Origin of the sequence: Rhizobium rhizogenes NBRC 13257 (assembly GCF_000696095.1) — a bacterium.
Taxonomy (GTDB): domain Bacteria; phylum Pseudomonadota; class Alphaproteobacteria; order Rhizobiales; family Rhizobiaceae; genus Rhizobium; species Rhizobium rhizogenes.
This window is the reverse complement of record NZ_BAYX01000009.1, coordinates 222,132-278,756: the sequence shown is the minus strand read 5'-3', so window position 1 is coordinate 278,756 and position 56,625 is coordinate 222,132. Positions and strand designations below refer to the sequence as shown.

Sequence of the window (56,625 nt, the reverse complement as noted above, 5' to 3'; positions counted from 1 at the left end):
CGCGGCAAGACCGCGAGCTTCGGCGTTCGCCCGGAAGACCTGCGGGTCGCCACCGACGAGAATTACCTCTTCGAAGGCGAGGTCTCGATCGTCGAAGCGCTCGGCGAAGTCACGCAGCTCTATATCGAGGGTCTGGTGGACGGCGAGCCGATCATCGTTAAGATCCCCGGCATCGCGGACGTCAAGCGCGGGCAAAAGATGCGCTTTGCGGCCGACCGGCAGAAGCTGCATCTCTTCGATGCCGAAGGCCATACCTACCGTAAGCAATAAGGCACCTTGCCAAGGGTGCAGCTGCGCTAGCCCGATCAAATTCATAAAATAAATGCAACTTGGGCTAGCGCTTCCAAACCTTCTGTTAAATACCCGCTGGTAGCGTGTGATCCGTAAGCTACTCTAGGGATTTACGGCAATGGCAGCTCGCGGCGCAGCGAATTCAGGCCAGCATTTTCTCAATAAGGAAGAGTCCTTCATGTACGACCGTGAGGTGCGGTACAGGATGCAGGACACGATGAACGCGGCACGGATCGAGTACACCCAAAAAGGCGTCATGAATCTGGCCTCGCGCCGTTGCGACATTATTCGCATCTCGCAGACCTGCGCGATTCTGGCGATCCTCACGCAGTTCAATCTGCCGAAGCAATTTTATCTCGACATCCCCGATGCCCGCATCAGCAAGATTGGCTGCGTGCTGATGAAGATCTTTTCCAACAATACGGTGGAGGTCCGCTTCCTGCGGCTGCTGTCGGAGAAGGAGATGAACAAGATCTTCGTCTACAGCACGCATCCGGCGCATCGCGACCGCGTGCTCGATATCCGCGCCTGATCAAAGTCAGCCAGTGGCGTCCAAGCGGTATTCGGTCGGTCAGACCGCCGTCCGGAATTTTCTGAGCGCGTCCTCAAGATAACCCATCAGTGGGTGCTGGCCATCCTCCTGAAGCCATTTGTTGACGGCAAGGCGAAGGGGGCTCACCGATATCATGGAAATCAGCCGTAGTTCGTCACGATCCATAGCTGGAAACAGCTCGCATAGGCTCTCGTAGACGGCCTGTTCAAGTCCCAGATAGTCGCTACGCGTGCGGACACGCAACGCATCGCTTTGTCGCAGCAGTCGGGCAACTGCGAGGAGCTGGGAGGTCTGGACACGTTCAATGAGCTTGCGCAGCGCCTGATGCACGATCTCAAGCGGTCGCCCGGCCGATGCGCTCTCCAAGACCGACGTCTTGAGGGCTTCTATATAGCCGCGCTGATGCGCCAGAAGAATCTCGTTCTTGCTTTTGAAATAATAAAAGAAGGTCCGCCGGGAAATGCCGGCTGCGGCCGCGATCTCGTCGAGGGTCGTCTCCTGATAGCCTTTTGCAAGAAAGGATTTCATTCCGACATCCGCGATGCGTTGAAACGTCAAGCGGCGTTTTCGCTCGCGCAGGCCTTCCGGTTTTGAGGGGGCGTCATGCATTGAAATATTTTGTCATAAGTTGTCGCGACACACAAACCTGTCGGGACTTGCTCCCGGCTTTTTGCCACTTTCATTCCAGGTGAAATAATTCGTCCGTCTCGCTCGATGGTTGCCGCAAAGTTGCCAACATTAATTTTTACACCAAGTGTAATAATTAATGTTAACTCGAGATGCCTGAAGCAGGCAAAGGAGAACCGGTACGCCATGCCAGTCAACCCGATTTCCAATTGCGATACGACAGCAGTGCATGGTCCGATCCCCTCCAGAGCACGTCGAGCGGGACTGCTCGCCGTCTGGCCGACGGTCGCGTCTCTCAGTTTTATGGTTGCCGGCTGTGCGTCGGCACCCCTGGACCGCGCGGGTTCCCTGCGATCCTATGATGGACTGAAACAATCGGACGGGATGGTAACCCGCTCGCTTCTCAAGGTGAACAAGGATGAGATCCTTGCGGCGAAGACCGTAAAGATCATTCCGACCGCCTTTTCCATGCGGGCTGAAAGCGCTGCTTTCACGCCCGCGCAGCGAAACCTCGTCACCAATGCTGTTGATAGAACGCTTTGCTCGGGATTGAGCGAGCGCTTCGTCATCGTCGGCCTGTCGGAGCCGGCGGATTTGACCGTTCGTGCCGTGGTCACGCAGGTCAAGCCGACCAACACGACGGCGGTCGGCGCGTCGAAAGTGGCGTCGGTGGCGAAAAGCGTGCTGCTGCCGGGCGTGCCCGTTCCTGTTCCCCGGATCCCGATCGGAATGGGCAGCCTGTCACTCGAGGCCGAGGCGATCGACGGTCAAGGCGCGCAGAAGGCGGTGATGATCTGGGGGCGCGGTGCGAACGCGTTTTTCGATTCGGGAACCGTCGCCAAGGAGGGGGATGCCTATAGCCTCGCCGCGAAGTTCGGCAGCGATTTTAGCAAGATGCTCGTCAAGGGCAGGACGCCGTTCGGAACGATGCCTTTTCCATCCCGGGCGAAGCTGGCAGGCCTCGTCGGGCGCGCGCCGAAATACGAGGCGTGCAAGGTGTTCGGAAAGTCGCCGGGCGTTGCCGGCTTCATCGGGGAACGGATAGGGCTTCCGCCAAAATGGACGGACAAAACTGCGCCGAACGCCTCGTAAGCATTTTACCCGCTTTCAGGCGATAGCGCCTGAAAGCGGGTAGGTTTTAGTGGTGGAACAGGACGCTGGCGCCCTGATCGGCCGGGCCGGCGGCACGGCGGAAGGGGGCGAAGAGTTCGCGGCCCATGCCGAACTCGTTCTCGGAGAGGTCGGCGACAACAGGTTGGCGTTCGGCCATGGTGGCGGCGTCGACCAGCACTTCCAACGTGCCGGCAATCGCGTCGATACGGATGATGTCACCCTCCTGGATGCGGGCGATCGGGCCGCCGTCGATGGCCTCCGGCGTGACGTGGATTGCGGCCGGAACCTTGCCCGACGCGCCAGACATGCGCCCGTCGGTCAGAAGCGCCACGCGGAAGCCGCGGTCCTGCAGCACGCCGAGGGCAGGTGTCAGCTTGTGCAGTTCCGGCATGCCGTTGGCCTTTGGCCCCTGGAAGCGGACGACGGCGACGAAATCGCGGTTCAGCTTGCCGTCCTTGAAAGCCTGCTGCATCTCCAGCTGGTCGTGGAAGATGACGGCGGGCGCTTCGATGATATGACGCTCCGGCTTGACGGCGGAGATCTTGATTACCGCCTTGCCGATATTGCCGCGCAGCATCTTCAGCCCGCCATTGCCCTGGAACGGCGCGTCGATGGTCGACAAGACCTTTGGGTCGCCGCTCTTTTCCGGTGCCGGTTCGCGAACCACGCCGCCATCGGCGCCGATCTTCACCTCGATCGAATAGGCGGAAAGCCCCTGGCCGGCGACGGTGCGGACGTCGTCGTGCAGCATTCCCTTCTTCAGGAGCTCCTTGATCAGGAAGCCCATGCCGCCGGCGGCATGGAAATGGTTCACATCGGCAAGACCGTTCGGATAGACGCGGGCGAGCAGCGGAATGATGTCCGACAGCTCTGAAATATCCTGCCAGGTGAGGGCGATGCCGGCCGCGCGCGCCATGGCGACCAGATGCATCGTGTGGTTGGTCGAGCCACCGGTTGCATGCAGGCCGACGACGCCGTTGACGATCGAGCGCTCGTCGATCATCTCGCCGGCGGGCGTGAATTCATTGCCCATGGCGGTGATGGCAAGCGCCCGCTTCGTCGCCTCGCGGGTCAGCGCTTCGCGCAGTGGCGTGCCGGGATTGACGAAGGAAGCGCCGGGCATATGGAAGCCCATAATCTCCATCAGCATCTGGTTGGAATTGGCCGTGCCGTAGAAGGTGCAGGTGCCGGGGCCGTGATAGGACTTCGATTCCGCCTCCAGCAGCTCGGCGCGGCCGACCTTGCCTTCGGCGAAGAGCTGACGCACCCGCGACTTCTCGTCGTTCGGCAGGCCCGTGGTCATCGGTCCCGCCGGAATGAAGACGGCCGGCAGATGGCCGAAGGAGAGGGCAGCAATCACAAGACCGGGCACGATCTTGTCGCAGACGCCGAGGAAGACGGCCGCGTCGAACATGTTGTGCGACAGGCCGACGCCGGCCGACATGGCGATCAGGTCGCGAGAGAACAGCGACAGCTCCATGCCCGGCTGGCCCTGGGTGACGCCGTCGCACATGGCGGGCACGCCGCCGGCGACCTGCGCGATGCCACCGGCCTGCGCCGCCGCCTCGCGGATGATCGCGGGATAGGTCTCGAAGGGCTGATGCGCCGAGAGCATGTCGTTATAGGAGGTGATGATTCCGAGATTGGGCACGCGGTCGCCCGCCAGTGCCTCCTTCTCGGAGGGGGAACAGACTGCGAAGCCGTGGGCAAGGTTGGCGCAACCGAGCACGGAGCGCTGCGCGCCCTTGGTTGCGGCGTTGCGCAGGCGCTCCAGATAGAGCTCGCGCGTTGGTTTCGAACGTTCGACGATACGTGCGGTAATCGCGGATATGCGGGCGTCAGCGGCCATGGTCGATCTGCCTCCGGCTGTTCTTGCGCTTGGTCCCGAAAGATCACCTTCGATCTTGTCTAGGGAAAGGATCAAGCGCAGGCTTGAAATGTCACTGCTATGCCGGCACGCCCTTTCGGGCGCGTGGCGCAGCAGCCGTTGCTGTGTCATTCAGGGTCCGATGACGACCGTTCGGTCGTGTCAGGGAGCCCAGTAAATCTCGACCGGAGAAGCGGCCCGGCGCAGCATGGCGCGGATCGGCATTTCGGTCTCTTCTCCCGGTGCCTCGGCCTTGGCGAGAACGTCCTTCTTGCCCTCTCCCTCGATATGGAGCACCAGCAATCGGGCATCCTGAAGGCTGGAGAAGGTGAAGGTCAGCCGTGGCTCGCCGGCCCCCTCGGCTTCCATCGTGATGATGCCGCGCGGGGTCTTCGGATCAAGGGCGGTCGCAAGATTGCTGCCGCCCGGAAAGAACGAGGCCGTGTGTCCGTCATTGCCCATGCCGAGGATGACGACATCGAAGGGATGGCCGACGCCCCTGGTTTTTTCCGTGGCGATGACGGTGGCTTCCTCAGCGGACGCCGCGGCCTGGTAGAGCGGAAGGAACTGCGCCGATGCGGCCTTGTCCTTCAGCAGGTTTTCCTGGACGAGCAGGTGGTTCGAGCGCGGATTGTCCGCCGGCACGAACCGTTCGTCGACGAGGGTGATCGTCACCTTGCCCCAGTCGAGCGGACGCGATGACAGCGCCTGGAAGAAGGCCTTCGGCGTCGAGCCGCCGGAGACCGCGATGCTTGCGGAGCCGCGGGCGCTGATGGCGGCCGAGAGAACCTCGACCACCTTGTCCGCGAGCTTGCCGGCGAGTTCGGCGCCATTGGCGAAAGCATGCATGTTCGCTGTCATCGTCACCGTCCTAGATATCGTCATGCCAGGTGCGGCCGTCGCGCTCGATCAGAGCGATGGCCTGGCTCGGACCCCAGGTGCCGGCGGTATAGCCCTGCACCTGCTGGCCGGCTTCTTCCCAACCCTTGAGGATCGGGTCGACCCAATCCCATGCGGCTTCGACTTCGTCGCGGCGCATGAACAGCGTCTGGTTCGAGCGGATAACGTCCATCAGCAGGCGTTCATAGGCGTCCGGATTGCGGACGTTGAAGGCCGAGGCGAAGCTCATGTCGAGCGAGACGTTGCGCAGGCGCATGCCGCCCGGACCCGGATCCTTGATCATCAGCGACTGCTTGACGCCTTCGTCCGGCTGCAGGCGGATGATTAGCTGGTTGGCGACGGTACGGCCGGCGGCCTGGTCGAAAATATTGTGTGGGATCGGCTTGAAGGTGATGACGATCTCCGACATGCGGCCGGCAAGACGCTTGCCGGTGCGGATGTAGAAGGGAACGCCGGCCCAGCGCCAGTTGCCGATCTCGGCCTTGATGGCGACGAAGGTTTCCGTGTTGGAAACGCCGCCTTCGAGTTCATCGAGGTAGCCCTTGACCGGACCACCCGAGGATGCGCCGGCGCGGTACTGGCCGCGAACCGTCGCCTGCTCGACATTGGAGGCGTTGATCGGCTTCAGTGCGCGCAGCACCTTCAGCTTCTCGTCGCGGACGGCTTCGGAATCCATCGAGGAGGGGATTTCCATCGCGGTCAGGCAAAGGAGCTGCAGGATGTGGTTCTGCACCATGTCGCGCAGCGCGCCGGCGGTGTCGTAATAGCCGGCACGGCCTTCGAGGCCGACCGATTCCGCAACCGTGATCTGGACGTGGTCGATGTGATTGGCGTTCCACAGCGGCTCGTAGAGGGCATTGGCGAAGCGCAGCGCCATCAGGTTCTGCACCGTCTCCTTGCCGAGATAGTGGTCGATGCGGAAGATCTGTTCTTCCTTGAAGACCTTGCCGATCGTGTCGTTGAGCTGCAGGGCCGAGGCGAGATCGCGGCCGATCGGCTTTTCAACGACGATGCGGGTCTGCTTGGTGATCAGCTTGTGGTCGTGGATCTTCTGCGAGATGTCGCCGAAAATGCCGGGAGCGACGGCGAGATAGAAGGCGCGCACGCGGTCCTTGCCTTCGTCGAGGATCTTCTTCAGCTGATCCCAGCCGGCGTCGCTGCGGGCATCGACCGGAACATAGAATAGGCGGGCGAGGAACTTCTTGACTTCCGCCTCGTCATATTCGCCCTTCTTCAGGTGTTCCTTGAGGGCGGCGTCGGCGAATTTGCGGTATTCTTCATTCGACAGCGCGCTGCGCGATGCGCCGATAATACGGGTTGGCTCGGAGAACTGGCCTTCGATCTGGCGATGATAAAGAGCGGGCAGGAGCTTGCGCTCGGCAAGGTCGCCGCTGCCGCCGAAAACGACATAGTCAAAAGGTTCAACGGGAATGATTTGGCTGCTCATGAGGTATCTCTCAATCGGTCTTGGTTGAGGCCCCTTTTAATCTAATCGATTTAAAAAGGCCAGTGTGCATCGCAAAATTCAGACTCGGTTTTTAGAGCGGATTGCCGAAAGAGGAAATCCGTTCCGTATCTAAAACCTGTCGCGCAACGCAAACCACGAGAGCGCCAGGAACAGCAGAGGCGCCCGCATGCGGGCACCGCCGGGAAACGGCGGGATGTTCAGCGCCCTGAAAAGCGCGAGATCGTCGGCGTTCCCGAGGACCGTTTTCGCATAGAGTTTACCGCAATAGTTTGACAGCATGACGCCGTGTCCGGAATAGCCGCCGATAGAGGTCACGCCGGGCATGACGTCGCGCACGAAAGGCTGGCGTGGCATGGTGATGCCGACCGACCCGCCCCAGGCATGGGTGATGTCGATCTTGTCGAGTGCGGGATAGATCTCGGCGATCTGGCGGCGGATATGCTCCGTTATGTCGCGCGGATTGTCGGCCGTGTAGGCCTCGCGGCCGCCGAACAGCAGCCGCCCGTCCTTCGATTTGCGGAAATAACGCACCACGAATCGTGAATCCGCCACCGCCTCGCCGCCGGGCAGCACATCGGGAAATTTATCCAGCGGCTCCGTCGCGCCGATGAAGGAGCGGATCGGCATGACGTGGCTTGCGGTCACCGGCTCCAGATTGCCGATATAGCCGTTGCAGGCGATCAGCACGCGATCGGTGGTGATCACACCGCCATCGGTCTCGATCAGCGTCTTGCCGCCCGATTGTCTGATCGCCTTTGCCGGCGTCATCTCAAAGAGGGAAGCGCCGGCGGCCGCAGCCACACGCGCCAAGCCGATAAGCAGCTTCAGCGGGTGGATATGGCCGGTGCCCATGTCTCTGACGCCATAGAGATAGCGCTTCGAGCCCAGCCGCTCCTGGGTCTCCGCCGTGTCCATGAAGCTGACATGCGGATAGTCGTAGCGCGTCGCGGCGATGTCCGCGTTCTCCATATAGGCGCGCTTGTAGCTCGGCTTGTGCGTGACATTCATCTGGCCCGGCATGAAGTCGATGTCGATGCCATGCTCGGTGGCGAAATCGAGCAGATGCCGCTTGGCATCCTCGGCAAGGTCGAAGAGCGCCTTCGAGCGTTCATAGCCGATCTTCTCTTCCAGCTCCTCCGGCCACCAGCGCTGGCCGGTGCCGAGCTGGCCGCCATTGCGTCCGGAGGCGCCGTCGCCGAAGCGGTTGGCGTCGATCAGCACGACATCGACACCGCCCTTGGCGAGATTATAGGCGGCCTGCAGGCCGGTATAGCCGCCGCCAATGATGGCGACGTCGGCGCGGCGCGAGCCGTCGAGCTTGGGATAGGCCGGGCGAGGCCCGACGGTTGCCTGATACCAGGAAAGCCCCGGCGCAATCGGGCTCTGCCATGCGTCCTGCGATGTCATGGGTGGTCCTCCCTCACACGTTGAGCAGAAGGAATTCCCGCTCCCAGGGACTGATCACCTGCATGAAGGTCTCGAACTCGCCGCGCTTGACGCCGGCGTAGATGTCGATGAAGTCCTTGCCGAGGACTTCATGGAAGGCCGGCTCGCCCTCCAGCAGCGCAATTGCTTCAAGAAGGCCGCGCGGCAGGTCGATCGAGCCTTCGTTGGCCGAATCCTCGGTCGGCGCCGTCGGCTCCACCTTCTTCATGATGCCGAGCAGGCCGGAGGCGAGCGAGGCGGCAAGCGCGAGATACGGATTGGCGTCGGAACTCGGCAGCCGGTTCTCGACGCGGCGGGCCTGCGGATCGGAGACCGGCACGCGGAAGGCCGTGGTGCGGTTGTCATAGCCCCAGGCATTGTTGACCGGGCAGGACATGTTCGGCGCCAGACGCCGATAGGAATTCACGTAAGGTGCCAGCATCGCCAGCGCATTCGGGACATAGCGCTGCATGCCGCCGATGAAGTGGAAGAATTCCTGCGACGGACTGCCGTCCGGATTGGTGAAGACGTTCTTGCCGGTTTCGATGTCGACCACCGACTGGTGGATATGCATCGCCGAGCCCGCCTGGCTCTGCATCGGTTTGGCCATGAAGGTGGCATAGATGCCGTGCTTCAGCGCCGCTTCGCGGATGGTGCGCTTGAACATGAAGACCTGGTCGGCAAGCTCGATCGGATCGCCATGGCGCAGGTTGATTTCAAGCTGTGCCGGACCCTCTTCATGGATCAGCGTGTCGATCTCCAGGCCCTGCTTTTCCGAGAAGTGATAGATATCGTCGATCAGCTCGTCGAATTCGTTGATGCCGGCGATCGAATAGCCCTGGCCACCGAGGATCGAACGGCCGGAGCGGCCTTTCGGCGGATGAAGCGGATAGTCCGGGTCGTCATTCTTGGCGACGAGATAGAATTCGATCTCCGGCGCCACCACTGCTTTCCAGCCGCGCTCCTTGTAGAGATTCATGATCTGCTTCAGCAGGTTGCGCGGCGTGTAGGACACCGCCTCGCCCTCGGAATTGACGATGTCGCAGATCACCTGCGCCGTCGGATCGGTTTCCCAGGGCACAACGGAGAGCGTCGAGAGATCGGGCACCAGCTTCAGGTCGCTGTCGCGCGGCTCATAGCGGAAGTTTTCGGTTTCTTCGGGATATTCGCCCGAGATCGTGTGGCGATAGATCGCCGAGGGCAAGGCAAGCGAGGTGTTGGAGGTGAATTTCGAGGTCGGCATCATCTTGCCGCGCGGAACGCCTGCAAGGTCCGGCGTGATGCATTCAATATCTTCGATGCCACGCGCCCGCAGCCACTGGGTTGCTTCCTTCCAATTTGCCACGCCGCGTGCCGATCGTAGACTGCGGGGAACTGTAGCGACTTTCGAGACCGGCTTAGAAGCTTTCAGCGGGGTCTTTTTCGAAGGCATAAAACACCGTATTTGCGTGGATCGGAGATTGCATCATAACGGCAGTTTGCCAATTGGCGAGGGGGGACCGCTCCGGCTTTCGCCATATGATGGAAAAATAGTCACGCAGCGCGATAATCGATGAAGGAATGAAACTTGGCCGGCAAATATGATGTGATCGTTCTCGGCGCGGGCGCCGCGGGCATGATGTGCGCCATTCGTGCCGGCCAACGCGGGCGCTCCGTGCTGGTGCTCGACCATGCCGCCGCACCGGGCGACAAGATCCGCATTTCCGGCGGCGGGCGCTGCAATTTCACCAACATCCATGCCGGCCCGAAGAATTTCCTCTCCGCCAATCCGCATTTCGCCAAGTCGGCTCTGGCGCGCTTCACGCCGAGGGATTTTCTCGCCATGGTCGAGAGCCATGGCATTGCCTGGCATGAAAAGACGCTCGGCCAGCTTTTCTGCGATAACAGCGCCAAGGACATCATCCGCATGCTGACCGACGAGATGCGATCGGCCGGCGCGGATTTGCGGCTGCGCACCGAAATCAATACGATCGAGCCTGTCGCTGGCGGAGGCTATCGCGTCGTGACCTCGGAAGGCACCTTCGAAGCGGCTTCGCTGGTCATCGCCACCGGTGGCAAGTCGATCCCGAAGATGGGGGCCACCGGCTTTGCCTATCGTATCGCCGAACAATTCGGCCTGCCGCTCATCGAGACGCGTCCTGGCCTGGTGCCGCTGACCCTCGATCCCCAGCTTCTCCTGCGCCTGGCGCCGCTCTCCGGTATCGCCGCGCCCGTCGAAATCCGCCATGGCAAGACGGCGTTCCGTGAAGCTCTGCTCTTTACCCATCGGGGCCTCAGCGGTCCGGCGATCCTGCAGATTTCCTCCTATTGGCGGGAAGGGGATGAGATCACGGTGGCGATCGAGCCCGATGTGGATGTTTTTGTCATGCTGAAGGCGGCGCGGCAGGCCAATGGCCGCCAATCGGCGCAGACCGCTCTGGCGGAAATCCTGCCGAAGCGGCTGGCGCAGCATTTCGCCGAGGGAGAGGGCATGTCGGGCAATATGGCCGACCAGGGCGACAAGCGGCTGCAGCAGCTTGCCGCTGCCGTCCAGGCCTGGCCGGTCAAGCCCTCAGGCTCGGAAGGCTATCGAACGGCCGAGGTCACGCTCGGCGGTATCGACACGACCTGCCTCGATTCCAAGACGATGCAGGTGAAAACCATCCCCGGCCTCTTCTTCATCGGCGAATGCGTTGATGTCACCGGCTGGCTCGGCGGCTATAATTTCCAATGGGCCTGGGCCTCCGGCCATGTTGCCGGCGAGGCGGCCTGACGTGGCCTTGCCAATGGATCCGGAAGCAGGCAAGGAGCGTCTCCAGCGACGAACATATTCGATGGAGGCGATAATGACGTTCAAGACCCGGACATTCCGATCCGCAACTCTTCCTGGCGTGGCGGCAGCCTTGATGCTGTCCCTCGGCTTCATCGCCGTCACGGCGCCGGACGCTGGCGCTGCGTCTGCGGCATGCAAGAAGCTGGATCCGAACGGCCAGGACGCGGGCGGCGACACCAATTTCGCGCTGGCGATCCGCGACAAGAAGGGCGATATCGTCAAGAAGATGCTCGCTTGCGGCGCCAAGCTGGACATGAAGACCACCGAAGGCTGGTATCCGCTTCACACAGCCGCCTATTACGGCCCGGCCAGCATGGTGGATCTGCTGGTCTCCAAGGGCGCCGACGTCAATGTGCGCGGTGACTATGATGGCTGGACGCCGCTGCATATGGCGGCACAGCAGGAAGATCCGACCATCGTCAAGGCGCTCTTGAAGGATGGAGCCGACAAGACCATCAAGTCCTCTTCCGGCAAGACTGCTGCTGAAATGGCGACCGATCCCACGATTGCGGCGTTGCTGAAGTAGAATTACACCCCACGGAGGTCCGCACTTTTCGGGCAAATGTTCGAAAGGTGCGGCAATTGTGACTAACCTCTGGTTTTGGCGTTTTCTTTTCCTACATCTTTATTTTCTACATTGCCTGTTGCCGGAACGGCCTGTTGCCGGTTATCGTGTCAGTGCGAAAATGGGATATAGGCTCATGAACAGAACACAACGTCGCGCTCGCGCCATTGCAATTGCTCAAACCCGTGACAACGCCAAGCTGGTGGCCGTCAGGCTGCTGATGCTCGCAACAGGCGCCACGGCGGCCTGCATCGCTTACCTCGCAGTGCGCGGCTTCTGATATCATCGGCCCGATCGGCTGATTTCGCCGTTTCCCCCGGCGAACGACTTGCGCAAACGCGCCACGTCTTGTTTCGGCTGACCCGTCGCATCGCCTGTTTTCTTGTGCTCTTCCTCGTGCCAAGGGCTGCCATCGCCCCTTATCCGAAAATTAATCTATCAAACTCACAATCTGCGCAGATTTTCTGGGGCCGCTTCCACAACGTGAAGCAGAAGCAATGATTGCCGCCTGACATCGTTCAGGACCCCGTCTGCGAACATCTCAAGATTGAAGATTATGCATCCGGTCAGCGCTATGAAGGCGCCGGCAAGGGGGGAGCAGTTGTGAGAGGCCCGAGCTACGATGTTCATTGACAAGATCCTGTCCCGTTTCAAGATCAAGACGAAGGTTCTCCTCTTCGTCCTGCCATTCGTCATCAGCATTTCCGCCGTCGGCCTCACCGGGCTCTATGCTTCCGGCCTGTTGCAGGGGCGCATGGAAATCTCCAACAGCGTGCTGCAATCGCTGACGGGCTTCAAGAATCTCTATGGTTCGATGGATGACTTCCTGCGCATCACCAACGAGCAGCAGCGTGACAAGCTATATGATGACATCAAATCGCAGCAGGGTGTTCTGGCGTCGACGCTCGACCAGCTCGGCAAAGATGCGGATGGCCGTGACAATCTGACCGATGCGACGACCAAGACCGCCGCCATGGCGAATGAGGTCGGCAAGCTCTGGACGCTGCACGAACAGGAAGTCGATTTCCGCAAGGCGATCGACGATGCTCAGAAGGCGCTGATCAAGGCTCGCTTCAACGTCGATTTCAACGGTCAGCAATTGGAAGACCAGATGCGCCAGGATCAGGCGGCCGCGACATCGACGCTGCGGTCGGCCGACCGCCTGCTGAAGGGCGGCGATCAGCTCGTTGCCGTTGCCGAGGATTTCAATAAGGCTGCAACTCCTGTCGATAAGGTCAAGCTGCTCAAGGACCGGCTGCCTGATCTGAACAAGGCGCAACGCTCGATCAATCTCGCTCTTCCGCAAAACCAGAAGAGCGTCGTGCAATCCCTTGTCGGCACGATCAAGGATCTGACCGCCTTCACTGAAAGCACGGATGTTCCGACCGACGATACGATTGCCGGCATCACCCGGCTTCTCTCCCGTTTCCGCCAGACCTCGACCTATACGCAGTTGGCCGCGACGCAGATGATGCGCCAGGCGACGACGACCTTCGTGGATATGGACGCCAAGGTTGTTCAAACCAACTCCGTTCTTCAGGATACCCGCCGCCTCCAGGGTTCGATCTATTCGTTGCAGCTCGTCCTTGGCGAATTCCTGGCCAATACCAGCAAGGATAATCTCACTCGTCTGCGCCAGGAGGTCTTCAAGCTCCGTGGCGCCATGGACACGATGAAGCAAAGCGCCAAGGGCATGGATTTCATCGATGGCATCGATGCGGCTATCCGGCCCGCCCTCAAGGCGATCGAGGACGGCGGCGACCAGTTGGTCAACACGTCGACGCAGCGCGTTGCGGAATATGCCGCCGCGCGCCAGCAGCTCGATCAGGTCTGGGGCCAGCTCACAGCCTTCGCCGAAACGCAGAAGCAGAGCGCTGGCACCGAGCGTGAGCAGGCAAATTACATCTCGATCCTTGCCACCATTCTGGGCATTATTCTTTCCGTCGCCGGCGGCATCGCTCTGGTGCTGACCTTGCAGCGTCCAATCGGCCAGATCACCGCCGCCATGCGCCGCATTGCCGATGGCATGCTGGAGACCGTGATCTCGGGCGAAAAGCGTCATGACGAAATCGGCGACATGGCCCGCGCGCTCGGCATTTTCAAGGAAAATGCGATCTCGAAAATCCGCATAGAGGAGCAGAGCGATGAGGAGCGCGCCGCCGCCGAGCACGAACGCCAGCGTAACGACGCCGAAAAGCGCGAGCTCGACCGCCAGATCGACTTTGCCGTCAGCGAACTTGCCGCCGGTCTCGAGCGTCTGGCGCAGGGCGACATTTCCTCGACGATCGAGAAACCCTTCATCGGTCGTCTCGAGCAGCTCCGCCAGGATTTCAACAGCTCGCTGTCGCGCCTGCAGCAGACGATCAGCCAGGTGCGCGACAATGTCGAGATGATCCAGTCCAACGGCAACCAGATGGCCGCCTCCGCCGAGGACCTGTCGAAACGCACCGAACAGCAGGCCGCCTCGCTGGAACAGACTGCCGCCGCCGTCGACGAAATCACCGTTACGGTTCGCTCATCCGCCGAGCGGGCCAAGGATGCGGATGCGATCGTGCGCGAAGCCAAGCGCAGCGCCGATGACAGTTCCGTCGTCGTCGGCAACGCCATCGACGCGATGACGCGTATCGAAGACGCGTCCCGCAAGATCGAACAGATTATCGGTGTCATCGACGAGATCGCCTTCCAGACCAACCTTCTGGCGCTGAATGCCGGCATCGAAGCCGCCCGCGCCGGCGACGCCGGCAAGGGCTTTGCGGTTGTGGCCATGGAAGTGCGCGAGCTGGCCCAGCGCTCCGCCGCTGCGGCCAAGGAGATCAAGGGGCTGATCAACAAATCGACCCAGGAGGTCAATTCCGGCTCGCAATTCGTGCAGCAGGCCGGCTCAGTTCTGGCGCAGATCAGCGGTCAGATCGTCACCATCAGCCAGCATGTGGAAATGATCGCCCGCGCCAGCCACGATCAGGCAAGCGCGCTGCAGGAGGTCAACGCCTCTGTCAATCATATGGACCAGATGACCCAGAAGAACGCCGGCATGGTCGAGGAGACCACGGCAGCCAGCCGGGAGTTGGCCTCCGAGGCCGACGCGCTGCTCTATCTCATCCAGCAGTTCAAGATCGAGAGCGGGTACAGCCCGAGCCACATGCGGGCGGACGCCGCCTGACCGCAGCAAGCGTCACTATCACAGGCGGATCGGTCCACATTGGGCCGGTCCGCCTTTTTTGTTTTGAGCCATGCATAGGTGCGGTCGAGGATGTTTCCGAACCAGGTGAACGCGACGTAGGAGTCGTGTCCATGCTCCTCGTAGAATTCGTCCTCGCTAGAGCTCGACCGCCCAAGGCGGTATTGGTCCCGAAGTTGGATGACGTTGGCAATAATGATGCTGTCGAGCATGGGAAGTCTCCACGTTGAAAGGCATCCCTTCAATTACGCATAAAAAATTGCTTTATATACAGTTGTTTTCAGCTTATGTTTTTCAATTATGAAAAATTTAACCTGGGATGCCTATCAGCTTTTCCTCGATGTTGCCCGTGGCGGCGGGCTGACGGGCGCCGTTTCGTCGAGCGGATTGAGCCCAGCGACGATCGGCCGGCGCATGCTGGAACTGGAAAGCCAGGTCGGCCGCCCGCTCTTCCAGCGCAGCCAGACCGGCTATGCGCTGACCGGCGACGGCCAGGAACTGTTCGATCAGCTGCTCGATATGGAGGCCGCCGCTCGCAAGGTGGATAGCTGGCAGCGCGAAGCGCAGGGCGCGGCCATCGTCCGGATTACGGCAGGCACCTGGGTCGCCTGGGTGCTCAGCCAGAACATGCCGTCGATCTGCTCGGAGCGGGACGGTTTCCGCATCGATCTGCAAATCGCCGAACGCCGCGCCAGTCTTGCCCATCGCGAAAGCGATATCGGCATCCGCGCTTTCGAACCGGAAGAAGCCAATCTTGCGGCCATCAAGACCGGCGATGTCGCCTATGCCGCCTATCAGGCGCGCAACATGCGCTTCGCCGGGCCTAAGCGCTGGATCGCGGTTGCGGAAGAAGAGGCGATCTCCGCCTATCTGCGCTGGCCGCATCAGAACGAGCGCGAGGCGATCGCGGTGACGGTCACCCGGCCGCGCTCGCTCCATGATCTGGTTCTTTCAGGGACGGGCATCGCCGTTCTTCCCTGTTTCGTCGGCGACCTGGAGCCTCGGTTGGAGCGGGTGGGGGAGGAAATCGCTTCCCTGCGCCACGGGCAATGGATCGTGATGAACGACACCGACCGCCATCGCCGCGAGATCCGCACCGTGGTCGACCGCATGGCCCGGCTGCTGAAGAGCCATGCCGATCTCTTCGCGGGCAACCGTCCGACCTATGTTTGAAAACCGCAAGCGGAAGACAGTGTGGTCCGTCTCCGGTCGGTGAGCCGCATCATCTCCCGATTCCGCGTAAATCCGTGAAAGCTCATGGGGCTTGCTTTTCCCCCTTGTGGCCTTCGGGATTCCTTTCTAGTCTGGCGGGAAAAACAGAGGGTTGGGTGTCGCGAGGATGCCCTTGAACAAAACAGGAGAGACCATGAAGTCCATGTTCGCACGGCTCGCGGCAACCGCCTTTGCGGCTGTTTCGCTGGTGACGGCTGCCCAGGCGGAAGACAAGGTTGTCAACGTCTACAACTGGTCGGATTACATCGATGATTCGATCCTGGCCGATTTCACCAAGGAAACCGGCATCAAGGTCGTCTACGACACCTTCGACGCCAACGAAACACTGGAGACCAAGTTGCTCGCGGGCAAGACCGGCTATGACGTCGTCGTGCCGACCGCCTATTTCCTGCAGCGCCAGATCAAGGCCGGCGTCTTCCAGAAGCTCGACAAGTCGAAGCTGCCGAATATCTCCAACATGTGGGACACGGTGCAGCAGCGGATCGCGGCCTATGACCCCGGCAACCAATATGCCGTCGACTATATGTGGGGCACCAGCGGCGTCGGCTACAACGTCGATAAGGTGAAGCAGATCCTCGGCACCGACGAGGCGCCGGATATCAACGTGATCTTCGATCCGGCGCTTGCCGCCAAGTTCAAGGATTGCGGCATCTACGTGCTCGACTCTCCGACCGACGTCATCCCGGCGGCGCTGCGCTATCTCGGCCTCGATCCGAACTCCACCAAGCCGGAAGACTTCAAGAAGGCCGAGGAGCTGCTGACGGCAGTCCGCCCCAATATCCGCAAATTCCATTCGTCGGAATATATCAACGCGCTCGCCAATGGCGACATTTGCCTGACCTTCGGCTACTCCGGCGACGTGCTGCAGGCGCGCAACCGCGCGGCGGAAGCCAAGAATGGCATCAATATCAGCTATTCGATCCCGAAAAAGGGTGCGCAGATGTGGTTCGACGTGATGGCGATCCCGGCCGATGCGCCGCATGTCGCCGAAGCGCATGCCTTCATCAACTACATGATGAGGCCGGAAGTCATCGCCAAGGCCAGCAATTTCACGACTTACGCGAATGGCAACAAGGCGTCGCAGCAGTTCGTGAGCAAGGAAGTGCTGGAGGATCCATCCGTCTATCCGACGGAAGAGGTTACGAAGAGCCTTTATACCTTGAAGCCTTGGGACCCGAAAACGCAGCGCGTGGCGACGCGCTTGTGGACGAAGGTCACCACTGGCCAATAATTTCAAAGCAGGCCCGGACGGCAACGTCCGGGCCTTTTTCTGACGGCATAGCGTAAAGATCAGGACCGCGCCGGAATGGGGAAGAGCCGGCGCAACATCCTTTCATTTGGGGATAAATGATGAAGTCTCTCGGGAATATCCGGCGTTCCTTTGCTCCGTGGACCGACCCTTCGGCAAAGCCTTACATTTCCTTCAAGAACGTCACGAAGAAGTTCGGCGATTTCGTCGCCGTCGACAATCTTTCGCTGGATATCTACAACCGTGAATTCTTCGCCCTGCTCGGCGCCTCCGGCTGCGGCAAGTCCACGTTGCTGCGCATGCTGGCGGGCTTCGAGCAGCCAACGACGGGCGAGATCATCCTCGACGGCCAGAGCCTTGCCGGCACGCCGCCCTATCGCCGTCCCGTCAACATGATGTTCCAGTCCTATGCGCTCTTCCCGCATATGAGTGTCGAAAAGAACATTGCCTTCGGGCTGCGCCAGGACGGTATGCCGAAGGCGGAGATTGCCGAGCGCGTCGCGCAGATGCTGAAGCTGGTCAAGCTGGAGCAATTCGCCAAGCGCAAGCCGCATCAGCTTTCCGGCGGCCAGCGTCAGCGCGTGGCGCTTGCCCGCTCGCTTGCCAAGCGCCCGAAGGTGCTGCTGCTCGACGAGCCGCTTGGCGCGCTCGACAAGAAGCTGCGCGAGGAAACCCAGTTCGAGCTGATGGACCTGCAGCAGAGCCTCGGCCTCACCTTCGTCGTCGTCACCCACGACCAGGAAGAGGCGATGACCATGGCCGACCGCATCGCCGTCATGAGCCATGGCAAGGTGGCGCAGATAGCGACGCCCGCGGAAATCTATGAGGCTCCCAATTCGCGCTTCGTCGCCGACTTCATCGGCGATGTGAATATTCTCGAGGGTAATGTCACCTCGGTCCGTTCGGGGATCATCGAGATCTCCATCGATCCCGCCATCATGCTGCGCATCGCATCCAGCGACACGCCGGTGGAGGGAAGCCGCGCCAGTCTCGCCATTCGGCCGGAGAAACTCAGGATCACCCCGCGTCCGCCGGCCAATGCCTCGGTCAACGCCGCCGAGGGCGAGATCTGGGATATCGCCTATCTCGGCGACATGACCGTCTTTCACGTCAAGCTGAAGAACGGCCAGGTGGTCAAGGCCTCGTCGCTGAACGCGGTCCGCGCGGTGGAAGAGCCTTTCGCCTACGACCAGAATGTCTGGGTTTCCTTCGACGAAAACGCCGGCGTACTGCTGAAGGATTGATGATGAAAACGCTAGGTTCCTCCCTCTACCAGCGCCTTGTCATCATCATCCCCTATGTCTGGTTGCTGCTCTTCTTCCTCGTGCCGTTCCTGATCGTCTTCCGCATCTCGCTGTCGACGAAGGCGCTTTCCATCCCGCCCTATGATCCGTCCTTCAACTGGTCGGACAGTTTCGGCGACTGGTGGGACAAGCTGCAGACCATGTCGTTCGACAACTACACATGGTTGGCAGGCGACCCGCTTTACATGAACGCCTATATTGGCAGCCTGAAGATCGCCGGCATCTCGACGCTGCTGACGCTGCTCATTGCCTATCCGATCGCCTACGGCATGGCGCAGGCGCCGCGCACCATCCGTCCGACGCTGCTGATGTTGGTCATCCTGCCGTTCTGGACGAGCTTTCTGATCCGCGTCTATTCCTGGATGTCGATCCTCAGCACCACTGGTCTCTTGAACCAGCTCCTGATGGGGCTCGGTATCATCCAGGAGCCGCTGGTGATCCTCAACACCAACACCGCCGTCTATATCGGCATGGTCTATTCCTACCTGCCCTTCATGGTGCTGCCGCTCTATTCCGCGCTGGAGAAGATGGATGGCACCCTGATCGAGGCGGCGCAGGATCTCGGCTGCACGGCGATCGGCGCTTTCTGGCGCGTCACGTTTCCGCTGTCGATCCCCGGCGTGATCGCCGGCTGCATGCTGGTTTTCATTCCGGCTGTCGGCGATTTTGTCATCCCCGATCTGCTCGGCGGCTCTGAAACGCTGATGATCGGCAAGGTGCTGTGGAATGAGTTCTACGGCAACACCGATTGGCCGCTGGCCTCAGCCGTGGCGACCATCCTGCTGCTCTTGTTGGTGGTGCCTATCGTCTTCTTTCAGCATTTCCAGGCGAAAGCCGAAGAGAGAGGGAGATAGGCCATGATCCGCTGGTCCCGGTTCAACATCGTCTCGGTCACGCTCGGCCTAGCATTCCTCTACTTGCCGATCCTGCTGCTGATCATCTATTCCTTCAATGGCTCGCGCCTGGTCACGGTCTGGGGCGGCTTCTCGACGCAATGGTATGTGCATCTCTTCAGCAACGATACCATGCTGAATGCCGCCTGGTTGACGGTGCGTATCGCGCTCCTGTCGGCGACGGTCGCCACCGTGCTTGGCACGCTGGCGGCGCTGGCGCTGGTGCGCTACACGCGCTTCCGCGGTCGCATGCTGTTTTCCGGGATGATCTACGCGCCGCTGGTCATGCCTGACGTGATCACCGGCCTGTCGCTGCTGCTGCTCTTCGTGGCCTCAGGCGTCGATCGCGGTTTCTGGACGATCGTCATGGCGCATACGACGCTGACCATGTGTTTCGTCGCCGTCGTCGTGCAATCCAGGCTCCTGACTTTCGACCGCTCGATCGAGGAGGCAGCGCTGGATCTTGGGGCTCCTCCGCTGCGTACCTTCTTCGAAATCACCTTGCCGATCATCGCGCCGGCTGTGTTCTCCGGCTGGGTGCTGTCGTTGACGCTGTCGCTGGACGATCTGGTGATCGCTACCTTTGCCTCGGGCGCCGGCGCCAACACGTTGCCGATGCTGATCTACGGTCAGGTGAAACGCGGTGTGACGCCGGAAATCAATGCGATCTGCAGCATCCTGGTCGGCGTCGTCGCCATCGGCGTCATCTGCGCTTCCATCGCCACCAAGCGCCGTGAGGTGCAGCGGCAGAGGGACGAGCACGCTGCGGCGGCTGGCTGAGGGCTCTATTGCTGCGGCTGGTCGGGCTTCTGCAGCAGTGTCGTCACAGGCGAGATCACCGGGTCCGGCCAGGTGCCGCCGATGAAGAAGGGCAGCATCGGCAGGTCCGACGTGTCGGCGGGGCTGCTCGCCTCTATGGCGCCTGAAAGCGCCAGCCCGTTGCTGCGGAAGGGAACGACGCCGTTCAGCGTCACCGTCTCGTTGCGCCCTGTGATCTTGGCGCTGTGAACCTCGGCCGATCCCTTGGCGAAGCTTGCATCGACATTGAGGCTGTCGAAATCGAAGGCTGTGTCGGCAACATCACTCATCCGGAAGAAAGTCTTGTCGGCGGCAAGCGCGCGGAAGGCGGAGATGTTGAATTGCCGGAAGGAGCCCGCTTGCGCGGAAAAACTCATCTTGCCGGCGACATCACCGAGATTGGCGGCCCAGATCGGCTTCGACGTGCTGAGCGCGAGATCCAACGATCCCGTTGTCATCGGCAGCGGACCAACGAGCTTGAGACGAGAGAAAAGCCCGCCGAAATCGGCGTTGCGGATGGATATCTGCAATTTGCCGCCACCATCGAAGTCGCCTTGCGTGACCTCCAGATGCGCGGTCAAATCCCCGCCCTCGAAGCCACTGTCGCCGATGTCGAATTTCGCCTTGCCACCGGCCACCAGCAGGCTGGCGCCGATATTGTCGAACTGGAAGGGACCGAGCCAGGCCTTGTTCGACGAGAGCCGCATATCCAGGTCGAGGCGCTGCAACGGGTTGCCGTTGAGCAGCGCGTCGATGGCGGTATCGGCCGCCAGCCGCATGGAGAATGCCGTCAGGAACGGATTGAGGTTCATCTGGTCGAAGGCAAGCGTGCCGGAAATCTTTGGCTTGCCGGCTGCCGTGTAGTTGAGGTCCATGACGCCGGACGCGGCGGAATCATTGACCTTAAAGTTCAGATTGTTGAAACGCAGGCCATTCTGGATCGCGACGATATCGGCGTTGAGCGAGACGTTCTGCAGCGTATTGGCAACCGGCAGATGCTCCCCGCTCCAGGCAAGGAATGACGGCACGTTCGGCACGCTCAGATCCAGATTTCCGGCGAGCGTCGAGAATTCGGAGATACTGCTGACGCCGGAATAGGTCCAGCTGATCAGCGGCGAGGAGAAGCTCGTCCTTGCATCCACGCTCTTGCCGGCAAACAGCAGCAGCGGCTGGGTGGAGTTAAAATCAATCTTGACGTCCTGGCCGTTGAGCCGCGCCAGGATGACGGCCGTCATCGGCCGCGACAGCCGTGGCCAGGTAATGTCCGCATTAATGCCGTTCATCTTGTAGATGTTGCCGGTGCGCTCATCGGTCATTTCGACACTGCCGTCCTCGATGGTCAGGGTGCCGATATCCGCATCCTGCTCCCGCTGCATCGGCATGCCCTGGTTGGCGGATGTTTCCACCCGCTCGATCGCCTTGGACAGCAGTCCTTCGTTCGTCCAGTCGATCAGGCCGGCCTCGTCGCGGCGGATGTAGATCGTCGGCCGCAGGAAATGGAACTCGTGGAAATGCGCGCGTCCACGCAGCGCTGCAAACAGCGAGAAGTCCGCCGAGAGGCTGTCGATATGGCCGAGCACCTTGCCGTTCTTCGTCGGCTCGCGGATGTTGACCTGATTGAGCGTCACGCGCGGCGTCGGCCAGAATTCCAGGGTCGGGTCACCCTCGATCTGGGCGCGATATCCGGTCCAGTCCGACAGCGCTTTCTCAATGCCGGAGCGCACCAGCCCGCTGGAGATCAGGAACGGGGCGGTCGCCCTGAAGACGGCGAAGACGATGAGGATGGTCAAGAGCACGATGCCGGAGGTGCGCGCGACAGTCGGCAGCCAGCGCGAGGCCGATCGCATCGTCAATCGCCACTTCCTATTCCTCGACGTGCTCATGATCTCACGGAGACTTTCATACTCATAGCGCTGATATGCCTGTGTTTGCCGGATATAGGAAATGATCGGCGGATGCAAACGTTGTACAGCGGGAGGACCGGCGACTCTGTGACTTTATAATGCGCTGCAGCATGGTATATAAGCCGAAAGTAGGGGGAGATCATATGCAAGACATTCAACCGCTCTGGACCCCGTCGGACGAGTTTCGCCGACACAGCCCGATGTTTGCCTTCATGCAGGAATGCAACCGGAGCTTCGGCTTGTCGCTCTCCGATTTCGGCAGCCTGCACGCCTGGTCGATCACCGAGCGTGAGACCTTCTGGACAGCAGTGTGGGATTTCTGTGGCATCAAGGGAAAACGCGGCGAAAGGGCGCTGATCAATGGCGATCAGATGCTGGAGGCGCGTTTCTTTCCCGACGCCGAACTGAACTTCGCCGAGAATCTGCTGTCGAACAGCGGCGAGGGCGATGCCTTGGTCTTCCGGGGGGAGGACAAGGTGCGCGATCGCTGGTCCTGGGATCGGCTTTCGGCCACGGTGTCACGCCTGCAACAGGCCTATATCGCCCTCGGCATCGGTAAGGGCGACCGTGTCGCCGCGATGATGCCGAACATGCCGGAAACCATTGCCTGCATGCTGGCCGCCGCCTCGATCGGTGCCATCTGGTCCTCCTGTTCCCCCGATTTCGGCGAGCAGGGCGTGCTCGACCGCTTTGGCCAGATCGAGCCGAAACTCTTCATTGCCTGCAGCGGCTATTGGTATGGCGGCAAATTGCAGGATGTGACGACAAAGGTTGGCGCCATCGCGCAGCGCCTCGGCGCTCCCTCGGTTATCGTGCCATACGCCGGCGATGCCGATGCGGTCGCAGCGGCGACCCCAGGTGCAAAGACGCTGTCCGCCTTCATCGCGCCCTTCGAAGCAAAGGCCATCGAATTTGCGCCCCTGCCATTTGCGCATCCGCTGTTCATCCTGTTTTCTTCGGGCACGACCGGCGTGCCGAAATGCATCGTTCATTCCAGCGGCGGCGCGCTGTTGCAGCTCATCAAGGAGCACCGCCTGCATTGCGGCGTCGTTCCCGGCGAAAAGGTCTTCTATTTCACCACCTGCGGCTGGATGATGTGGAACTGGCTGGTAACGGGGCTTGCCGCCGGCGCCACCCTCTGCCTCTATGACGGCTCGCCCTTTGCGCCCGATGGCAACATTCTCTTCGATTATGCGCAGGAGGAGGGTTTCGCCGTATTCGGCACCTCGGCCAAATATATCGATGCGGTGCGCAAGAGCGGCCTGACGCCGAAGACCTCGCATGATCTCACCAGCCTACGACTAATGACCTCCACCGGATCGCCGCTGTCGCCGGAAGGCTTCACCTTCGTCTATGAGGGCATCAAGGACGATATCCAGCTTGCCTCGATCTCGGGCGGCACCGACATCGTCTCCTGCTTCGTGCTCGGCAACCCCCTGCAGCCGGTCTGGCGCGGCGAGATCCAGGGAGCGGGCCTCGGTCTTGCCGTCGATGTCTGGAACGAGGATGGCCATCCGGTGCACGGCGAAAAGGGCGAGCTGGTCTGCGCCAAGGCATTCCCCTCGATGCCGGTGATGTTCTGGAACGATCCCGACCGCGCCAAATACCATGCCGCCTACTTCGAGCGTTTCGACAATATCTGGTGCCATGGCGATTTCGCCGAATGGACCGAGCACGGCGGCCTGATCATCCATGGCCGTTCGGATGCAACGCTGAATCCCGGCGGCGTGCGTATCGGCACGGCGGAGATCTACAATCAGGTCGAGCAGATGCCCGAGGTTCTGGAAGCGCTCTGTATCGGCCAGGATTGGGATGACGACGTGCGCGTCATACTGTTCGTGCGCCTGGCGGCGGGTGCCGCCCTGACGGAGGATCTCGTCAAGGCGATGAAGACCCGCATCCGCACCGGCGCCTCGCCGCGGCATGTGCCGGCCAAGATTATCGCGGTGACGGACATCCCGCGCACCAAATCCGGCAAGATCGTCGAGCTTGCCGTCCGCGATGTCGTTCATGGCCGGGCGGTGAAGAACAAGGAAGCGCTCGCCAACCCGGAAGCGCTGGATCTCTTTGCAGGGCTGGAGGAGCTGAAGAGCTGATCGCTCCCCTAAAACTCACGGGCGAACGATCACCTCGGAATGGTAACCCGGCGTTAAGAGAGGTTGGTCAAAGGTAAATCCAACTTGGGGCCGCTCGCATGAACTCGGAGCGGCTTGGAGCCGTGAGGCTCCCGTAACATGACGTTGATCGACTCGAGCTTTCGTTAGGCAGCATCAACTCCAAAGGCAGCACGATTCGCTGCCTTTTTTTCGTTCGCGCTGCACAAATACGCGCCCGCTCTGTACATTGCCGCGCCGACCAAGTATGTGCACGCTTGAAGAAGAGGCCTGCGACGTGCGGGCCACGATGATCCGTGCCTCCTGGCGCGTGAAGAATTCCGAAAGACAAGACATGACCGAATTCGAAGGCATCGTTCCTGCGATTGCCCAGGCTTTGGCAAAGCGTGGTTACGAAACGCTGACGCCGGTACAAAAGTCGATGCTCGATCCCGACCTTGCTGGCAAGGACGCGTTGGTTTCGGCCCAGACCGGCTCCGGCAAGACGGTTGCCTTTGGCCTGGCGCTGGCCCCGACCCTTTTGGACGGCGCCGAACGCTTCGGCCGCGCCGGCACGCCGCTGGCGCTGGCGATCGCGCCGACCCGCGAACTCGCACTGCAGGTCCAGCGCGAACTGGAATGGCTCTATGAGCTGACCGGCGCCACCATCGTCTCCTGCGTCGGCGGCATGGACATGCGAACCGAGAAACGGGCGTTGGAGCGCGGCGCGCACATCGTCGTCGGTACGCCCGGCCGTCTTTGCGACCATATCCGCCGCAACTCGCTCGATATTTCCAAGTTGAAGGCCGTCGTGCTGGACGAGGCTGACGAGATGCTTGATCTCGGCTTCCGCGAGGACCTAGAATTCATCCTCGAGACATCGCCTACCGAACGGCGGACGCTGATGTTCTCGGCGACCGTGCCGCGTTCGATCGCCAAGCTTGCCGAAAACTACCAGCGGGATGCTGTCCGCATTGCCAGCGCCACAGAAGCCAAGCAACATGTCGATATCGACTATCGTGCGCTGATGGTCGTGCCGAGCGATCGGGAAAACGCCATCATCAACGTCCTGCGCTACTACGAAGCGCAGAATGCGATTGTCTTCTGCTCGACGCGTGCAGCGGTCAACCATCTCACGGCGCGCTTCAACAATCGCGGCTTCTCCGTCGTTGCGCTCTCCGGCGAGCTCAGCCAGAGCGAGCGCACGCATGCGCTCCAGGCCATGCGCGATGGTCGCGCCCGCGTCTGCATCGCCACCGACGTCGCCGCTCGCGGCATCGACTTGCCGGGCCTCGATCTGGTGATCCACGCTGACATACCGACCAATCCGGAAACGCTGCTGCATCGCAGCGGCCGCACCGGTCGTGCTGGTCGCAAGGGCGTCAGCGCCCTGATCGTGCCGCTCAGCGGCCGTCGCCGCACGGAACGCCTGCTGGAAGCCGCCCGCATTCGCGCCACCTGGGCAAAGCCGCCATCGGCCGATGAGGTCAGCCAGCGTGACGACGAGCGTTTTCTCGCCGATCCGATCTTCTCCGCGCCGCTGGGTGAGGACGAACAGTCGCTGGTTCAGCAGCTGTTGCAGAGCCATGGCGCCGAACAGGTCGCCGCCGCTTTCCTGCGTCAATACCGCGCCGGTCATTCCGCGCCGGAAGACCTGCAGGATGTACCGGCCGAAGGCGAGCGCAAGAAGCCTCGCCGCGACGATTTTCCGGTCACGCGGTATGACGAAGCGCCCGCCGGCGCTGGCCGCAACGATTTCACCGATGGTGTCTGGGTATCGCTCTCGGTCGGCCGCAAGCAGAATGCCGAGCCGCGCTGGCTGATCCCGATGCTCTGCCGCAACGGCAACCTCACCAAGCGCGACATCGGCGCGATCAAGATGCAGCCGGAAGAAACCTTCGTCGAGTTCTCCGCCGAAGGCGCCGAACGCTTCCTGGCAGCCATCGGTCCGGACAAGACCCTGGAGCGCGGCATCCGCGTCAAGCCGCTCGACGGCATCCCTGATTTTTCGCAGGCCAAGCGCGAGGGAGGCTACGGCAAAAAGCCCTTCGCCGAGAAGAGCGCTCGCCCATACGACGACAGCAAGCCGAAATGGAAATCCGACCGTAAGCCGGAACGGGCACAGGCAGGCGAGGGCGCTTCCGACAAGAAGCCCTGGGCGAAGAAGCCGGGCAAGCCGAACTTCGCCAAGAGCGATGCGGGTTCGCCGGCCGGCAAGCCGAATTCGCGGGCCAAGCGCAAGGCTGAGAAAGCTCGCGGCGAATAGTCTCGAACTGCTGAGCTCGCTGAGAGTGCAGCACCCCCTCTGCCACTTCGTGACATCTCCCCCACAAGGGGGGAGATCGTTGGGAGCCTGCCGAGGCTCTTGCGAGAGCAATAGGTTCAGTCCCAGCAGATGCGATATTTGTTTTGTGAGAGAGTGTGCCACGCGTTCCCAATCTCCCCCCTCGTGGGGGAGATGTCAGCGTAGCTGACAGAGGGGGGTGACGCGGGCTCAATCGGCATTTGCCTCAGCCACGCCGAGCGGCTTCGATCGCCCCGACGTCGATTTTCTTCATGGTTAGCATCGCATCGAAAGCTCGTTTTGCTTGATCACCGCCTGCCGCCAGCGCTTCGGTCATCACGCGCGGTGTGATCTGCCAGGAGATGCCCCATTTGTCCTCGCACCAGCCACAAGCCTTTTCCCGGCCGCCATTGCCCACAATGGCGTTCCAGTAGCGGTCCGTCTCTTCCTGGTCGTCAGTTGCGATTTGAAATGAGAAAGCTTCGCTGTGCTTGATTGCGGGACCGCCATTGAGGCCTATGCAAGCAATGCCCGCAACGGTGAATTCAACAACCAGCACGTCTCCCTGCTTGCCCTCGGGATAGTTTCCAGGTGCACGAATGACGGCGCCCACTGCGCTGTCGGGAAAGGTCTTGGCGTAGAAGTGGGCGGCGGCCTCGGCGTCTTTGTCATACCATACGCAGATCGTGTTCTTTGCCATTGGGTAATCCTCCTTTTGCTCCTGTGTCCCATTCCCTCCTGAAATGAAATAAGAGGCAAGCCGTCTTTCTCCAGCCCAACCAAGCTATTTTGCGCGCCTGAATTGTCGACGTGTCCGCTTCGGGCAGAAAATTGCCGTTGGTCGTATTGCAGCAGCCGTCAGCTAATTTCACAGATCAAAAATCAATTCGCCAGCACGCGGGGGGACGGGAAGGTGACTTCCACCAGCGTCCCCTCGTTCGGCGAGGAATTGATCGCGAAGGTCGCGCGGTTGGCATCGACCATGGCTTTGGTCAGCGGCAGGCCGAGGCCGGTGCCATCGCCGCGTTTGCGGGAGTTGGTCGAGACCTGGCGGAAAGGCTTCATTGCCTGTTCCAGCTCCGAGCGCGTCATGCCGACGCCGGTGTCGCGGATACGCATCACCACGCTGCCGTTGCCCTCATAGGAGGTGGAAACCACGATCTGGCCGCCGGACGGCGTGAAGCGGATGGCGTTCGACAGGATATTCAGCGCGATCTGCTTGATCGAGCGCAGGTCGGCCACCACATTCGGCACGGCTTGCGACAGCGCGGTGCGAATGATGACGCGCTGGCTGTTGGCCTGCGGCTGCACCAGCGACACGGCCTCGGCGATTGCCTCGTTGAGGCCGACGGAGGCAAATTCCAGGTCCATCTCACCGGCTTCGATCTTGGAAATATCCAGGAGATCGTTGACGATATCGAGCACATGCCGGCCGGAGCGGCCGATGTCGGTCGCATATTCGATATAGCGGGAATGACCTATCGGCCCGAAACGCTCGCCGGCCATCATGTCGGAAAAGCCGATGATGGCGTTGAGCGGCGTGCGGATTTCATGGCTGACACGGGCAAGAAAATCCGTCTTGTGGGCATTGGCGGTTTCGGCCGCGCGCTTGGCGTTGCGCAGTTCTTCCTCGGTGCGCTTCCATTGCGTGATGTCGCGGATGACGGCGCAATAGCCGTTGGAGGAATTCAGTCGCCCCATGGTCATGAACAGCGGCACGAAGCCGCCCGATGCTTCACGGCCCATGACTTCGCGGCCATCGTTCAGCACGCTTGCCACGCCATGGCCTGAGAGCCCGCTGAGGTAGTCGAGCACGGCCTTCTGGCTCTCATGCGCAAACAGCATGACGAAGGGTTTGCCGCGGGTTTCCTGGTCGTCAAAGTTGAAGAGGGCGCTTGCCGAGCGGTTCATCGAGCGGATGTCGCCATCCTGGCCGATGATGACGACGCCGTCCGTCGCCGTTTCCAGCGTCGACTGCAGTTCCTCGATTTCGACCTGAAGTTTGGCAAGCTTTTCGATCATGCGCTCCGGCCGCGCTTCTTCGGGCACGGGCTCGGACGATGCGGCTTCACTCTTCTCGAGCGGCATCAGCGCCAGCATCAAGGCCGTACCGTCTTCCCAGCGGATCGACTGCAGCCGTGCGGTGACCGGCACCAGCGTGTCGTCGGCGCGCACCACCATCATCGTGCCCGGCTGCTCGGTCTTGCCTTCGAGATCATGGCGCTGCAATAGCGCATCGAGGCCGCCGACATGGTCGAGGTCCGCAAGGCTCTCATAGCCCGTCAGCCGCAGGAATTCCGGATTGCCATGGATCAAGCGGTCGCCGGCATGAATGAGGATGGCGAGCGGCAGTTGATCGACGATCTCATCCGACAGGCCATTGCGCATTTTCACGCGCGACGGAATGGCGGTGTTCAAGACGCCCAGCGGATCGAGATGTTCTTCCGGCTTGGGTGCTTCTGCGTCGGGAGCAGCTTCTTCCGCCGGCTTTTCGGTTTCAACCAGGGGCACCGGTTCGGAATGCGCGACGGCGTCGGTCTCTGGCGCGATTTTGTCCTGCGGCTGGTCTTCAGTTGTCCCAGACAGGATCTCGTCCGCCACATTCGGCTTCGGAGAGGTATCGGCATCTTCTTCGGTCTGCGTGCCCTCTTCGGGCGTCTCGGTGCGCTTGCCGAAAGGTTCGAGCTGGCGGGCGATCTCGCGGAAGGCTGCCTGTTCGCTCAGCGACAGGCCGCCCGGCATCGCCGAACGGCGCTCGTGGAGCTGAATGATCTTGTCGGTTTCGCGGCGGTTCGGCGTCTCGGCAATCGTCAGCGCCGGCGGTTCTTCATTCGCGGGTGCGGGTTCATCCGCCGCCTCGGGAACAGTGTTCTCTTCTTCGGCAATATGCTCTTCCGCTGCGGACTGCAACGTTTCCTCGGTAATTGCCGGATCCGTCGCATCCGTCTCGGTCGCCGCTGGTTCTTCCGTAGCGTCCGGCGTCCGAGCGGACTGATCTTCCTCCGCGCCCAGCGTCAATCCGAGCTTCATCGGATCTTCGATGGCGTCGGAAAGGCGGACGACGCCAAAGCCTCTGAAGCCGTCGAAGTCGCGGCTGCGCGTATAGGTCGGCAAGGCGGCGAGGTCGACCGGCACGATCAGGCTGGTGTTTTCCACCGGCCAGTAGATCGTCCGGCCGGACCATGTGTCGCGCCGCGCGAGAAGCTCCGCGATCTTGCCATCGGGATCGAGATTGAAATGTGCGGCAACATCGGTAAAGGCCGTGCCGGTCACCTTGGCGGCATGCGGGCCGACGGCTTCGGCGAATTCTCGCGAAACCTCGCTGAAGCGGCCCTCGGCATCGATCTTCCAGACGAAACGGGTGGCGCGGCCGTTGCGCTTGAAGGTGAATTCTCCCGGTTGGCCGTCCGCGACTGCATCGTGTTCGGGAGCAGCCGGCTCGGGGCTGATTTCCTCATGCTCCACCGGACTTTCGACGACGGCTGGTGCAACCATGTCATCGGCTTCATCTGTCAGTTCGTCGACATACGCAGCCGCGTCGATCTGTTCCTCGCTCGCGCCATCCATGGTCGCCAGTTGGCCGAGATCTTCGCTCGCGGCATCGGATTGTACGGAGATCGCCTCATGGATGGCGGCGTCGTCTTCCGGTGTGTCTTCAACTTCCTCGATATCCGCCACGGCATCGAGAACGTCTGCGGAAGGAGAGGCGGCATTCGCGACAGGGGCGGTGTCGGGAGCGAATGTCGGCTCGACCACTGCGGCCTCAAGCTCGTTGCGGGCTTCTTCCGCCTCCGGCTCGACCTTGGTTATTGCCGCCGGCGGGGCGGGCGCGTCAGGGCTTTCGGTCGGATCAAGATGGCCGAGCACGGTCTCGACGACGAAGAGCAGGTGCAGGGCGGGGATTTCCGATAGCTTGCCGACGGCGGCGGGCAGATAGCCACGGCCGGTCGGGATCGGCCGCTTGATCAGCCGTTCCGGCAGCGCTCCAGCCATGGTCGTCAACATTTTCGCGGTGTGCGGCGTCACGCCAAGGGCCTCGAAACCGGTGGAGGCAGCGATGACGTCGCCGTCGCGGCCGATCACCGCCATATGCGTATCGGGATCATCGAAGCCGTCGATCATCCGCTTGGCGCTTTCGGCGGCTGCCAACGGCTTGACCGAGACCGGAGAGGAAAACAGGATCGCCTCTTCGCCCGCCTGGACGCGGATGATTTCGACAGCGGCGTTAACCACGGCACGCTGGAAACCGGAGGCCATGCGGATCAGGAAGGTGCGCTGGTCGCCGACGGCGCCAAGGCCGCGTGCCGTCGCTTCGATCTGGCGGAAAGAGACATCGCCGGCCTTAGGCCCCTGATCGAGAAAATCATAAATAATGTCATAGCCAAAGAGATTGGCCCCGGCGCCGTTGGCCCAGAGAACGCGATCCATGCCTGCCGAAAACATCACCATCGCCTCGCCGCGCGCAAAGCGTTCCCGAACGCGGGGGTGCACGGCGATGTCAATGAATGGATACTGGACTGCGGGCATGTTCCAACCTGCTTTGCGGGCGTGACCGCCTCTCTTGCTTTAACGCTTTATTAATACCGGCACCCCGGTTTCAGGTCCAGCGAACGACCAGTTTTTCGGCTGGCAGGGTTAACGTGTTGTGCGTCGCACAATTATGTTGCACTGCACAATAATCTATATTATATAAGCCTCACTCACATTCACGAAGGGCGCTCGGAGGAGGGCCCACACTAGGAGCGTTATCATGGCTACTGTAAAGAAAGACGACGTTTTTTCAACGGCTGCATTCGACCCTTCCAAGCTCTCCGAATCCTTCCGCGACTTCGCGGAAAAGGGTGCGGTGCAGTCCAAGGAAGCCTTCGCGAAGATGAAGACCGCCGCTGAAGAAGCCGGCAAGACCGTTGAAGCAACCGTGCAGACCGCCCAGGCCGGCTCCGTCGAGATCGGCCTCAAGGCCATCGACGCGCTGCGCACCAATGCCGAAAGCTCGCTGGCGCACATGGAAGCCCTGCTTCGTGTCAAGTCCGTTGCCGAACTCTTCGAACTGCAGACCTCCTTCATCCGCAAGCAGGCTGAAGTGACCGTCGAGCAGGCCAAGTCCATTCAGGAAACCACCAAGCAGGTTGCCGAAAAGCTGGCAAAGCCGGCCAAGGACGCGGCTGAAAAGGCCATGTCCACCTTCAAGGCAGCCTAATCCCAAAATGCCTCCCAAGGCCAAGACGTCCCGTTTTCAGGTGAAAGCTCTGAAGGCGGGACGTTTCTGATTCAAGGGAAAGCGGCCCTCGTGCCTTCATCCGAAGGTGCTGTGCCTCAAGAACTGGGTATCAAGCCCAGCTTTTTCATATTGCGGGGAGATAGGACTTGAAATAATTTCAAAGTCCTCGTATGTCACCCCCGTTCGCGGCGACGCGAGCATGTGCGGTTGTAGCTCAGTTGGTTAGAGCGCAGGTTTGTGGCACCTGAGGTCGGAGGTTCGAGACCCCCCAACCGTACCATTTCCACTCTTTAGATAGATCAGACATCATAGCTCTCCCAACGCAGGCCGTGGGCTATTTCTTGTCTTCGGGCTTCTTGACGACATGCCCCGGCGAGATCGGATCGCTGGCGGGAAAGGCGGAGGCAAGCGAAAGCTGTTGCCGCAGGTGCTTAATCCTGTGCACGAGATCTTCAATGGCTGCCCGTGCATCGCCGTCATGTGCGGCGAGGAGCGCTTTTATTGGGTCGAGTTCCGGCTCTTCGTTGCTACTGTGGCTTCGGCACTCATTGGACGCACATCGTCATTCCGCCGATGCACGGCGGTTCTCATCATCAAATTGTCAGTAAACTCAGGCCGGGGCGCAGCTCGCGTTTGTTCTTAAAATGTTCTCATTTTGAGGAGGAGTCAAGCGGGAGCTTTTCCGGCACCATAAGCACTCTTGAAATCGCAACCAGTGGTGTGCCAAGGATAGCTAAGCAGCAAGAGCCGGGGCGGATCGATTGATGAACGATGCAACAAGAGCGAAAGCAATGCGCTGGGTTGCTAAAATCGGAATTGCTCTGCTGTCGATCTGGGGCTTACTTCTATTCTTCGGCTTTATTGGAAGAGGTTTTGGATATGGCTTCGTGCCATCTACGGACTGGGCCGCTGCGACGAGTTCGTTTCGTGTTGCCATCGGCCTCCTCTCAGCGGTGCTAATGGTTTGTTTTGTTGTAAAGGGTATGACCAACAGCGATGAAGGAGAGCTGAAAAAGGCAGGTGCGATTTTGATTGCACCTTTTATGGGTTACTTTTTTGGCAGCCTCCCCGCCGTTGCCGGTGCTCCAATGGTCCTTGCCCTAGTCGCAGGTCATCACGTTGAGCTTCCTTATAAAGTTGCACGAGCGGACGGTGACAATCAAAAAGGATGCCGGTCGCCGGTAGAACTCCGAGATTTGCCATTCCTCTTCGATAGCCTTTGTGGCGTTTCCAACGCTATCAGACAGACCCTTAAGCCAGGCATGCGGATCACCGTCGAGGGCCGCGGTACTAGCTTGGGTGTCTATGCCAGCACCTTTCATTACGTCGAGCCATGACCTTGGATGCTCCGGCGAAAGTGCGCTTGAAGATACGAGCTGCCATTAGCTTCATAAAGGCTACTCTTGCGCTTGCCACAGCCTTCATGATCTTGGTGCTGCTGATCCTGATTGCGGTGGCGTTTCTGGCGTTGCTCGTCACTGCGCAGTGGGTCTGCCCTTTTGCTCAGTGCAGCGGAGAAGCAACAGATCTCTGGGCCTTTGCAGCCTTCTCCAGCGTCGCTGGCATTCCAACGATTCTACTTTTGCTTTTGATGATTTACTACGGCCGGCGCCGCTGATCCTCGGATCGCGATGCTCTAGTCCCTTCCACGAGCGCGATATGCTCGCCTGCTTCGCACCAACTGATGGGACGATAGGCTCGAACAACGCGATGAACCAACGTCGAACAACGCACCATAAATTCGACTGAAAGCATACCTAAGAATTTGTTTTTACTACAGTATGGAAGAGGCTGCGAACACCTCAATCGTGCTATTCCCACCCTTTCATGGATCAGACATCATAGCTCTCCCGGCTCAGGCCGTGGGCTATTTCTTGTCTTCGGGCTTCTTCACGACATGCCCCGGCGAGATCGGATCGCTCGCGGGAAAGGTTTCCTCGAGCGCCTCTTCGAGATAGTCGTCCTGCTCCTTGTGCTCTTTCTCGGCCTGCTTCGTTTTCTTTTTCTCAGCCATCATTTTCGCTCCTTGAGATCTCCCTAAGATACTAGGCCTTGGCTGCCCCTTGTCCAGTTTCGTTCGGCCTGCCTGCGGCATTTTTCCGGGAACCCTGCCTGCTCCCGACCGTTAGCCAATATCAGCAACCAGACGAAAGGAACTGGCATGTCCGTGCCACGCGAGCCGATTCCCGAGACACCGCCGATGCCCGATCCAGGCTGGATACCCAAGCCGCCGATAGAGGAGCCGGATCCCGACAGCTTGCCGGATGAAATTCCCGTTCCCAATCCCGATGAGAACGAGGAGCCGCCGAAGCATGCGTAGGGCCGGGGCCGGCGTTACAAAAACATCCGCCGTTCCTCGCTCACCAGCTCTTGCAGAAAGTCCGCGACAGTGCGAACCCGCACCAGATCGCGGGCGCTTTCGTGGTAGGTGGTCCAATAGGCGCGCTTGATCGAGATATCGGGCAGGATGCGGGTCAGTTCCGGATATTGCCGGGCGATGTAGTCATGCAGGATGCCGATGCCGGCGCCGGAGCGCACGGCTTCGGTCTGGCCGATGGAGGTGGAGATTTCGAAGGACGCGTCCCAGCTGCGCATGATCTCACCGGAGAAGTTCAGCGAGGCGGTGAAGAGCAGGTCTTCGACATAGCCGATGCGCGGATGCAGCTTCAGCGCCTCGACGCTGTCGGGCAGGCCGGCCTTGTCGAGATAGGCTTTCGAGGCATAGAGGCCGAGCGTATAGTCCGTAAGCTTCGAGGAGACCAGCCGGCCCTGTTCCGGGCGCTCCAGCGTAATGGCGATATCGGCCTCGCGCTGTGACAACGAAAAGGAGCGGGGCACCGGCACGAGCTGGATGCGCAGTTCCGGATAGCGCGCGATCAGCCGCCCCAGGCGCGGCGCGAGGAAGGATACGCCGAAACCGTCCGGCGCGCCGATACGCACCGTGCCGGTAATGGCGCTGTCGAGATGACCGACACTCGCCTGCGCCCGCAGCATCTCGGTTTCCATGCGTTCGGCCGCGTGCAGGAAGATTTCGCCCTCGGCCGTCAGCTCGCAGCCATTGGTGCGGCGCACCAGCAGCCGCGTCTTCAGCCGTTCCTCCAGTGTCGTCACCCGCCGCGACAGGGTCGCATGATTGACCCCAAGCCGCTTCGAGGCCGCCAGGATCTGCCCCGTACGGGCCACGGCGAGGAACATGCGGACGTCATCCCAATCCATATGCACACCCCGGACTTCAATTTTTGCACAACGGTTGCTTATAACAGCTCATTGATTTGTGCAAATTGAAGTGCGATCCTACAGTCATTCAAGAAAACGAGGAGGCACACCCATGCATGAGATTGGTCATTTTATCGGCGGCAAGCACGTCGCCGGCACCAGCGGACGCACAGCCAACGTCTATAATCCGGCAACCGGCGAAGTTCAGTCGACGGTCGCGCTCGCCAGCGTCGAGGAAATCCGCACCGCCGTCGAAAACGCCAAGGCAGCGCAGCCGAAGTGGGCCGCCACCAATCCGCAGCGCCGCGCCCGCGTCTTCTTCAAGTTCGTCGAGCTTCTGAACAAGCACATGGACGAGCTGGCGACCATGCTCTCCAAGGAGCACGGCAAGACGGTTGAAGACTCCAAGGGCGATGTCATTCGCGGCCTGGAAGTCTGCGAATTTGTCTGCGGCATTCCGCACCTCGCCAAGGGTGAGTTCACCGAAGGCGCCGGCCCGGCGATCGACATGTATTCCATCCGCCAGCCGGTCGGCATCGGCGCCGGCATTACGCCGTTCAACTTCCCGGGCATGATCCCGATGTGGATGTTTGCGCCGGCTATCGCCTGCGGCAACGCCTTCATCCTGAAGCCGTCCGAGCGTGATCCCTCCCTGCCGATCCGCCTTGCCGAGCTGATGATCGAAGCCGGCCTGCCGGCGGGCATCCTTAACGTCGTCAACGGCGACAAGGCTGCGGTCGACGCCATCCTGACGGATCCGGATATCGGCGCCGTCTCCTTCGTCGGCTCGACGCCGATCGCCCGCTATGTCTATGGCACGGCGGCTGCGAACGGCAAGCGCGCGCAGTGCTTCGGCGGCGCCAAGAACCACATGATCATCATGCCGGACGCCGATCTGGACCAGGCCGTCAACGCCCTCATGGGGGCTGGCTATGGCTCGGCCGGTGAGCGCTGCATGGCGATCTCCGTCGCTGTTCCCGTCGGCGAAGACACGGCGAACCGCCTGGTCGAAAAGCTGATCCCGAAGATCGAATCGCTGCGCATCGGCCCCTATACCGACGACAAGGCCGACATGGGTCCGGTCATCACCAAGGATGCCTATAACCGTATCAATGGCCTGATCGATCGCGGTGTCGAAGAGGGCGCCAAGCTCCTCGTCGACGGCCGTGGCTTCAAGCTGCAGGGCTATGAGGACGGCTATTTCGTCGGCGGCAGCCTGTTCGATAACGTCACGGCGGACATGGATATCTACAAGGCCGAGATTTTTGGACCGGTTCTCTCGGTCGTCCGCGCCAAGAACTATGAAGACGCGCTCGAGCTGCCGATGAAACATGAATATGGCAACGGCGTTGCCATCTACACCCGTGACGGCGACGCAGCCCGCGATTTCGCCTCGCGCATCAACATCGGCATGATCGGCATCAACGTTCCGATCCCGGTTCCGCTCGCCTACCATTCCTTCGGCGGCTGGAAGGCCTCGAGCTTCGGCGACCTCAACCAGCACGGCACGGACTCGATCAAGTTCTGGACCCGCACCAAGACGATCACCGCTCGCTGGCCGTCCGGCATCAAGGATGGTGCTGAATTCGTCATGCCGACGATGAAGTGATCTTCGTCGTTCTTGCTTGAAATCCGCCGCCGCCCGATGTTGAGTTGGGCGGCGGTTTTTTGTTGCGGTTATTTCCCGCTCCGTCATCTTGCCGGAGATCTTGTTTTGCATTAGAACAAAACAAGAACAATTGGAGGGCAGCACAATGCCTGCGACCTATCAGATCGACTATCTCGAATTCCCATCGACCGATGCGTTGAAGACCCGCCGTTTTTTCGCGGAGGCTTTCGACTGGAGCTTCGTCAGCTACGGGCCGACCTATCACGTCATCGAGGCGGCCGGGATCGACGCCGGGATTGATGGCGATGCGGGGGACGCCGCCGGCGCCCCGCTGCCGGTCGTGCGCGCGACCGATCTGGAAGCGGCGCAGCGTGCGGTCGAGCTTGCCGGCGGTGTGGTGACCCGCCCCGCCTTCGATTTTCCGGGCGGCCGACGCTTTCATTTCCGCGAGCCGGGCGGTTGCGAGATGGCGGTCTGGGTTTCGGTGCCGTGAGGCCCGACCCGCTTCTATTCGGGCGCTTATAAATTGCGCCGGATGGGATCGACTTTCCTGCGTCTCGCGGTAGATTAACGCGTCGGATGGTTTCGCGCGCTGATTGGGGATGATCGGCACCATCCGCAACACTGGTCTACCAAGGGGGGTGGTTGGATATGGCTCTGGCAGAAAATTTGCGCCCGTTCGACGGCGGACAGACGTTTCAACGTGCGTCGTTCACCGGCAACGCCAAGGAATATTTCGGTATCTGGATCGTCAATGTTTTGCTGACGATCATCACCCTGGGCATCTACTCCGCCTGGGCGAAGGTTCGGCGCAACCGCTATTTCTATGGCAATACAGCACTGCTCGGGCATACATTCGAATATCACGCCAAGGGCAAGCAGATTTTCATTGGCCGCCTGATCGTCTTCGGATTTCTGATCATCTCGCAGATCGTCACGACTGTCGCGCCGCTCGCGGCGCTGATCGTCACGCCGCTGCTGATCCTCGCTTTCCCCTGGTTTCTCATGCGCGGTCTGCGCTTCAACGCCCGCGTGACGAGTTATCGCAACGTGCGGTTCGATTTCGTCGGCACCTACGGCGGCGCTTTCAAGGCTATCTTTCTAGGCGGCCTCGTTACGATTGTCTCGGTCGGAATTCTTGCGCCCATCGCTGCCCGCTGGTTCTATCGGTATGTTTTCGACAATCTGCGTTACGGCGACCGGCCATTTTCGACCAACCTGACATTGGGCGGATTCTACAAGGCGCTCGGTATTGCCATTGCGGTCGCTCTGATTGGCCTCGTTGTTCTCGCCGGCTTGGCTTTCGCGATCTCAGGGACATCGCCCGAGGCTGCCATGTCCGGATCGATGGGTACGGTAAGTGTCTGGCATTGGGCCATCATTGGATTTGTGCTCGTCTATGCCATCGCCGGACTTTTCTATCGGGCCATGGTGCGCAACATCGTGTGGTCGGCGACCATGATCGACCGCCGTCACAGTCTCCTTAGCGATCTTGGTCGCCGGCGTTATGCATGGATTGCGATCTCCAATGTGATCGTCACATTTGCAACCCTCGGCCTGATGCGCCCCTGGGCGGCGGTGCGCCTGCAACATTATCTCGCAGAGCATACCGCCATCCATGTCGACGGTGACATCGGCGTGGTGATCGATCAGGTTCGCTCGAGCGGCAACGCCATCAGCGCGGAATATCTCGATGTCGATGGTTTCGACTTTGGCTTCTGATGGACCAGTGATCGCGGCGGGCCTCTGGCATCCGCCGCATTCCAGCCGCGCCATTCCGGCCCGGTTGGTTGATATGGGTGGTTCGCTGACCGTGTTGTCGGACGAGGAGGATGAGAAGGACAAGCGTCTCGCCTGGGGCATCCGCTCCGACATTGAGATCAGCCCGCGCGTCGGCTCGATTCCCCGCCGTATCGTGTTCGGAAATGAATCCGTTTTCGAAACGCGCGACAATGACGCGATCGACGTCTATCTCCAGGGTCGAGGCGAGAAGCGCAGCGGTTTCGTGCATCGGCTGGAGATCGTCCGTCCGCGGATGATCGCTTTTGCCGTCGCGACGATCGTGCTCGCATCGGTTATCTATCACTATGCCTTGCCGGCGCTGGTGGAGGTCGCGGTGCTGGTGACGCCGCCGGTGGTGCCGGAAATCATGTCGGCGGGCACGCTGAAGACGCTGGGCCAGACGGCTCTCAGCCCGAGCAAGCTTTCCGAGGACAGGCGCAAGGACATCTCGGATCGGTTCGAAAAGATTGCGGCCCAGGCCGAGGGCGGCGCCGGTCGCTACAAGCTGAACTTCCGCGATGGCGGTATCATTGGCCCGAACGCCTTCGCGCTGCCGGACGGAAATCTCGTCCTCACCGATCAGTTGGTCGATCTTGCCGGCAGCGATACCGAAATGATCACCGCCGTTCTCGGCCACGAGATCGGCCATGTCGAATACAAGCACAGTCTCCGCCAGCTGTATCGCGCCGCCGGCGTTGCCGGCCTGGTGATGCTGATTGCCGGCGACGTCGGCTCCGGCGTTCAGGATGTGCTGACCCAGGGCGGCGGTCTCTTGGCGCTTTCCTATTCCCGTTCGGCAGAAGCCCAGGCCGACCGTCGTTCGGTCGAGTTGATGCAGGCGGCCGGCATGGACCCAACAGCTCTGTCGCGTTTCTTCGATCTCCTGGAGACCAAACTCAACGATCACTCCGACACCAGCATGCTGTCGACCCATCCGGGCACGCCGGAACGTAAACAGGCTATCCTCGACTATGCCAGGGAGCTCAATGACAAAAAAGTGCAGTCCTGAAAACCGGTCTTGATCTGGTTGGCAGCATCAGAATAACGTGAATGTAAATTTCATATTTTGGAATTGTTCCAAACTAAGAAACGCACTATATAGCTCTCGACCCGCACTTTGCGGCTTCGATTCCAGGAGATCGGCATGCGCCTGACCAAGCAAACCAACTACGCAGTGCGTATGCTCATGTATTGCGCCGCCAACGAAGGCTACTTGAGCCGCATCCCGGAAATTGCCAAGGCCTATGGTGTTTCCGAGCTGTTTTTGTTCAAGATTCTGCAGCCGCTGACCAAGGCGGGCCTTGTGGAAACCGTGCGTGGCCGCAATGGCGGCGTGCGCTTGGGCAAGCCACCGACCGATATCAGCCTGTTCGATGTCGTCCGGGTGACCGAAGATAGCTTCGCCATGGCGGAATGCTTCGAAGACGGTGCCGTCGAGTGCCCGCTGGTCGATAGCTGCGGCTTGAATTCGGCGCTGCGCAAGGCGCTCAACGCCTTCTTCGACGTGCTGACGGAATATTCCATCGACGACCTCGTCAAGGCCCGCCCGCAGATCAACTTCCTGCTCGGCCTGGACGAGCTAGATCACAGGGGCATCGCCAAGAAGATGCCGATCACGGCACCGGCCGCCTGATCCCGCTTTTTAAGTCGCGTGTATTTTCAATCCGCGGTTGCCTGAGGCAGCGGCGGATTTTCCTTTGTATAGTTGCACAATATTGTAATGAGCCGTTGGTAATCTCGAAGAGGAAAACGTGAGATTCTTCGAAAAAGTATCCCAGATACGCGCGTAATATCCAGATTGTTGCCTATGCAGGGCATTTTTTGTGCAAAAATTTCCAAACTCCACGATTTGGAAAAATTTTAGGCGGCCCATGTTGCTTTCATACATTAAATAGCGTTCCATCGGCCCGATCCGGATAGGAACCTCTGGGAACCACGGCTTCAAAAGAAGAACAAACCTGGGAAACGACATCATGAAAAAGATCTCTGTCCTCTTGGCAGTGACCGCCTTGGCTTCCGTCATGGCGACGTCCGCCTGGTCGAAAACGCTTGTTTATTGCTCGGAAAGCTCGCCGGAGGGTTTTGACCCGGGAATTTACACTGGCGGCAACACTTTCGATGCCTCTTCGCGTACGGTCTATAGCCGTCTCGTCGAATTCAAGCATGGCAGCACCGAAGTTGAGCCGGGCCTGGCCGAAAGCTGGACGGTTTCCCCCGACGGCAAGGAATACACCTTCAAGCTCCGCAAGGGCGTGAAGTTCCAGGTGACCGACTTCTTCACCCCGACGCGCGATCTTACTGCCGACGACGTCATCTTCTCCTTCGAGCGCCAGCTCAAGGAAGATAGCCCGTGGGCCAAGTATGTCGCCGGTGGTTCCTACGAATATGCAGACGGCATGGGCTTCCCCAAGCTGATCAAGTCGATCGACAAGGTTGACGACCTCACTGTCAAGTTCGTGCTGAACCGTCCGGAAGCACCGTTCATCGCCGACCTCGCGATGGATTTCAGCTCGATCCTGTCGAAGGAATATGCCGACAAGCTCCAGGCCGACGGCAAGATGGCGCAGATGAACCAGCAGCCGCTCGGCACTGGCCCGTTCACCTTCGTTGCCTACCAGCCCGACGCCGTCATCCGCTACAAGGCGAATGAAACCTATTTCAAGGGCAAGGAAAAGATCGACGATCTCGTCTTCGCGATCACGCCTGACGCTTCCGTCCGCGCACAGAAGCTGAAGTCCGGCGAATGCAACATTATGCCTTACCCGAACGCCGCCGACATCAAGGACCTGAAGGCCGATCCGAACCTCAAGGTTCTCGAGCAGGCTGGTCTGAACGTTTCGTACCTCGCCTACAACACGCTGGTTGCACCTTTCGACAAGGTCGAAGTGCGCAAGGCCATCAACATGGCCGTCAACAAGCAGGCGATCGTCGACGCCGTCTTCCAGGGCTCGGGCACGGTTGCAACCAACCCGATCCCGCCGACCATGTGGTCCTATAACAAGGACGTCAAGGACGACGCCTACAGCCCGGACGAAGCTAAGAAGCTGCTTGAAAAGGCCGGCGTCAAGGATCTCAGCATGAAGATCTGGGCGATGCCGGTATCGCGTCCCTACATGCTCAACGCGCGCCGCGCCGCCGAGCTGATGCAGGCGGACCTTGCCAAGATCGGCGTCAAGGTCGAGATCGTCACCTATGACTGGGCTCAGTACCTGAAGCTCTCCTCCGCCAAGGACCGCGATGGTGCGGCTATCCTCGGCTGGACCGGTGATAACGGCGACCCGGACAACTTCCTTGATACGCTGCTCGGCTGCGACGCCGTCGGCGGCAACAACCGCGCTCAGTGGTGCAACAAGGAATTCGACGATCTGGTGAAGAAGGCCAAGCAGACCGCCGACGTCAAGGAGCGCACCAAGCTCTATGAAGAGGCTCAGGTCATCTTCAAGCGCGAAGCACCGTGGATGACCATCGACCATTCGGAAGAGTTCATCCCGATGACGAAGAATGTCTCCGGTTACGTTCAGGACCCGGTCGGCGTTCACCGCTTCGACGGCGTCGATATCGCCGAATAACAAAAAATCTGTGAGAATGCCCGGCTAAGACCGGGCGACCCGGCGGTCAGGCACTTTGCCTGACCGCCGGAAAAATTTGGACACCTGTCATGTTGCGATTTCTTTTCAGCCGCCTTGCGGTGCTGATCCCGACATTCCTCGGCGTATCGATTATCGCCTTCTCCCTCATCCGCCTGCTTCCGGGCGATCCTGTCATGCTGCTGTCGGGCGAACGGGTCATGTCGCCGGAGCGGCACGCCCAGATCACGCACGATCTCGGTTATGACCGCCCGATGATCGTCCAGTACGGCAGTTACATCTGGAAGGCGCTGCACGGCGATCTCGGCGCCTCGATCACCACCAAGCGTGATGTACTGACCGACTTCTTCACCTTCTTCCCGGCAACGCTGGAACTGTCGATCTGCGCCATGATCCTGGCGATCTGTCTTGGCATCCCGGCCGGCGTTTTCGCCGCCGTTAAGCGGGGGACATGGTTCGACCAGAGCGTCATGGGTGTGGCCCTCATCGGCTATTCCATGCCGATCTTCTGGTGGGGCCTGCTGCTGATCATCGTCTTCAACGGTTATCTGCACTGGACGCCGGTTTCGGGCCGCATCGGCCTCATTTATTTCTTCAAGCCGATCACCGGCTTCATGCTGATCGACAGCCTCTTGTCCGGTCAGAAGGGCGCCTTCGCCTCGGCGCTCAACTCGCTGATCCTGCCGACGGTCGTGCTCGGCACCATTCCGCTCGCCGTCATCGCGCGGCAGACGCGCTCGGCGATGCTCGAAGTGCTGGGCGAGGATTATGTCCGCACGGCGCGCTCCAAGGGTCTCTCGCCGCTGCGCGTCGTCTCCGTGCATGCGCTGCGCAACGCCATGATCCCGGTCGTTACCACCATCGGCCTGCAGGTCGGCGTGCTGCTCGGCGGCGCCATCCTGACGGAAAGCATCTTTTCCTGGCCGGGAATCGGCAAGTGGATGATCGACGCCGTCTCAAAGCGCGATTATCCCGTGGTGCAGGGCGGCCTGCTGTTGATCGCCGGCATCGTCATGCTCGTCAATCTCGCCGTCGACCTGCTCTACGGCTTCATCAATCCACGTATTCGTCACTAGGAGCGGCCCATGAGCACGGTCAGTGTCAAGTCCGACCGCCCCTCCGCTCTTGCGGAGTTCTGGTATTATTTCTCGCGAAACAAGGGTGCCGTCATCGGACTGGCGATCTTCGTTTTCGTCCTGTTCCTGGCGATCTTCGCCGGCATCGTCGCCCCGCATGACCCGGATGCCGCCTATGGCAGCGCCATGCAGCGCCTGCCGCCGTTCTGGTCGGAAGGCAGCAACAGCAGCTTTCTTCTCGGCACCGATGCCAATGGCCGCGACCTTCTCTCGCGTCTGATCTACGGCACGCGGTTCTCGCTGTTCATCGGCCTCGTGGTCGCCTCGCTTTCGGCGCTTGCCGGCATCCTGATCGGCCTCGTCGCCGGCTATGTCCGCGGCCGCACCGATACGATCATCATGCGCGTCATGGACATCATCCTCGCCATCCCCTCGCTGCTGCTCGCCCTCGTGCTGGTGGCGATCCTGGGGCCGGGCCTGACCAACGCGATGATTGCGATCTCGATCGTCAACCAGCCGCATTTCGTCCGCCTGACGCGTGCCTCGGTCATGGCCGAGCGTGACAAGGAATATGTCATCGCCTCACGCGTTTCCGGCGCCGGCCCGCTGCGCCTGATGTTCAAGACCATCCTGCCGAACTGTCTCGGGCCGCTGATCGTGCAGGCGACGCTTGCCTTCTCCTCCGCGATCCTCGATGCCGCCGCTCTCGGCTTTCTCGGCCAGGGCGCGCAGCCGCCGACGCCGGAATGGGGCACGATGCTGGCGGATTCGCGCGAATTCTTCCAGAGCAACCCCTGGCTGGTCACTTTTCCCGGTCTCTGCATCCTGATCACGGTTCTCGCCATCAATCTGATGGGCGACGGCCTGCGCGATGCCTTCGACCCGAAGCTGAAGAGGTCGTAATGGCACTTCTCGATATTGAAAATCTCACCGTCGAATTCCAGACCGCTTCCGGCCTGTTCCGGGCGGTGGACGGCGTATCGCTCACCTGCGACAAGGGGGAAATCCTCTCGATCGTCGGCGAATCCGGCTCCGGTAAGTCCGTCTCCATGCTCGCTCTGATGGGGCTTCTGCCATGGACAGCGAAGATCACCGCAGACCGCATGATGTTCGACGGCAAGGACCTGCGCGGTATCTCCTCGCGGCAGCGCCGCAAGATCGTTGGCAAAGACATGGCAATGATCTTCCAGGAGCCGATGTCGAGCCTCAATCCGTGCTTCACGGTCGGCTTCCAGCTTGGCGAGACCCTGCGCATCCACATGGGCCTCGACCGCAAGGCACGCCGCGAGCGCTCGATCGAGCTTCTGAATCTCGTCGGCATCCCGGCGCCTGAAGATCGCCTGTCGAACTTCCCGCACCAGATGTCGGGCGGCATGAGCCAGCGCGTCATGATCGCCATGGCGCTTGCCTGCAATCCGAAACTGCTGATCGCCGACGAGCCGACCACCGCGCTCGACGTGACCATCCAGGCGCAGATCCTCGATCTGCTCGTGCGACTGCAGCAGGAGCAGGGCATGGCGCTGGTGCTGATCACCCATGACATGGGCGTGGTGGCCGAGACCGCCGAGCGCGTGCAGGTGCAATATGCCGGCCAGAAGGTCGAGGAGCAGCCGGTCAAGGCGCTGTTCCGCGATCCGCATCATCCCTATACGGCCGCACTTCTTTCGGCTCTGCCGGAGCGTGCGATTGTCGGCCAGCGCCTGCCGTCGATCGCCGGCGTCGTGCCCGGCCAGCATGATCGTCCCACGGGCTGTCTTTTCGCGCCCCGCTGTTCGTTCGCGACGCCCGATTGCGATCGCGGCGTCAAGCGTCAGGGCATCGAACTCGGCGTAACGCTCTGCAACTATCCGCTGGAACACGGCAAGCCGCTCGGTCATCCCGGCCTTGTCGCCACGCAAACAGCAGGAGGTGCCGCATGACCGGCGCTGTTCTCGAAGGGCGCGATCTCGCCCGCTTCTACACCGTCAAGCGCGGTAGCTTCAAACCGGAGGCGACCGTCAAGGCGCTGAACGGCGTCAGCTTCAGCCTGCAGTCTGGCCGCACGCTCGCCGTCGTCGGCGAATCCGGTTGCGGCAAGTCGACGCTTGCCCGTCTGGTGACGATGATCGAACACCCGACGTCAGGCGAATTGCTGATCGACGGCAAGCCGGCGAAGATTGGCGACCGCAGCCTGCGCAGCGCCGTGCAGATCGTCTTCCAGAATCCTTACGGTTCGCTCAACCCGCGCCAGAAGGTCGGTTCCATCCTTGAGGAGCCGCTGAAGATCAACACCGATGACGATGCCGCGACTCGCCGCAGCAAGGCCGAGGCCATGATGGCGCGTGTTGGCCTGCGTCCGGAACATTATGATCGCTATCCGCATATGTTTTCCGGCGGCCAGCGTCAGCGTATCGCCATTGCCCGCGCGCTGATGTTGCGGCCGAAGGTGCTGGTGCTGGACGAGCCGGTTTCGGCGCTTGATCTCTCGATCCAGGCACAGGTGCTGAACCTCCTGATGGATCTGCAGAAGGAGATGGGCCTTGCCTATCTCTTCATCTCGCACGGTCTCTCGGTGGTACGTCACATCGCCGATGACGTCATGGTGATGTATCTCGGCCGCCCTGTGGAAACCGGCACGGCGGAAGAGGTCTTCACCCGCCCGCGCCATCCCTATACCGCAGCCCTTTTGTCGGCGACGCCGATCGCCGATCCGGATCGCGAGAAGAACCGCATCCGTCTGCAGGGCGAGCTGCCGTCGCCGCTCAACCCGCCGACCGGCTGTCATTTCAACCCGCGCTGCTGGCGTGCTCAGGATAAATGTCGTCAGGTCATGCCGGAGCTGACGGGCGAGGGGACACACAAGTTTTCTTGCTTCTTCCCGCTGGATTGATCCAAGTTGCGAATCAGGCAGGGCCTTGGCGGCTTTGCCTGATTCATGGCCATTCGTTCAGGGCGGACTCAATGCACGACACACAAAGCACCTCTCTCGCCATTATCGTCATGGGCGTCAGCGGCAGCGGCAAATCCTCGATCGGCGAAAAGGCGGCTGCTCGGCTCGGCCTGCGCTATGTTGAGGGGGACGCGTTGCATCCCGCTGCCAATGTCGAGAAGATGAGCAAGGGCATTCCCTTGACGGATGAGGACCGCTGGCCCTGGCTCGACGTGATCGGTCAGGAGATTGCCGCGAGCCTTGCCAAAGGCGAGGGCATCGCCGTTTCCTGCTCGGCATTGAAACTTGTCTATCGCGAGCGCCTGCGGGGTGCCGCAGGCGGGCATCTCTATTTCATCTATCTCGACGGCTCGAAGGAATTGCTGACCAGGCGCATGGGCGAACGCAAGGGCCACTTCATGCCGTCGTCGCTGCTGGAAAGCCAGCTCCGCACGCTGGAAGTGCCGACCGGCGAGCCCGGCGTCGTCACGGTCAGCATCGACGATACCATCGACGGTATTGTTGAGGCCGCGCTCAAGGGCCTCGCCGCGATCCGCTGAATTCCCTCGATATCAGGGCGCGAACCGGTCCGGCGCATAGGCCGAGATATCGATAAAGGGCGTTTCGCCGGTGATGAGTTCGGCAAGAACGCGGCCGGTCACGGGTCCGAGTGTCAGGCCGTGATGGGCATGGCCGAAGGCGAACCATAGGCCGTTATGGCGTGGCGCCTTGCCGATGATCGGCATCATGTCCGGAGTGCAGGGGCGGGCACCCATCCAGGGTTCCGCATCGAGCCGTTCGCCGAGCGGAAAGACGGTGCGAGCGACGGCTTCGGCGCGGTCGAGCTGCACCGGTGTCTTCGGCGCGTCGCGGCGCGCGAACTCGGCTCCGGTCGTCAACCGGATGCCTCGGCTCATCGGCGCCATCAGGTAGCCGCGCTCCGCATCCAGTACCCAATTGTTGAGGACGGCGTTGCCCTCGGCGGCGTAATGCATGTGATAGCCGCGCTTGACGCCGAGCGGGAAGGCATAGCCGAAACGCTTCGTCACTTGGTCCGCCCAGGGACCGAGCGCGACGACAACATCCTCGGCTTCGATCGAGCCCTCCGCCGTCACCATTTTCCAGCTTGAGCCGGACAGGCCGAGCGAGACGGCGTCCCCGGTCGTCACGCGGCCGCCGATGCTTTCGAAATATTTGCGATAGGCGGCGGTCAAGCCGTGCGGGTCGAGCACCGACCAAGGATCGCGCCAGCGCAGGGCACCTGAGAAACTGTCCTTGAGATGCGGCTCCGATGTCGCCACGTCCGCGCCGGTCAAAGCGTCGGAGGCGATGCCGAATTCGCGATTGAGACGCTCGGCCTCGGCAAATTCCGCATCGCGTTTCTCGTTCGAGCGGTAGAGCTCGATCCAGCCGTCTTTGCGGATGAGTTCCTCGGCATGCGAGGCCTCGATAAGGTCGTTATGCTCGCTGATTGAATGGGCGATGAGCGGCGCATAGGCGCGCGAGATCATCTCATGTCGCTTGGTATTGGAATTCCACCAGTAGCGGGCGAGGAAGGCGATCTGGCTCGGCAGCGCCTTGAGGTGATAATGCGCGTCGATGCGGTTGTTGAAGGCGTAGCGCAGCAACAGGCCGAATTGCTGCGGAAAACCATAAGGGACGACGCCCTCGCGCTGGATCAGGCCGGCATTGCCGAAGGAGGTTCCCTGACCGGGCGGCTTGCGATCGACGAGGGTGACCTGACGCCCGCGCCGCTGGAGGTGGATGGCTGTCGATACGCCGACAATGCCCGCGCCGAGCACGATTGCGTCTTTTGTCATGATCCCCTGCTATCCGCATGCGTGTTTTTTCACCCGATCCCGAAAGGCGCTCAGCCCCTTCCGGGATCATGCTTCAAGCATCGAAAATGCCTGCCAAAATGCTGCGGTGCAAATGAAAAATACGATCACGCCATGGCCTGATCCAGGGCCGCATTCTCGGCGCGGATGCGTATCGTCAGGATGGCGGCGTTGAGCAGCGAGAAGACGACGGCATGGAGCGGCAGGCCGAAGGCAAGCGGCAATACGGCGATCTCGCCGACCACCACCGCATAGTTCGGATGGCTGAGAAAGCGGTAGGGGCCGCCCGTTACCAGCGGTGCTCCCGGCAGCACGATGATCCGCGTCGTCCAGCGACCTTTCAGCGTTGCCAGCACCCAGACGCGCAAGCCTTGCAGTACCATGAAGATGACAACCCAGACCGGGACGACCGGCCGCCCGGTCGCGAAGAGCCATAGGCTGACGAGCCAGGCGGTATGCATCGCCACCATATAGGGGTAATGCCCCGGCGCGATCTCCCGGCCGCCCTGTGCGAGAAGGGCAGCGGTGTTGTGCCGGGCATAGATCAGTTCGGCAAGCCGCTGCAGGGTGACGAAGGTCAGAAGTGCGATGGACGGCCAGAACATCAGGCGACCCTCTTCAGTGTGATGCAGCTTGCCGTGAAGCCGGGACCCATGGCGACCATGGCCGAGCGCCTCGGCAGGCCGGAAAGAATGGCCCGCTCCAGCACGAAGAGCACCGTCGGCGACGACATGTTGCCGTAGTCGCTGATCACCTCGCGCTCGATATCGAGCGAGCCGGGTTCAAGGCTGAAGGCCGTCTCAAGTGCCTGCAGCACCTTGGTGCCGCCGGGATGGCAGATGAAGCGGTCGATATCCGGGATCGCAAGGCCAGCGCGCTCGAGAATGCCGGCGACGGCGGGCTTGATGTTCGCCTCTGCGAAGGGCGGCAGCGATTGTTCCAGGATGATGCCGAAGCCGGTGTCGTCGATCTTCCAGCCCATGATGCCGAGCGTATCGGGGAAGAGATGTTCTCCCGTCGATTCGATCTCGGCAAGACCCTCGCTGCCGGTCCGCAGGATGCAGGCAGCCGCGCCGTCGCCGAACAGCGCCGTGGCGATGATGTTCGGCCGCGTCAGCTCGTCCAGCCGGAAGGCGAGGGAGCAGAGTTCGATGGAAACGAAGAGCACGATAGCGCCCGGACGGCTCTTCGCCATGCGCGAGGCGATGGCGAGGCCGGAGACGCCGGCCGCGCAACCGAGGCCGAAGACCGGCACGCGCTCGATATCGGAACGGAAGCCCATTTCGCGGGCGAGCCGCGCCTCCAGGCTCGGCGTCGCGAAGCCGGTCGAGGATACGGTGACGATGCAATCGACCTCTTCGGCCCGAAGACCGGCGCGTTCCAGCGCCTTGGTCGTTGTTTCCTTGAAAAGCTGGCTTGCGACCTCGGCATAGGCTTCCATGCGGTCCTGCCAGCCATGCGGCTGTTCGAACCATGAGAGCGGACGGGCGGCATGGCGTTTGCGGATGCCAGCGCTTTCGAACACGCGGGCAAGATGCTTGAAATCGCGGAATCGATTGGAAAACAGGCGGCCGGCGGTCTCGGCGGCTTCCGATTGGTGGATGATATTGTCGGGTGTGGCAACGGCCAGACTGACAAGCTTGACGGTATCGGTCACATTCTTCTCCTTGCGACCCTCGGCGGGGTACGCAGGAGGAAACACGCCATCGTCAGCACTTATTCGGAGCCTGCCGGTCACGAAAGAGTGACGATGAGAGACGAATCCGAGCCCGAGAAAAAATATCTGATGGCTTCGAATAAAATGAACGGATGGCGTGTTCTCCCATCGCAACGTTCATTTTGCCAAGGAGCAATTACATGACCACCACCGCTTTCCGCCTGGCCTCGGCCGCTCTCGGCGCTTGCCTCACCCTCGGCGCTTTCGCTGTTCCGGTGTTCGCCGCCGGCGACGATTCGAGCACGACGCCGACCTGCAAGAAGGGCGAGATCTATGACCAGAAGACCAAGAAATGCGTGAAGCAGCAGGGCGCCAACATCACCGACGAAAACCGCGCCGACTATGCCTATTCGCTGGCCAAGAAGGATCATCGCTATGAAGAAGCGCTGGCCGTTCTCAACACCTTGCAGAATCCGGATACGGCGGAAGCGCTGAACTATCGCGGCTATGTCACCCGCAAGCTCGGCCGCACGGATGAAGGTATCTCCTACTATAAGAAGTCTGTTGCCATGGACCCGAAATACACGCTGGTTCGCGAATATCTTGGCGAAGCCTACGTCATCAAGGGCCAGATTGATCTCGCCAAGGATCAGCTCAGCACCATCAAGGCGCTCTGCGGCAATACGACCTGCGAAGAATATCAGGATCTGAACGAGGCCATCCAGAATCCGTCGAGCCTCTGATGTCTGGTCGGACTTGAGATGGCTGGCATAAGCAGTGAGCATCGAAAGGGATATCCGGGTGTCAGTCGCTCATTCCACGATTTCTGCTTATAGTCGGACACGATCGGAGCCGCCGGCAAGGCCGGCGGCTCCCGAAGAACGGAACCTCGCGGAGGGTGCCATAGCGAGCGAAGAGGATATCAGGGCAGGCCTGTCGCAGCATCTGACGCGACTCTGGCGCTATGCCGTCGTGCTGTCGCACCAGCGCGACGTGGCGGATGATCTGGTGCAGGCAACCTGCGTCAGGGCGCTGGAGCGCGCGCATCAGTTCATCGCGGGGACGCGGCTCGACCGCTGGCTGTTTTCGATCCTGCACTCGATCTGGCTGAACGAGATCCGGTCCCGCCGGGTGCGTATGGGGCAGGGCTTCGTCGATGCCGACGAGGCGCTGGTTTTCGACGGCGCGCGCGAGACGGAGACGCATATTTTGGCGGGCCAGGTGCTGAAGCAGGTGCAGGCGCTGCCGGAAGCGCAGCGCACCGCCGTTTTCCTCGCCTATGTCGAAGGACTGTCCTATCGCGAGGTGGCGGAGGTTCTGGATGTGCCGATCGGAACGGTGATGAGCCGGCTGGCGGCGGCGCGGGCGAAGCTCGCGGATGGCATGGGGCCGGCGGATGGGGCGCGGCTCGGGGATAGGCGACTGGGGAACGGACATGAGTGAACAGGACAACAGAAACATGCCCTCGGACGAACAGCTCACCGCCTTCATCGACGGCGAACTGGAGGCTGCCGAGCATGACAGGATCGAAAGACTGATCGAAAGCGACGCCAAGGTGGCGGAACGCTTCGATCTCCTGTCGCGCAGCGATCTCCCCTTCCACGAGGCATTCGAACCGCTGCTTGCCGCTGCCCCGAGTGCCAAGCTGGATGCGATGCTTGCCGCAATCCCCTCCGCCGATGCAGAGAAGAATGCCGCGTCCGGCGTCAGCCGCCGTGGCTTCCTGGGTGCAATTGCCGCTTGCCTGGTCGTGGGCATCGCCATCGACCGCGCTGTGATCGGCATCAGCCATCGCCTTGCCAAGCCGGATGAGGGCAGCGAATGGCGCGCCGTCGTTGCGGAATATCTTTCCCTCTATACGCCGGATACGCTGAGCGGACCGGCTGGCGATCGGACTGAGCAGGTTGCGCAATTAAACGAGGTCGGCTCGAAGGTGGGTCTCGCTCTGACGCCAGAAGCCGTCGCGATCCCAGGTATCGATTTCAAGCGCGCCATCTTGCTGAACTACGATAGCAAGCCCTTGGCACAGATCGCTTATCTCGATCCCGAGAGCGGGCCGATGGCGCTTTGCATCACCCCTTCGACCACGGGCGCTTCCGCTCCGGACATGGAAAACCGCCGCGGCATGAATGTCGTCTATTGGTCGGATACCGCACACGCCTTCATGCTGATCGGCCATTTGCCGATCGACCGGATCAAGGCGCTGGCGGACGACGTCCGGAGCAGGCTGACGGCCTGAGATCAATCCTGCCTTGCAGTGAAGAGCTGCCCATCAGCACAAGCCGCAGTCTTGCGCTGATGGTGTCGTCTCTTCCGGTGGTTGATGCCTGATCGGAAGAATCCGGGACGGCTATCCTATGATCTGGCGCGGCAGCACGAGGTCGGAAACCTTGTAGATGTGAAACTCGCTTTTCGAGACGGTATCCAGTTTCTTGAATTTTTCCACGAAGGCCGGATCGGAAAAGAATTCGTCGACATTGTTCTCGTCGCGGATCGCCTCGATATTCACGACGGTTTGGCCGTCGGTGCTTTTCGACAGGTTACTCCACAGAAATCCTTCCTTCCGTTCCGCGACATAATGCACGACGTCCTGGATGATTTTGAATGCTTCTTCCTGCTTTCCCGGATGGGCATGTATGACGTTCACGACGAACACGGTGGGCTGGGAAGCGAATTCGAATTCGGCTTTTTGGGGATGGGTCACGCGATCTCCGTTCAAAGGATTGTCCGGCGAAATTTGCCGGCGTTGGGAGAGATAGCCCGCGACAGAGGCCGAAAAAATGGGCTAGAAATCCGCAGATAACGGACATTGACGTCCGCAATGGATTTCTCACCATGGACAATATCGCCGCGTTGAATGTCTTCGTGATTGCAGCGGAAACCCGCAGTTTCGTCCGAGCCGGAGAGGTGCTCGGCGTTTCCGCGTCGGCCATCGGCAAGACCATGGCCCGGTTGGAGAAAAGGCTCGGCGTGCGCCTGTTTCACCGAAACACCCGCAATATCGCGATCACCGCCGAGGGCATCATGTTCCTGGAGCGTTGCAGGCGAATTTTCTCCGAGATTGAAGCGGCGGAACAGGAGCTTTCGCAAACCATCGCCGCGCCGCGCGGCTGGCTCCGCGTGAGCCTGCCCCTTGCCGGCATGCTCTTCATGCCGACGATCACCAAATTCATGCGGGTCTTTCCGGACGTGATGATCGACCTCGATTTTACCGATCGGCTGGTCGATGTGATCGAGGAAGGGTTCGACGCCGTGGTGCGAACGGGCGAAATCACCGACAGCCGTCTGATGGTGCGAACATTAGGGAGGTTTTCCCATCGTGTCGTCGGGTCGAAGGAATATTTTGACCGCTTCGGAATCCCCAAAGTGCCGGAAGACCTGTCCGCGCATCTGTGTCTTCACCACAAATATCCATCGACCGGCAAGCTGGAACGCTGGCCACTGCGCCACGATGCCGGCGCGGGAAAACTGGAACTGCCTGTATCGTCGATGGCAAGCACGCTCGAACCGCTGATCAATATGGCCGAGGCTGGGCTTGGCGTTGCCTGTCTGCCGCTCTTTACCATCGGCGGGCAAATCGCCGATGGAACGCTCGTTTCCGTTTTGGCCGACCATGTCGAGGATGTCGGCGAATTCCGCGTCCTCTGGCCGTCGAGCCGTCAGCTGTCCCCGAAAATACAAGCCTTCGTAAAGTTCATGGCGGAAAATCTGTTTCGTCCCTAATGGCCGCCATCTCTGGCTGGAGGAGCCGCTGGTAGAGTTGTGATCCGGTAGCCTAAAATCGTGCGATTCAAAAAGAATTTGGCGAAAACTGTTCCTGCTGGTATTCTCCGCCCAACGAAAATCAAATGAGTGCCTGCTGCATGCCTGTTGGCCTTGCGCGGCGCGGTGGAAAAGATACGTGAGTGACCCCGACAGCGGCAGAGCGCCGCAGGCAGACGGGGCGTCGGTAGCAGAGCGCAGGAAGGGTAAATCCTCCCGGCGCGCTAAGCGTAAGCGTGGCGGTCAAGCCCGTCCGAACGCTTTGTCTGCGGAGGCCAACCAGACCGGCAAGTCCGGCGCGGTGGCGACACGCCCAGCAGATCAGGACGCCGGTTTCCCGGCCAAGAAGCGCAAGCGCAGACGCCGTTCTCGTGGCGGAGCGCAGGATGGCGCGCAGCATTCCTCCCAGTCACAGCAGCCACAGGCCTCCGCTGCGCCGGACCAGCGTGCCGCGAGCGAGCACGGCCATGCCTCGTCGAACAAGAGTGGCAAGAACAGGCGCAAGCACCGCAGCAAGCGCGGCCTGCAGGGCCGGCCGCTGGCGCATGAGAAGACGGCGCAGCTCGTCGCTCCCGCCGCCGTCGTTGCGGCAGAGCGCGCTCCTGCCCACAACGATCATCGTCTTCAGCCGCAGCAGCGCCGCGAGGGCTCAGCATCGTATCAGCAAGCCGATCCCGATTCCCGCCCCATGGATCTCTATGCGGCGCTCGATCTCGGCACCAACAATTGCCGTCTGTTGATCGCGCAGCCGACGCGCCCGGGGCAATTCCGCGTCGTCGATGCCTTTTCCCGCATCGTCCGCCTCGGCGAGGGGCTCGGCGCCAGCGGCCGGCTGTCGGGTGACGCCATGGACAGGGCCGTCGAGGCCCTGCGTATCTGCGCCGCCAAGCTGAAGACCCGAGAGATCCGCCGCATGCGGCTGATCGCGACCGAAGCCTGCCGCGCGGCGGAAAACGGCGAGGTCTTCCTCGCCCGCGTCATTGAAGAAACCGGGCTGCAGCTCGAAATCATCGATCGTGAGACCGAGGCGCGGCTTGCCGTGTCCGGTTGTTCGTCGCTGGTGGGTCCCGAGGCGCGCTCCGTCGTGCTCTTCGATATTGGCGGCGGCTCCTCGGAAATCGCCATCATCCGCATCGGCGAAAACCGCTCCAGCCGGCTTGCCAACCATATCACCCACTGGACCTCGCTACCGGTCGGCGTGGTCACGCTCTCGGAACGTCATGGCGGCCGCGATGTCACGCCGGAATTGTTCGAGGCCATGGTTCGCGAAGTCGAAGGTATGCTCGAACGCTTTGATTGCCCGCCGGTGCATGGGGCCACGCGCGACAGCGCCGATTTCCATCTGATCGGCACGTCGGGCACGGTGACGACGCTGGCCGGTGTCCATCTCGACCTGCCGCGCTACGACCGTCGCCGGGTCGATGGTGTCTGGCTGTCGGACGACGAAGTGACCGCGATGCAGGCCAAGCTGCTTTCCTGGGATTTTGCCGGCCGCGCCGCCAATCCCTGCATCGGACCGGATCGCGCCGATCTCGTGTTGGCGGGCTGCGCCATTCTGGAGGCGATCCGCCGCCGTTGGCCGAGCCCGCGCATGCGCGTCGCCGATCGCGGCCTGCGCGAAGGACTGCTTACCGATATGATGGCGGATGACGGTGTTTGGCGGCGGGGCCGCTCGCGCCGTGGCCATCGACCGAGGGATACAAAGGGACCGCAGGCATGACCAAGCCAACCATCGCCGGTAATCGCACGGGCCGTAAGCTCGGTCAGCGCGTCAAGAAAAAGAAGCTGAAGGCCTCCTCGCGGGAGTGGCTGCATCGGCACATCAACGATCCCTATGTGCAGCGCGCCCAGCTTGAAGGCTATCGCGCCCGCGCCGCTTTCAAGCTGCTGGAGATCGACGAGAAGCACCAGATCCTGAAGGGCGCACGCCGCATTATCGATCTGGGTGCGGCACCGGGAAGCTGGTCGCAGATCGCCGCCAAGGTGACCGGTTCGACGGAGGACGATATTCGCGTCGCGGCCATCGACTTTCTGGAAATGGCGCATTTGCCGGGCGTTACCATTCTGCAGCTCGACTTCCTCGACCCTGACGCGCCGCAAAGGCTGGTCGATGCCGTCGGCGGTGAGCCGGACCTGGTGATGTCGGATATGGCTGCGCCGACGACGGGCCATCACCGCACCGACCATTTGCGCACCATGCATCTCTGCGAGGTCGCGGCGCATTTCGCGATCGAAGTTCTGGCCGAGGGCGGGCATTTCCTCGCCAAGACCTTCCAGGGCGGCACGGAGCGCGACCTCCTGAACCTGCTGAAGCAGAATTTCCGCCAGGTCGTCCATGTGAAGCCGGGCGCATCCAGGGCGGAATCGGTCGAAATGTTCCTGCTGGCAAAAGGCTTCAAGGGACGCAATGTCGAGCATGGCACAATAAGCGCTTGATTTAGCAGTGGCTTTTGGTCGATGATGCAGTCCCCTCGATACGGAAGGCGGCACATCATCACCATGCTTCTTTACGTCACGCTCGGTTCCAACGATATTCCGCGCGCCGGCAGCTTCTATGACGCAGTTCTGCCTATCCTCGGCTACCGGCGCCAACGCGAATCGGACGAGGAAATCGGCTATGCCGCCGATGGCGACGTCCGTTGCCGGTTCTGGGTGGTGGTTCCCTATGATCACCGCGCCGCGACGATCGGCAACGGCTCGATGGTCGCCCTGCATGCGGAAAGTCGCGCCGATGTCGATGCTTTTCACGCGGCGGCGCTCGCCCATGGCGGCACCGATGAGGGCAAGCCTGGCCTGCGGTCGTTCCATGCCAATTTCTATGCGGCCTACGTGCGCGATCCCGATGGCAACAAGCTCAGCGCCGTCTGCGAGAAGCCTGAATAGGTTTTCGTTTCTCCCCCGCGTGTAGAAGAAACTACTTCACCACCGACTGCTGCGGCTCCGTCGCTGCGACGCGCTTCAGGCCGGCCTTGTGGCCAGAGACCGTGGCGCCGGCATTGCGGTCCATGCGGATGAAGGGAATGGTGGCAAGCACGGTCAGGATCGATATGCAGTAGAAGGCGATGTGGAAGTCGCTGACCTGCAGCTCCGTGCCGCTGAAGAAGGTCGAGGTTTCCAGGATCATCGCGGCGACGGCAACGCCGAGCGCAAGGCTGATTTGCTGCATGACCGAGCTCATCGATGTCGCCTGGCTTGCCTGCTTGTCGCTGATGTCGGCAAAGGCGAGCGCATTGATGCCGGTGAAGAAGAACGAGCGAGAGAAGCCGCCGACCAGCAGCACGCCGATGATGACGAGATGCGATGTGGTGGGCTCGAACAGGCCGGTGCAGATCGTCGTCACTGTCGTGATGGCGGCTGCCGACAACAACGCCGTCTTGAAGCCGACGGCGGTAAAGACGCGGCGAGCGATGAA

General features: G+C 61.0%; 52 protein-coding genes and 1 tRNA gene (2 of these 53 running past the window's edge). 37 read left to right on the top strand and 16 right to left on the bottom strand.

Features of this window, described 5'->3' with window-relative positions:
• Nucleotides 1–270, top strand: the end of a protein-coding gene (locus tag RRH01S_RS22105) for an ABC transporter ATP-binding protein (RefSeq protein ID WP_042474225.1). It extends 822 nt beyond the left edge of the window; only the last 270 of its 1,092 coding nucleotides appear in the window; the start codon falls outside the window, past its left edge; it ends in the stop codon at nt 268–270.
• Between the two features lie 199 nt (nt 271–469).
• A complete protein-coding gene (locus RRH01S_RS22100; RefSeq protein ID WP_042474266.1) occupies nt 470–823 on the top strand; it encodes a hypothetical protein in 354 nt (117 codons plus the stop codon).
• Between the two features lie 39 nt (nt 824–862).
• On the opposite strand, the gene RRH01S_RS22095 is transcribed toward RRH01S_RS22100, so the two are convergent.
• Entirely contained in the window at nt 863–1,453 is a 591-nt protein-coding gene (locus RRH01S_RS22095; RefSeq protein ID WP_012650955.1) for a TetR/AcrR family transcriptional regulator, read from the bottom strand.
• A gap of 204 nt (nt 1,454–1,657) precedes the next feature.
• Here RRH01S_RS22095 and RRH01S_RS22090 point away from each other — a divergent pair, with 204 nt between their 5' ends.
• Nucleotides 1,658–2,563, top strand: a complete 906-nt coding sequence (locus RRH01S_RS22090) for a DUF3313 domain-containing protein (protein WP_012650956.1) — start codon at nt 1,658–1,660, stop codon at nt 2,561–2,563.
• Nucleotides 2,564–2,609: 46 nt separating this feature from the next.
• Here RRH01S_RS22090 and edd read toward each other — a convergent pair whose 3' ends face one another.
• From edd to RRH01S_RS22065, 5 genes are all read right to left on the bottom strand, one after another.
• Nucleotides 2,610–4,433, bottom strand: coding sequence for a phosphogluconate dehydratase (edd, locus tag RRH01S_RS22085; RefSeq protein ID WP_007700108.1), 1,824 nt, complete (start codon nt 4,431–4,433; stop codon nt 2,610–2,612).
• A gap of 180 nt (nt 4,434–4,613) precedes the next feature.
• Nucleotides 4,614–5,312, bottom strand: coding sequence for a 6-phosphogluconolactonase (pgl, locus tag RRH01S_RS22080; protein ID WP_007700106.1), 699 nt, complete (start codon nt 5,310–5,312; stop codon nt 4,614–4,616).
• 10 nt (nt 5,313–5,322) lie between these two features.
• Complete coding sequence (zwf, locus tag RRH01S_RS22075; protein WP_007700104.1) at nt 5,323–6,798, bottom strand: glucose-6-phosphate dehydrogenase; 1,476 nt, start codon at nt 6,796–6,798, stop codon at nt 5,323–5,325.
• 129 nt (nt 6,799–6,927) lie between these two features.
• Nucleotides 6,928–8,226, bottom strand: coding sequence for an NAD(P)/FAD-dependent oxidoreductase (locus tag RRH01S_RS22070; RefSeq protein ID WP_007700101.1), 1,299 nt, complete (start codon nt 8,224–8,226; stop codon nt 6,928–6,930).
• 13 nt (nt 8,227–8,239) lie between these two features.
• Nucleotides 8,240–9,676, bottom strand: coding sequence for a glutamine synthetase family protein (locus RRH01S_RS22065; protein ID WP_007700098.1), 1,437 nt, complete (start codon nt 9,674–9,676; stop codon nt 8,240–8,242).
• Nucleotides 9,677–9,811: 135 nt separating this feature from the next.
• Here RRH01S_RS22065 and RRH01S_RS22060 point away from each other — a divergent pair, with 135 nt between their 5' ends.
• The 9 genes from RRH01S_RS22060 (at nt 9,812) to RRH01S_RS22020 (ending at nt 20,258) form a co-directional block, all read left to right on the top strand.
• The gene (locus RRH01S_RS22060) at nt 9,812–10,996 is read left to right on the top strand and encodes a BaiN/RdsA family NAD(P)/FAD-dependent oxidoreductase (RefSeq protein ID WP_037222205.1); all 1,185 of its coding nucleotides are present in this window, start codon (nt 9,812–9,814) and stop codon (nt 10,994–10,996) included.
• 73 nt (nt 10,997–11,069) lie between these two features.
• Nucleotides 11,070–11,582 (top strand): ankyrin repeat domain-containing protein, encoded by a 513-nt coding sequence (locus RRH01S_RS22055; RefSeq protein WP_007700092.1) that lies wholly within the window; start codon nt 11,070–11,072, stop codon nt 11,580–11,582.
• Between the two features lie 175 nt (nt 11,583–11,757).
• Nucleotides 11,758–11,901, top strand: coding sequence for a hypothetical protein (locus tag RRH01S_RS34490; RefSeq protein ID WP_007700089.1), 144 nt, complete (start codon nt 11,758–11,760; stop codon nt 11,899–11,901).
• A 342-nt stretch (nt 11,902–12,243) separates the two neighbouring features.
• Nucleotides 12,244–14,781, top strand: coding sequence for a methyl-accepting chemotaxis protein (locus RRH01S_RS22050; RefSeq protein ID WP_034520321.1), 2,538 nt, complete (start codon nt 12,244–12,246; stop codon nt 14,779–14,781).
• Nucleotides 14,782–15,099: 318 nt separating this feature from the next.
• Nucleotides 15,100–15,972, top strand: a complete 873-nt coding sequence (locus tag RRH01S_RS22040; protein ID WP_034520322.1) for a LysR family transcriptional regulator — start codon at nt 15,100–15,102, stop codon at nt 15,970–15,972.
• Nucleotides 15,973–16,174: 202 nt separating this feature from the next.
• Entirely contained in the window at nt 16,175–17,263 is a 1,089-nt protein-coding gene (locus RRH01S_RS22035; RefSeq protein WP_085946436.1) for a polyamine ABC transporter substrate-binding protein, read from the top strand.
• 119 nt (nt 17,264–17,382) lie between these two features.
• Nucleotides 17,383–18,525 carry an ABC transporter ATP-binding protein gene (locus RRH01S_RS22030; RefSeq protein ID WP_012650962.1) on the top strand — a complete coding sequence of 381 codons (1,143 nt, stop codon included), beginning with the start codon at nt 17,383–17,385 and terminating at the stop codon, nt 18,523–18,525.
• Nucleotides 18,526–18,527: 2 nt separating this feature from the next.
• Nucleotides 18,528–19,439 carry an ABC transporter permease subunit gene (locus RRH01S_RS22025; protein WP_042474264.1) on the top strand — a complete coding sequence of 304 codons (912 nt, stop codon included), beginning with the start codon at nt 18,528–18,530 and terminating at the stop codon, nt 19,437–19,439.
• A gap of 3 nt (nt 19,440–19,442) precedes the next feature.
• Complete coding sequence (locus RRH01S_RS22020) at nt 19,443–20,258, top strand: ABC transporter permease subunit (protein WP_034520327.1); 816 nt, start codon at nt 19,443–19,445, stop codon at nt 20,256–20,258.
• 5 nt (nt 20,259–20,263) lie between these two features.
• On the opposite strand, the gene RRH01S_RS22015 is transcribed toward RRH01S_RS22020, so the two are convergent.
• Entirely contained in the window at nt 20,264–22,159 is a 1,896-nt protein-coding gene (locus tag RRH01S_RS22015; RefSeq protein ID WP_042474262.1) for an AsmA family protein, read from the bottom strand.
• 164 nt (nt 22,160–22,323) lie between these two features.
• On the opposite strand from RRH01S_RS22015, the gene RRH01S_RS22010 reads away from it, so the two are divergent.
• Together RRH01S_RS22010 and RRH01S_RS22005 are read left to right on the top strand one after the other, a co-directional pair.
• A complete protein-coding gene (locus RRH01S_RS22010; RefSeq protein WP_042474214.1) occupies nt 22,324–24,276 on the top strand; it encodes an acetoacetate--CoA ligase in 1,953 nt (650 codons plus the stop codon).
• Nucleotides 24,277–24,628: 352 nt separating this feature from the next.
• Nucleotides 24,629–26,539, top strand: coding sequence for a DEAD/DEAH box helicase (locus RRH01S_RS22005; protein WP_042474259.1), 1,911 nt, complete (start codon nt 24,629–24,631; stop codon nt 26,537–26,539).
• 244 nt (nt 26,540–26,783) lie between these two features.
• On the opposite strand, the gene RRH01S_RS22000 is transcribed toward RRH01S_RS22005, so the two are convergent.
• Nucleotides 26,784–27,257, bottom strand: a complete 474-nt coding sequence (locus RRH01S_RS22000; RefSeq protein ID WP_007700056.1) for a VOC family protein — start codon at nt 27,255–27,257, stop codon at nt 26,784–26,786.
• 182 nt (nt 27,258–27,439) lie between these two features.
• Nucleotides 27,440–31,084, bottom strand: a complete 3,645-nt coding sequence (locus RRH01S_RS21995; RefSeq protein WP_042474211.1) for an ATP-binding protein — start codon at nt 31,082–31,084, stop codon at nt 27,440–27,442.
• A gap of 223 nt (nt 31,085–31,307) precedes the next feature.
• Between RRH01S_RS21995 and RRH01S_RS21990 the strand changes: the two genes are divergently transcribed.
• From RRH01S_RS21990 to RRH01S_RS21975, 4 genes are all read left to right on the top strand, one after another.
• Nucleotides 31,308–31,757 (top strand): phasin, encoded by a 450-nt coding sequence (locus RRH01S_RS21990; RefSeq protein WP_042474208.1) that lies wholly within the window; start codon nt 31,308–31,310, stop codon nt 31,755–31,757.
• Between the two features lie 224 nt (nt 31,758–31,981).
• Nucleotides 31,982–32,058, top strand: a tRNA-His gene (locus RRH01S_RS21985).
• A gap of 484 nt (nt 32,059–32,542) precedes the next feature.
• A complete protein-coding gene (locus RRH01S_RS21980; protein ID WP_052365224.1) occupies nt 32,543–33,115 on the top strand; it encodes a hypothetical protein in 573 nt (190 codons plus the stop codon).
• Complete coding sequence (locus RRH01S_RS21975; RefSeq protein WP_042474205.1) at nt 33,112–33,396, top strand: hypothetical protein; 285 nt, start codon at nt 33,112–33,114, stop codon at nt 33,394–33,396. The genes RRH01S_RS21980 and RRH01S_RS21975 overlap by 4 nt, the downstream gene beginning before the upstream one ends.
• Before the next feature lie 249 nt (nt 33,397–33,645).
• Here the strand turns inward: RRH01S_RS21975 and RRH01S_RS34485 are convergent, their stop codons facing one another.
• Complete coding sequence (locus RRH01S_RS34485) at nt 33,646–33,792, bottom strand: hypothetical protein (RefSeq protein ID WP_165586812.1); 147 nt, start codon at nt 33,790–33,792, stop codon at nt 33,646–33,648.
• Between the two features lie 147 nt (nt 33,793–33,939).
• Here RRH01S_RS34485 and RRH01S_RS34480 point away from each other — a divergent pair, with 147 nt between their 5' ends.
• Nucleotides 33,940–34,098, top strand: coding sequence for a hypothetical protein (locus tag RRH01S_RS34480; protein ID WP_165586811.1), 159 nt, complete (start codon nt 33,940–33,942; stop codon nt 34,096–34,098).
• A gap of 14 nt (nt 34,099–34,112) precedes the next feature.
• Here the strand turns inward: RRH01S_RS34480 and RRH01S_RS21970 are convergent, their stop codons facing one another.
• Nucleotides 34,113–34,994, bottom strand: a complete 882-nt coding sequence (locus RRH01S_RS21970; protein ID WP_012650969.1) for a LysR family transcriptional regulator — start codon at nt 34,992–34,994, stop codon at nt 34,113–34,115.
• A 112-nt stretch (nt 34,995–35,106) separates the two neighbouring features.
• On the opposite strand from RRH01S_RS21970, the gene RRH01S_RS21965 reads away from it, so the two are divergent.
• The 11 genes from RRH01S_RS21965 to RRH01S_RS21915 all read left to right on the top strand — a co-directional run bounded on the left by RRH01S_RS21965 (nt 35,107) and on the right by RRH01S_RS21915 (nt 46,516).
• Complete coding sequence (locus tag RRH01S_RS21965) at nt 35,107–36,603, top strand: CoA-acylating methylmalonate-semialdehyde dehydrogenase (protein WP_042474201.1); 1,497 nt, start codon at nt 35,107–35,109, stop codon at nt 36,601–36,603.
• 145 nt (nt 36,604–36,748) lie between these two features.
• Nucleotides 36,749–37,096: a VOC family protein gene (locus RRH01S_RS21960; RefSeq protein WP_007700029.1), complete on the top strand. Its 348-nt coding sequence runs from the start codon at nt 36,749–36,751 to the stop codon at nt 37,094–37,096.
• 158 nt (nt 37,097–37,254) lie between these two features.
• Complete coding sequence (locus RRH01S_RS21955; protein WP_034520337.1) at nt 37,255–38,325, top strand: YjgN family protein; 1,071 nt, start codon at nt 37,255–37,257, stop codon at nt 38,323–38,325.
• Nucleotides 38,297–39,394, top strand: coding sequence for a M48 family metallopeptidase (locus RRH01S_RS21950; RefSeq protein ID WP_080705448.1), 1,098 nt, complete (start codon nt 38,297–38,299; stop codon nt 39,392–39,394). The genes RRH01S_RS21955 and RRH01S_RS21950 overlap by 29 nt, the downstream gene beginning before the upstream one ends.
• 135 nt (nt 39,395–39,529) lie before the next feature.
• On the top strand, nt 39,530–40,018 hold the full coding sequence (gene rirA, locus RRH01S_RS21945; RefSeq protein ID WP_007700019.1) for an iron-responsive transcriptional regulator RirA: 489 nt from the start codon (nt 39,530–39,532) through the stop codon (nt 40,016–40,018).
• A gap of 340 nt (nt 40,019–40,358) precedes the next feature.
• On the top strand, nt 40,359–41,954 hold the full coding sequence (locus RRH01S_RS21940; protein ID WP_007700016.1) for an ABC transporter substrate-binding protein: 1,596 nt from the start codon (nt 40,359–40,361) through the stop codon (nt 41,952–41,954).
• Between the two features lie 89 nt (nt 41,955–42,043).
• Nucleotides 42,044–43,048, top strand: a complete 1,005-nt coding sequence (locus tag RRH01S_RS21935) for an ABC transporter permease subunit (protein WP_034520341.1) — start codon at nt 42,044–42,046, stop codon at nt 43,046–43,048.
• A 9-nt stretch (nt 43,049–43,057) separates the two neighbouring features.
• Nucleotides 43,058–43,951 carry an ABC transporter permease subunit gene (locus RRH01S_RS21930; RefSeq protein ID WP_007700011.1) on the top strand — a complete coding sequence of 298 codons (894 nt, stop codon included), beginning with the start codon at nt 43,058–43,060 and terminating at the stop codon, nt 43,949–43,951.
• Nucleotides 43,951–44,967, top strand: coding sequence for an ABC transporter ATP-binding protein (locus tag RRH01S_RS21925; protein ID WP_034520343.1), 1,017 nt, complete (start codon nt 43,951–43,953; stop codon nt 44,965–44,967). The genes RRH01S_RS21930 and RRH01S_RS21925 overlap by 1 nt, the downstream gene beginning before the upstream one ends.
• Nucleotides 44,964–45,917, top strand: coding sequence for a peptide ABC transporter ATP-binding protein (locus RRH01S_RS21920; protein WP_007700004.1), 954 nt, complete (start codon nt 44,964–44,966; stop codon nt 45,915–45,917). The genes RRH01S_RS21925 and RRH01S_RS21920 overlap by 4 nt, the downstream gene beginning before the upstream one ends.
• Nucleotides 45,918–45,988: 71 nt before the next feature.
• A complete protein-coding gene (locus RRH01S_RS21915) occupies nt 45,989–46,516 on the top strand; it encodes a gluconokinase (protein WP_007699999.1) in 528 nt (175 codons plus the stop codon).
• Nucleotides 46,517–46,528: 12 nt separating this feature from the next.
• Here RRH01S_RS21915 and RRH01S_RS21910 read toward each other — a convergent pair whose 3' ends face one another.
• The 3 genes from RRH01S_RS21910 to RRH01S_RS21900 all read right to left on the bottom strand — a co-directional run bounded on the left by RRH01S_RS21910 (nt 46,529) and on the right by RRH01S_RS21900 (nt 49,451).
• Entirely contained in the window at nt 46,529–47,776 is a 1,248-nt protein-coding gene (locus RRH01S_RS21910; RefSeq protein ID WP_007699996.1) for an NAD(P)/FAD-dependent oxidoreductase, read from the bottom strand.
• A 125-nt stretch (nt 47,777–47,901) separates the two neighbouring features.
• Nucleotides 47,902–48,399: an isoprenylcysteine carboxyl methyltransferase family protein gene (locus RRH01S_RS21905; RefSeq protein ID WP_034520345.1), complete on the bottom strand. Its 498-nt coding sequence runs from the start codon at nt 48,397–48,399 to the stop codon at nt 47,902–47,904.
• Complete coding sequence (locus RRH01S_RS21900) at nt 48,399–49,451, bottom strand: type III polyketide synthase (protein WP_034520346.1); 1,053 nt, start codon at nt 49,449–49,451, stop codon at nt 48,399–48,401. The genes RRH01S_RS21905 and RRH01S_RS21900 overlap by 1 nt, the downstream gene beginning before the upstream one ends.
• A gap of 200 nt (nt 49,452–49,651) precedes the next feature.
• Here RRH01S_RS21900 and RRH01S_RS21895 point away from each other — a divergent pair, with 200 nt between their 5' ends.
• From RRH01S_RS21895 to RRH01S_RS21885, 3 genes are read left to right on the top strand one after another with little or no spacing between them, the layout of a single operon-like run.
• On the top strand, nt 49,652–50,194 hold the full coding sequence (locus RRH01S_RS21895; protein ID WP_034520348.1) for a tetratricopeptide repeat protein: 543 nt from the start codon (nt 49,652–49,654) through the stop codon (nt 50,192–50,194).
• A gap of 58 nt (nt 50,195–50,252) precedes the next feature.
• The gene (locus RRH01S_RS21890; RefSeq protein WP_042474196.1) at nt 50,253–50,894 is read left to right on the top strand and encodes an RNA polymerase sigma factor; all 642 of its coding nucleotides are present in this window, start codon (nt 50,253–50,255) and stop codon (nt 50,892–50,894) included.
• Nucleotides 50,895–50,910: 16 nt separating this feature from the next.
• Nucleotides 50,911–51,690, top strand: a complete 780-nt coding sequence (locus tag RRH01S_RS21885) for an anti-sigma factor family protein (RefSeq protein WP_042474253.1) — start codon at nt 50,911–50,913, stop codon at nt 51,688–51,690.
• Nucleotides 51,691–51,801: 111 nt separating this feature from the next.
• On the opposite strand, the gene RRH01S_RS21880 is transcribed toward RRH01S_RS21885, so the two are convergent.
• Entirely contained in the window at nt 51,802–52,155 is a 354-nt protein-coding gene (locus tag RRH01S_RS21880; protein WP_042474193.1) for an antibiotic biosynthesis monooxygenase, read from the bottom strand.
• Nucleotides 52,156–52,286: 131 nt separating this feature from the next.
• Between RRH01S_RS21880 and RRH01S_RS21875 the strand changes: the two genes are divergently transcribed.
• The 4 genes from RRH01S_RS21875 to RRH01S_RS21860 all read left to right on the top strand — a co-directional run bounded on the left by RRH01S_RS21875 (nt 52,287) and on the right by RRH01S_RS21860 (nt 56,096).
• Nucleotides 52,287–53,174: a LysR family transcriptional regulator gene (locus RRH01S_RS21875; protein ID WP_042474189.1), complete on the top strand. Its 888-nt coding sequence runs from the start codon at nt 52,287–52,289 to the stop codon at nt 53,172–53,174.
• A 178-nt stretch (nt 53,175–53,352) separates the two neighbouring features.
• Nucleotides 53,353–54,933, top strand: a complete 1,581-nt coding sequence (locus tag RRH01S_RS21870; protein WP_042474186.1) for a Ppx/GppA phosphatase family protein — start codon at nt 53,353–53,355, stop codon at nt 54,931–54,933.
• Nucleotides 54,930–55,649 (top strand): RlmE family RNA methyltransferase, encoded by a 720-nt coding sequence (locus RRH01S_RS21865; protein ID WP_007699969.1) that lies wholly within the window; start codon nt 54,930–54,932, stop codon nt 55,647–55,649. The genes RRH01S_RS21870 and RRH01S_RS21865 overlap by 4 nt, the downstream gene beginning before the upstream one ends.
• Nucleotides 55,650–55,712: 63 nt before the next feature.
• Nucleotides 55,713–56,096, top strand: a complete 384-nt coding sequence (locus RRH01S_RS21860) for a VOC family protein (RefSeq protein ID WP_007699966.1) — start codon at nt 55,713–55,715, stop codon at nt 56,094–56,096.
• A 31-nt stretch (nt 56,097–56,127) separates the two neighbouring features.
• On the opposite strand, the gene RRH01S_RS21855 is transcribed toward RRH01S_RS21860, so the two are convergent.
• Nucleotides 56,128–56,625, bottom strand: the 3' end of a protein-coding gene (locus RRH01S_RS21855; protein WP_007699962.1) for an MFS transporter. The gene runs 927 nt beyond the window's last position; only the last 498 of its 1,425 coding nucleotides appear in the window; the start codon falls outside the window, past its right edge; its stop codon occupies nt 56,128–56,130.

Coding starts and splice junctions, on each gene's coding strand:
- zwf (WP_007700104.1), bottom strand. CDS start 6,798: ATGAGCAGCCAAATCATTCCCGTTGAACCTTTTGACTATGTCGTTTTC.
- RRH01S_RS22090 (WP_012650956.1), top strand. CDS start 1,658: ATGCCAGTCAACCCGATTTCCAATTGCGATACGACAGCAGTGCATGGT.
- RRH01S_RS22040 (WP_034520322.1), top strand. CDS start 15,100: ATGAAAAATTTAACCTGGGATGCCTATCAGCTTTTCCTCGATGTTGCC.
- RRH01S_RS22100 (WP_042474266.1), top strand. CDS start 470: ATGTACGACCGTGAGGTGCGGTACAGGATGCAGGACACGATGAACGCG.
- RRH01S_RS21930 (WP_007700011.1), top strand. CDS start 43,058: ATGAGCACGGTCAGTGTCAAGTCCGACCGCCCCTCCGCTCTTGCGGAG.
- RRH01S_RS21975 (WP_042474205.1), top strand. CDS start 33,112: ATGACCTTGGATGCTCCGGCGAAAGTGCGCTTGAAGATACGAGCTGCC.
- RRH01S_RS21955 (WP_034520337.1), top strand. CDS start 37,255: ATGGCTCTGGCAGAAAATTTGCGCCCGTTCGACGGCGGACAGACGTTT.
- RRH01S_RS34490 (WP_007700089.1), top strand. CDS start 11,758: ATGAACAGAACACAACGTCGCGCTCGCGCCATTGCAATTGCTCAAACC.
- RRH01S_RS22030 (WP_012650962.1), top strand. CDS start 17,383: ATGAAGTCTCTCGGGAATATCCGGCGTTCCTTTGCTCCGTGGACCGAC.
- RRH01S_RS21940 (WP_007700016.1), top strand. CDS start 40,359: ATGAAAAAGATCTCTGTCCTCTTGGCAGTGACCGCCTTGGCTTCCGTC.
- RRH01S_RS21960 (WP_007700029.1), top strand. CDS start 36,749: ATGCCTGCGACCTATCAGATCGACTATCTCGAATTCCCATCGACCGAT.
- RRH01S_RS22035 (WP_085946436.1), top strand. CDS start 16,175: ATGTTCGCACGGCTCGCGGCAACCGCCTTTGCGGCTGTTTCGCTGGTG.
- RRH01S_RS22005 (WP_042474259.1), top strand. CDS start 24,629: ATGACCGAATTCGAAGGCATCGTTCCTGCGATTGCCCAGGCTTTGGCA.
- RRH01S_RS21970 (WP_012650969.1), bottom strand. CDS start 34,994: ATGGATTGGGATGACGTCCGCATGTTCCTCGCCGTGGCCCGTACGGGG.
- RRH01S_RS21885 (WP_042474253.1), top strand. CDS start 50,911: ATGCCCTCGGACGAACAGCTCACCGCCTTCATCGACGGCGAACTGGAG.
- RRH01S_RS34480 (WP_165586811.1), top strand. CDS start 33,940: ATGTCCGTGCCACGCGAGCCGATTCCCGAGACACCGCCGATGCCCGAT.
- RRH01S_RS21995 (WP_042474211.1), bottom strand. CDS start 31,084: ATGCCCGCAGTCCAGTATCCATTCATTGACATCGCCGTGCACCCCCGC.
- RRH01S_RS22000 (WP_007700056.1), bottom strand. CDS start 27,257: ATGGCAAAGAACACGATCTGCGTATGGTATGACAAAGACGCCGAGGCC.
- RRH01S_RS22095 (WP_012650955.1), bottom strand. CDS start 1,453: ATGCATGACGCCCCCTCAAAACCGGAAGGCCTGCGCGAGCGAAAACGC.
- RRH01S_RS22065 (WP_007700098.1), bottom strand. CDS start 9,676: ATGCCTTCGAAAAAGACCCCGCTGAAAGCTTCTAAGCCGGTCTCGAAA.
- RRH01S_RS22070 (WP_007700101.1), bottom strand. CDS start 8,226: ATGACATCGCAGGACGCATGGCAGAGCCCGATTGCGCCGGGGCTTTCC.
- RRH01S_RS21935 (WP_034520341.1), top strand. CDS start 42,044: ATGTTGCGATTTCTTTTCAGCCGCCTTGCGGTGCTGATCCCGACATTC.
- RRH01S_RS21925 (WP_034520343.1), top strand. CDS start 43,951: ATGGCACTTCTCGATATTGAAAATCTCACCGTCGAATTCCAGACCGCT.
- RRH01S_RS22050 (WP_034520321.1), top strand. CDS start 12,244: ATGTTCATTGACAAGATCCTGTCCCGTTTCAAGATCAAGACGAAGGTT.
- RRH01S_RS21980 (WP_052365224.1), top strand. CDS start 32,543: ATGAACGATGCAACAAGAGCGAAAGCAATGCGCTGGGTTGCTAAAATC.
- RRH01S_RS22055 (WP_007700092.1), top strand. CDS start 11,070: ATGACGTTCAAGACCCGGACATTCCGATCCGCAACTCTTCCTGGCGTG.
- RRH01S_RS22020 (WP_034520327.1), top strand. CDS start 19,443: ATGATCCGCTGGTCCCGGTTCAACATCGTCTCGGTCACGCTCGGCCTA.
- RRH01S_RS22015 (WP_042474262.1), bottom strand. CDS start 22,159: ATGAGCACGTCGAGGAATAGGAAGTGGCGATTGACGATGCGATCGGCC.
- RRH01S_RS34485 (WP_165586812.1), bottom strand. CDS start 33,792: ATGGCTGAGAAAAAGAAAACGAAGCAGGCCGAGAAAGAGCACAAGGAG.
- RRH01S_RS21920 (WP_007700004.1), top strand. CDS start 44,964: ATGACCGGCGCTGTTCTCGAAGGGCGCGATCTCGCCCGCTTCTACACC.
- RRH01S_RS21950 (WP_080705448.1), top strand. CDS start 38,297: ATGTCGATGGTTTCGACTTTGGCTTCTGATGGACCAGTGATCGCGGCG.
- pgl (WP_007700106.1), bottom strand. CDS start 5,312: ATGACAGCGAACATGCATGCTTTCGCCAATGGCGCCGAACTCGCCGGC.
- edd (WP_007700108.1), bottom strand. CDS start 4,433: ATGGCCGCTGACGCCCGCATATCCGCGATTACCGCACGTATCGTCGAA.
- RRH01S_RS21915 (WP_007699999.1), top strand. CDS start 45,989: ATGCACGACACACAAAGCACCTCTCTCGCCATTATCGTCATGGGCGTC.
- RRH01S_RS21905 (WP_034520345.1), bottom strand. CDS start 48,399: ATGTTCTGGCCGTCCATCGCACTTCTGACCTTCGTCACCCTGCAGCGG.
- RRH01S_RS21875 (WP_042474189.1), top strand. CDS start 52,287: ATGGACAATATCGCCGCGTTGAATGTCTTCGTGATTGCAGCGGAAACC.
- RRH01S_RS21965 (WP_042474201.1), top strand. CDS start 35,107: ATGCATGAGATTGGTCATTTTATCGGCGGCAAGCACGTCGCCGGCACC.
- RRH01S_RS21865 (WP_007699969.1), top strand. CDS start 54,930: ATGACCAAGCCAACCATCGCCGGTAATCGCACGGGCCGTAAGCTCGGT.
- RRH01S_RS21990 (WP_042474208.1), top strand. CDS start 31,308: ATGGCTACTGTAAAGAAAGACGACGTTTTTTCAACGGCTGCATTCGAC.
- RRH01S_RS21895 (WP_034520348.1), top strand. CDS start 49,652: ATGACCACCACCGCTTTCCGCCTGGCCTCGGCCGCTCTCGGCGCTTGC.
- RRH01S_RS21910 (WP_007699996.1), bottom strand. CDS start 47,776: ATGACAAAAGACGCAATCGTGCTCGGCGCGGGCATTGTCGGCGTATCG.
- RRH01S_RS22025 (WP_042474264.1), top strand. CDS start 18,528: ATGAAAACGCTAGGTTCCTCCCTCTACCAGCGCCTTGTCATCATCATC.
- rirA (WP_007700019.1), top strand. CDS start 39,530: ATGCGCCTGACCAAGCAAACCAACTACGCAGTGCGTATGCTCATGTAT.
- RRH01S_RS21860 (WP_007699966.1), top strand. CDS start 55,713: ATGCTTCTTTACGTCACGCTCGGTTCCAACGATATTCCGCGCGCCGGC.
- RRH01S_RS22010 (WP_042474214.1), top strand. CDS start 22,324: ATGCAAGACATTCAACCGCTCTGGACCCCGTCGGACGAGTTTCGCCGA.